Origin of the sequence: Peribacillus acanthi (assembly GCF_003073175.1) — a bacterium.
GTDB lineage: Bacteria > Bacillota > Bacilli > Bacillales > DSM-1321 > Bacillus_BN > Bacillus_BN acanthi.
Genome location: NZ_QBBX01000015.1, coordinates 1 through 57,671 on the forward strand (window position 1 = coordinate 1; position 57,671 = coordinate 57,671).

At 38.1% G+C, this 57,671-nt stretch carries 56 protein-coding genes, 1 tRNA gene, 1 other RNA gene, 1 pseudogene and 1 riboswitch (1 of these 60 running past the window's edge); of the genes and pseudogenes, 9 read left to right on the top strand and 50 right to left on the bottom strand.

The window, feature by feature from the left end:
* Positions 1-174 precede the first annotated feature (174 nt).
* The 16 genes and pseudogenes from DBX25_RS14635 to secG form a co-directional block, all read right to left on the bottom strand.
* Positions 175-561 carry a hypothetical protein gene (locus DBX25_RS14635; protein WP_108671558.1) on the bottom strand — a complete coding sequence of 129 codons (387 nt, stop codon included), beginning with the start codon at positions 559-561 and terminating at the stop codon, positions 175-177.
* An 85-nt stretch (positions 562-646) separates the two neighbouring features.
* Complete coding sequence (locus DBX25_RS14640) at positions 647-910, bottom strand: hypothetical protein (RefSeq protein WP_108671559.1); 264 nt, start codon at positions 908-910, stop codon at positions 647-649.
* 210 nt (positions 911-1,120) lie between these two features.
* Positions 1,121-2,932 carry a group II intron reverse transcriptase/maturase gene (ltrA, locus tag DBX25_RS14645; protein ID WP_476704054.1) on the bottom strand — a complete coding sequence of 604 codons (1,812 nt, stop codon included), beginning with the start codon at positions 2,930-2,932 and terminating at the stop codon, positions 1,121-1,123.
* Positions 2,933-3,825: 893 nt separating this feature from the next.
* Positions 3,826-4,569: a hypothetical protein gene (locus DBX25_RS14650; protein WP_240620334.1), complete on the bottom strand. Its 744-nt coding sequence runs from the start codon at positions 4,567-4,569 to the stop codon at positions 3,826-3,828.
* 27 nt (positions 4,570-4,596) lie between these two features.
* Positions 4,597-4,701 (bottom strand): annotated as a pseudogene (locus DBX25_RS21790) (zf-HC2 domain-containing protein); the annotation flags it as partial.
* The gene (locus DBX25_RS14655) at positions 4,691-5,179 is read right to left on the bottom strand and encodes an RNA polymerase sigma factor (protein ID WP_108671561.1); all 489 of its coding nucleotides are present in this window, start codon (positions 5,177-5,179) and stop codon (positions 4,691-4,693) included. The gene DBX25_RS14655 and the pseudogene DBX25_RS21790, both read right to left, overlap by 11 nt.
* A gap of 360 nt (positions 5,180-5,539) precedes the next feature.
* Entirely contained in the window at positions 5,540-7,048 is a 1,509-nt protein-coding gene (locus DBX25_RS14660) for a TniQ family protein (RefSeq protein WP_108671562.1), read from the bottom strand.
* A 45-nt stretch (positions 7,049-7,093) separates the two neighbouring features.
* Positions 7,094-8,212 carry a TniB family NTP-binding protein gene (locus DBX25_RS14665; RefSeq protein WP_108671563.1) on the bottom strand — a complete coding sequence of 373 codons (1,119 nt, stop codon included), beginning with the start codon at positions 8,210-8,212 and terminating at the stop codon, positions 7,094-7,096.
* Positions 8,212-10,932 (bottom strand): TnsA endonuclease N-terminal domain-containing protein, encoded by a 2,721-nt coding sequence (locus DBX25_RS14670; RefSeq protein ID WP_240620335.1) that lies wholly within the window; start codon positions 10,930-10,932, stop codon positions 8,212-8,214. Before DBX25_RS14670 ends, DBX25_RS14665 begins: the two co-directional genes overlap by 1 nt.
* 443 nt (positions 10,933-11,375) lie before the next feature.
* Positions 11,376-11,777 carry a hypothetical protein gene (locus DBX25_RS14675; protein WP_108671564.1) on the bottom strand — a complete coding sequence of 134 codons (402 nt, stop codon included), beginning with the start codon at positions 11,775-11,777 and terminating at the stop codon, positions 11,376-11,378.
* Positions 11,774-13,039, bottom strand: coding sequence for a helix-turn-helix domain-containing protein (locus DBX25_RS14680; protein WP_108671565.1), 1,266 nt, complete (start codon positions 13,037-13,039; stop codon positions 11,774-11,776). The genes DBX25_RS14675 and DBX25_RS14680 overlap by 4 nt, the downstream gene beginning before the upstream one ends.
* 475 nt (positions 13,040-13,514) lie before the next feature.
* Positions 13,515-13,876: a transfer-messenger RNA gene (gene ssrA, locus DBX25_RS14685) on the bottom strand.
* 144 nt (positions 13,877-14,020) lie between these two features.
* Positions 14,021-14,488 carry an SsrA-binding protein SmpB gene (gene smpB / locus DBX25_RS14690; protein WP_108671566.1) on the bottom strand — a complete coding sequence of 156 codons (468 nt, stop codon included), beginning with the start codon at positions 14,486-14,488 and terminating at the stop codon, positions 14,021-14,023.
* An 80-nt stretch (positions 14,489-14,568) separates the two neighbouring features.
* Positions 14,569-16,971: a ribonuclease R gene (gene rnr, locus DBX25_RS14695; RefSeq protein ID WP_108671567.1), complete on the bottom strand. Its 2,403-nt coding sequence runs from the start codon at positions 16,969-16,971 to the stop codon at positions 14,569-14,571.
* A 45-nt stretch (positions 16,972-17,016) separates the two neighbouring features.
* Complete coding sequence (locus tag DBX25_RS14700; RefSeq protein ID WP_108671568.1) at positions 17,017-17,763, bottom strand: alpha/beta hydrolase; 747 nt, start codon at positions 17,761-17,763, stop codon at positions 17,017-17,019.
* Between the two features lie 180 nt (positions 17,764-17,943).
* Positions 17,944-18,177 (bottom strand): preprotein translocase subunit SecG, encoded by a 234-nt coding sequence (gene secG, locus DBX25_RS14705; RefSeq protein ID WP_108671569.1) that lies wholly within the window; start codon positions 18,175-18,177, stop codon positions 17,944-17,946.
* 171 nt (positions 18,178-18,348) lie between these two features.
* Here secG and DBX25_RS14710 point away from each other — a divergent pair, with 171 nt between their 5' ends.
* A complete protein-coding gene (locus DBX25_RS14710) occupies positions 18,349-18,888 on the top strand; it encodes a hypothetical protein (RefSeq protein ID WP_108671570.1) in 540 nt (179 codons plus the stop codon).
* A 35-nt stretch (positions 18,889-18,923) separates the two neighbouring features.
* Here DBX25_RS14710 and DBX25_RS14715 read toward each other — a convergent pair whose 3' ends face one another.
* The 12 genes from DBX25_RS14715 to DBX25_RS14770 all read right to left on the bottom strand — a co-directional run bounded on the left by DBX25_RS14715 (position 18,924) and on the right by DBX25_RS14770 (position 31,215).
* Positions 18,924-19,661: an amino acid ABC transporter ATP-binding protein gene (locus DBX25_RS14715; protein ID WP_108671571.1), complete on the bottom strand. Its 738-nt coding sequence runs from the start codon at positions 19,659-19,661 to the stop codon at positions 18,924-18,926.
* Between the two features lie 20 nt (positions 19,662-19,681).
* Complete coding sequence (locus DBX25_RS14720; protein WP_108671572.1) at positions 19,682-20,452, bottom strand: amino acid ABC transporter permease; 771 nt, start codon at positions 20,450-20,452, stop codon at positions 19,682-19,684.
* A gap of 65 nt (positions 20,453-20,517) precedes the next feature.
* Positions 20,518-21,354 carry a transporter substrate-binding domain-containing protein gene (locus DBX25_RS14725; RefSeq protein WP_108671573.1) on the bottom strand — a complete coding sequence of 279 codons (837 nt, stop codon included), beginning with the start codon at positions 21,352-21,354 and terminating at the stop codon, positions 20,518-20,520.
* Between the two features lie 113 nt (positions 21,355-21,467).
* Positions 21,468-21,649, bottom strand: a riboswitch (Lysine riboswitch).
* A gap of 508 nt (positions 21,650-22,157) precedes the next feature.
* Positions 22,158-23,453, bottom strand: coding sequence for a phosphopyruvate hydratase (gene eno, locus DBX25_RS14730; RefSeq protein WP_108671574.1), 1,296 nt, complete (start codon positions 23,451-23,453; stop codon positions 22,158-22,160).
* A 27-nt stretch (positions 23,454-23,480) separates the two neighbouring features.
* Positions 23,481-25,019, bottom strand: coding sequence for a 2,3-bisphosphoglycerate-independent phosphoglycerate mutase (gene gpmI, locus DBX25_RS14735; RefSeq protein WP_108671575.1), 1,539 nt, complete (start codon positions 25,017-25,019; stop codon positions 23,481-23,483).
* Positions 25,012-25,773 (bottom strand): triose-phosphate isomerase, encoded by a 762-nt coding sequence (gene tpiA, locus DBX25_RS14740; protein ID WP_108671576.1) that lies wholly within the window; start codon positions 25,771-25,773, stop codon positions 25,012-25,014. The genes gpmI and tpiA overlap by 8 nt, the downstream gene beginning before the upstream one ends.
* 93 nt (positions 25,774-25,866) lie before the next feature.
* The gene (locus tag DBX25_RS14745) at positions 25,867-27,048 is read right to left on the bottom strand and encodes a phosphoglycerate kinase (protein ID WP_108671577.1); all 1,182 of its coding nucleotides are present in this window, start codon (positions 27,046-27,048) and stop codon (positions 25,867-25,869) included.
* Between the two features lie 172 nt (positions 27,049-27,220).
* Positions 27,221-28,228, bottom strand: a complete 1,008-nt coding sequence (gap, locus tag DBX25_RS14750; protein WP_108671578.1) for a type I glyceraldehyde-3-phosphate dehydrogenase — start codon at positions 28,226-28,228, stop codon at positions 27,221-27,223.
* A gap of 63 nt (positions 28,229-28,291) precedes the next feature.
* Complete coding sequence (locus tag DBX25_RS14755) at positions 28,292-29,314, bottom strand: sugar-binding transcriptional regulator (protein ID WP_108671579.1); 1,023 nt, start codon at positions 29,312-29,314, stop codon at positions 28,292-28,294.
* A gap of 145 nt (positions 29,315-29,459) precedes the next feature.
* Positions 29,460-29,699, bottom strand: a complete 240-nt coding sequence (locus tag DBX25_RS14760; RefSeq protein ID WP_108671580.1) for a glutaredoxin family protein — start codon at positions 29,697-29,699, stop codon at positions 29,460-29,462.
* Positions 29,700-29,709: 10 nt separating this feature from the next.
* Complete coding sequence (rpoN, locus tag DBX25_RS14765; RefSeq protein WP_108671581.1) at positions 29,710-31,044, bottom strand: RNA polymerase factor sigma-54; 1,335 nt, start codon at positions 31,042-31,044, stop codon at positions 29,710-29,712.
* A 99-nt stretch (positions 31,045-31,143) separates the two neighbouring features.
* Positions 31,144-31,215 (bottom strand) — tRNA-Arg (locus DBX25_RS14770).
* 269 nt (positions 31,216-31,484) lie between these two features.
* Here DBX25_RS14770 and clpP point away from each other — a divergent pair.
* On the top strand, positions 31,485-32,093 hold the full coding sequence (gene clpP, locus DBX25_RS14775) for an ATP-dependent Clp endopeptidase proteolytic subunit ClpP (protein ID WP_108671582.1): 609 nt from the start codon (positions 31,485-31,487) through the stop codon (positions 32,091-32,093).
* Positions 32,094-32,138: 45 nt separating this feature from the next.
* On the opposite strand, the gene DBX25_RS14780 is transcribed toward clpP, so the two are convergent.
* The 15 genes from DBX25_RS14780 to DBX25_RS14860 all read right to left on the bottom strand — a co-directional run bounded on the left by DBX25_RS14780 (position 32,139) and on the right by DBX25_RS14860 (position 46,456).
* On the bottom strand, positions 32,139-32,396 hold the full coding sequence (locus DBX25_RS14780; protein ID WP_108671583.1) for an HPr family phosphocarrier protein: 258 nt from the start codon (positions 32,394-32,396) through the stop codon (positions 32,139-32,141).
* Positions 32,397-32,429: 33 nt separating this feature from the next.
* Positions 32,430-33,377, bottom strand: a complete 948-nt coding sequence (gene whiA / locus DBX25_RS14785) for a DNA-binding protein WhiA (protein ID WP_108671584.1) — start codon at positions 33,375-33,377, stop codon at positions 32,430-32,432.
* 41 nt (positions 33,378-33,418) lie between these two features.
* The gene (locus DBX25_RS14790) at positions 33,419-34,411 is read right to left on the bottom strand and encodes a gluconeogenesis factor YvcK family protein (protein WP_108671585.1); all 993 of its coding nucleotides are present in this window, start codon (positions 34,409-34,411) and stop codon (positions 33,419-33,421) included.
* A complete protein-coding gene (gene rapZ, locus DBX25_RS14795) occupies positions 34,404-35,300 on the bottom strand; it encodes an RNase adapter RapZ (RefSeq protein WP_108671586.1) in 897 nt (298 codons plus the stop codon). Before rapZ ends, DBX25_RS14790 begins: the two co-directional genes overlap by 8 nt.
* Before the next feature lie 33 nt (positions 35,301-35,333).
* Positions 35,334-35,792, bottom strand: a complete 459-nt coding sequence (locus DBX25_RS14800) for an NUDIX hydrolase (protein WP_108671587.1) — start codon at positions 35,790-35,792, stop codon at positions 35,334-35,336.
* A gap of 855 nt (positions 35,793-36,647) precedes the next feature.
* Positions 36,648-37,598 (bottom strand): thioredoxin-disulfide reductase, encoded by a 951-nt coding sequence (gene trxB / locus DBX25_RS14810; protein ID WP_108671589.1) that lies wholly within the window; start codon positions 37,596-37,598, stop codon positions 36,648-36,650.
* A gap of 105 nt (positions 37,599-37,703) precedes the next feature.
* Positions 37,704-39,200: a tetratricopeptide repeat protein gene (locus DBX25_RS14815; protein WP_108671590.1), complete on the bottom strand. Its 1,497-nt coding sequence runs from the start codon at positions 39,198-39,200 to the stop codon at positions 37,704-37,706.
* A 623-nt stretch (positions 39,201-39,823) separates the two neighbouring features.
* Positions 39,824-40,450, bottom strand: coding sequence for a bifunctional phosphoribosyl-AMP cyclohydrolase/phosphoribosyl-ATP diphosphatase HisIE (gene hisIE, locus DBX25_RS14825; protein ID WP_108671592.1), 627 nt, complete (start codon positions 40,448-40,450; stop codon positions 39,824-39,826).
* Complete coding sequence (hisF, locus tag DBX25_RS14830) at positions 40,447-41,205, bottom strand: imidazole glycerol phosphate synthase subunit HisF (protein WP_108671593.1); 759 nt, start codon at positions 41,203-41,205, stop codon at positions 40,447-40,449. Before hisF ends, hisIE begins: the two co-directional genes overlap by 4 nt.
* Entirely contained in the window at positions 41,202-41,948 is a 747-nt protein-coding gene (gene hisA, locus DBX25_RS14835) for a 1-(5-phosphoribosyl)-5-[(5-phosphoribosylamino)methylideneamino]imidazole-4-carboxamide isomerase (RefSeq protein ID WP_108671594.1), read from the bottom strand. The genes hisF and hisA overlap by 4 nt, the downstream gene beginning before the upstream one ends.
* A 96-nt stretch (positions 41,949-42,044) precedes the next feature.
* Positions 42,045-42,668: an imidazole glycerol phosphate synthase subunit HisH gene (hisH, locus tag DBX25_RS14840; protein ID WP_108671595.1), complete on the bottom strand. Its 624-nt coding sequence runs from the start codon at positions 42,666-42,668 to the stop codon at positions 42,045-42,047.
* A gap of 12 nt (positions 42,669-42,680) precedes the next feature.
* Positions 42,681-43,268, bottom strand: coding sequence for an imidazoleglycerol-phosphate dehydratase HisB (hisB, locus tag DBX25_RS14845; RefSeq protein WP_108671596.1), 588 nt, complete (start codon positions 43,266-43,268; stop codon positions 42,681-42,683).
* Positions 43,269-43,360: 92 nt separating this feature from the next.
* Positions 43,361-44,635, bottom strand: coding sequence for a histidinol dehydrogenase (gene hisD, locus DBX25_RS14850; protein ID WP_108671597.1), 1,275 nt, complete (start codon positions 44,633-44,635; stop codon positions 43,361-43,363).
* 13 nt (positions 44,636-44,648) lie between these two features.
* Entirely contained in the window at positions 44,649-45,278 is a 630-nt protein-coding gene (hisG, locus tag DBX25_RS14855; RefSeq protein ID WP_108671598.1) for an ATP phosphoribosyltransferase, read from the bottom strand.
* Positions 45,275-46,456 (bottom strand): ATP phosphoribosyltransferase regulatory subunit, encoded by a 1,182-nt coding sequence (locus tag DBX25_RS14860; RefSeq protein ID WP_108671599.1) that lies wholly within the window; start codon positions 46,454-46,456, stop codon positions 45,275-45,277. Before DBX25_RS14860 ends, hisG begins: the two co-directional genes overlap by 4 nt.
* Positions 46,457-46,807: 351 nt before the next feature.
* Here DBX25_RS14860 and DBX25_RS14865 point away from each other — a divergent pair, with 351 nt between their 5' ends.
* From DBX25_RS14865 to DBX25_RS20680, 3 genes are all read left to right on the top strand, one after another.
* Positions 46,808-47,806, top strand: coding sequence for a processed acidic surface protein (locus tag DBX25_RS14865; RefSeq protein ID WP_108671600.1), 999 nt, complete (start codon positions 46,808-46,810; stop codon positions 47,804-47,806).
* 2 nt (positions 47,807-47,808) lie between these two features.
* On the top strand, positions 47,809-48,420 hold the full coding sequence (locus tag DBX25_RS14870) for a class D sortase (RefSeq protein ID WP_108671601.1): 612 nt from the start codon (positions 47,809-47,811) through the stop codon (positions 48,418-48,420).
* A 193-nt stretch (positions 48,421-48,613) separates the two neighbouring features.
* The gene (locus tag DBX25_RS20680; protein ID WP_157950984.1) at positions 48,614-48,757 is read left to right on the top strand and encodes a YwzD family small protein; all 144 of its coding nucleotides are present in this window, start codon (positions 48,614-48,616) and stop codon (positions 48,755-48,757) included.
* Between the two features lie 36 nt (positions 48,758-48,793).
* On the opposite strand, the gene DBX25_RS14875 is transcribed toward DBX25_RS20680, so the two are convergent.
* Genes DBX25_RS14875 through hprK form a run of 5 tightly spaced genes read right to left on the bottom strand, consistent with a single transcriptional unit; the run spans position 48,794 to position 52,745 of the window.
* Entirely contained in the window at positions 48,794-49,333 is a 540-nt protein-coding gene (locus DBX25_RS14875; protein WP_108671602.1) for an acyltransferase, read from the bottom strand.
* Positions 49,334-49,358: 25 nt separating this feature from the next.
* On the bottom strand, positions 49,359-50,012 hold the full coding sequence (ppaX, locus tag DBX25_RS14880; RefSeq protein ID WP_108671603.1) for a pyrophosphatase PpaX: 654 nt from the start codon (positions 50,010-50,012) through the stop codon (positions 49,359-49,361).
* The gene (locus tag DBX25_RS14885; protein WP_108671604.1) at positions 50,002-50,949 is read right to left on the bottom strand and encodes a nucleoside recognition domain-containing protein; all 948 of its coding nucleotides are present in this window, start codon (positions 50,947-50,949) and stop codon (positions 50,002-50,004) included. Before DBX25_RS14885 ends, ppaX begins: the two co-directional genes overlap by 11 nt.
* 22 nt (positions 50,950-50,971) lie before the next feature.
* The gene (gene lgt, locus DBX25_RS14890) at positions 50,972-51,784 is read right to left on the bottom strand and encodes a prolipoprotein diacylglyceryl transferase (RefSeq protein WP_108671605.1); all 813 of its coding nucleotides are present in this window, start codon (positions 51,782-51,784) and stop codon (positions 50,972-50,974) included.
* Between the two features lie 25 nt (positions 51,785-51,809).
* On the bottom strand, positions 51,810-52,745 hold the full coding sequence (gene hprK / locus DBX25_RS14895) for an HPr(Ser) kinase/phosphatase (RefSeq protein WP_108671606.1): 936 nt from the start codon (positions 52,743-52,745) through the stop codon (positions 51,810-51,812).
* 257 nt (positions 52,746-53,002) lie between these two features.
* Here hprK and nagA point away from each other — a divergent pair, with 257 nt between their 5' ends.
* The 4 genes from nagA to DBX25_RS14915 all read left to right on the top strand — a co-directional run bounded on the left by nagA (position 53,003) and on the right by DBX25_RS14915 (position 56,462).
* Positions 53,003-54,169, top strand: coding sequence for an N-acetylglucosamine-6-phosphate deacetylase (gene nagA, locus DBX25_RS14900; RefSeq protein WP_108671607.1), 1,167 nt, complete (start codon positions 53,003-53,005; stop codon positions 54,167-54,169).
* 18 nt (positions 54,170-54,187) lie between these two features.
* Positions 54,188-54,919, top strand: coding sequence for a glucosamine-6-phosphate deaminase (gene nagB, locus DBX25_RS14905; RefSeq protein WP_108671608.1), 732 nt, complete (start codon positions 54,188-54,190; stop codon positions 54,917-54,919).
* 17 nt (positions 54,920-54,936) lie between these two features.
* Positions 54,937-55,662, top strand: coding sequence for a phosphonate metabolism transcriptional regulator PhnF (gene phnF / locus DBX25_RS14910; RefSeq protein ID WP_108671609.1), 726 nt, complete (start codon positions 54,937-54,939; stop codon positions 55,660-55,662).
* Positions 55,663-55,751: 89 nt separating this feature from the next.
* The gene (locus tag DBX25_RS14915) at positions 55,752-56,462 is read left to right on the top strand and encodes an N-acetylmuramoyl-L-alanine amidase (protein ID WP_108671610.1); all 711 of its coding nucleotides are present in this window, start codon (positions 55,752-55,754) and stop codon (positions 56,460-56,462) included.
* A 95-nt stretch (positions 56,463-56,557) separates the two neighbouring features.
* Here the strand turns inward: DBX25_RS14915 and DBX25_RS14920 are convergent, their stop codons facing one another.
* Together DBX25_RS14920 and DBX25_RS14925 are read right to left on the bottom strand one after the other, a co-directional pair.
* On the bottom strand, positions 56,558-56,758 hold the full coding sequence (locus DBX25_RS14920) for a PspC domain-containing protein (protein ID WP_240620336.1): 201 nt from the start codon (positions 56,756-56,758) through the stop codon (positions 56,558-56,560).
* A 21-nt stretch (positions 56,759-56,779) separates the two neighbouring features.
* Positions 56,780-57,671: the 3' portion of a DUF4097 family beta strand repeat-containing protein gene (locus tag DBX25_RS14925; RefSeq protein WP_108671612.1), read on the bottom strand. It continues 221 nt past the right edge of the window; 892 of the gene's 1,113 nt are visible here — the last part of the coding sequence; its start codon lies off the right edge, out of view; its stop codon occupies positions 56,780-56,782.

The window sequence follows — 57,671 nt, forward strand, 5'->3', positions numbered from 1 at the left end:
TTTGGTATGCGTAAATTTAGTATAGCATGAAAAATTTTAAGATTTAATTGAAAGATATTGACAAACTATTAGCTGGTTTAGTTAAAGAAGAAATTGACGCCAATGTCATATAAGTGAGACAACGCAAAAAAAACTACATCGATTTATATAATCAGGTAGTTTTTTGATTGTACTTTAATTTATTTTTTCTCCATCTTTATTTAAGACAATAATATCAAAAGTTTCTTTCTTCTGAATCAATAATTGTGCCTTTTCAGATTGGAGTATCTCACGAACCGATTTCTCAATATCACTCACATCATTTAAGTTATTGGATACCAAATTTACATAAATCACGCGATTCGGAAAATTTTCCGTGTCAACCTTAATTGAATTTAATGAAAATTCCTTATTCTGTTTCAATAATTTCGCTAACTTTAGTGTCCTTTCAGACAATTCATCGATATATGCTTGTTCAACTTGCTTATTATCAACATCAACTTTGTGACTTGTTCGGTCAATGAGGAATAACGCTACAACAACCAATACAACTATCACAGTACCAATAATACTTTTTTTCAATTGAAGCACCTCCAATAAAAGATATGACTATCTTTATGGGATTATTCACTAACCTGCCCCGTTTGTTAAGTAAATAGCTTCCTATTTATGATCCTTCCACTTCATCTTTATAGTGGTAATGCCAATGATTTACTCCATCCATACCGACCAATTCACCATTTTTATTAAAATAACCAAAGAACTCATCCACTGGAAATTTAAACAATTGATAATTATTGTCCTTCGGTAGATTTACCAGTTGTTCTTTAGCTTTCGTTTCAGTTAAATAGACTCCTATTGGAAAGAAATTTGGAAAGCGATTTCCGTTAAGAGTTACAAATATAACCCAAACATTCTTTGTTGTATTCAAATCTTTACCCCCAGTTTCTTTATATCTCCCTTGTAAATTCGCTGAATTTACCTAATTCACCTTCTTAATACAGATAGGTAAGGGTTTGAAGTTATCGCTCCCTTTTCCCCCTGCTCACACCGTACGTGAGACTTTCATCTCATACGGCGTTCCAACTAAACCAATTTATTCTTTCTATGTATTAAGCAGACGAGTGCTGTTTTTCCAATGTTAGATTATTTCATTTTGACATCTTAATCGAAGTTTATTTACTTTTTCTTTTTGCTTAGAGTTAAGCTTTAAAGAGGCTAGAAGAGTTTCAATTTTAACCTTATCTTTTAGATGAATCAGTTGATGAATAGCTTTATCAACAATAATCAAATTAGAATAGCTATCATCTTTTGAAAGGTGAAATGGGGTAATGTGATGACAATGCCATTCATTAATCCCTAACTCTTCTTCTAATATGGCACATTTACCATATTGGGCAATGAACTTACTGATCCTGTTGTCATTATATTCAATTGATCGACTTGGAATGTAGTTTCTCATGATGTAAGAAAGCATAGTTTTATCAATTGCCTTCAAACTATTGTGTATTCTTGCTCTACCTTCGGTAGTATAGTTACAAGTCTGTTGGGAAAAACAAAGTGTGTTTTTCCACCGTTGTGCATGGATAGGCACAAAAACCATTCCTTGTATCTTGAATAGTTTTGCCTTGTAACCCTTATACCTTTTCTGTAAGGTCTTAGTCATATCATGAAAAATTGCCTCTGTTCTAATATTCTTCAGTTGATTATATAACGTTCTGCGTAAATGAGAGTTTAACTCATTAAGATTAATTGTGATTTGAGTAGCGACAGAGTAATAATTTTGAATCCCCATGACTACAGTATTGAAATTCCAAACAGTCTGTATGCTCGGCTTTTTCTTGACTACTTTTATGGCTTCTTTAATCTTTTGGAATGCATGTCCTTTCGCCTTTTTGGACATATCAGACCTAGCTACATAGCCAAATCTTGTTTTTCCTTTTCTAATTACTTTTATGGAAAAACCAAGAAACTCGGAAGAGTTCTTCTTTAAGTTAATAACCCTAGATTTCTCTTCACTTGTTTCTAGATGTAATCTGTTTTTCAAAAAGTCTTTCACTGCATAATTTATTCTAATTGCCTGTGACCTTGTTCGGCACATTAATTTAAAATCGTCCGCATAGCGGACGATAAAGCACTCTTTCAAAGCTGTTTTCTTTAGGAACTGATACTTACTTCCATTGGTTGAGTATGTATATTTACTTTTAAACGTTTCCCATTGGTCACTGACCCACCAATCCAATTCATTTAATACAATGTTGGATAATAAAGGAGACAGAATTCCTCCTTGCGGGGTTCCTCTGCATGGGATACCTTCTCCTTCTATCTCTGCTTTCAAAAGTCTAGATATAATAGAAAGAAGTGGTTTATCCTTAATACCAAGTGACCATATTTGTTTTAGTAATTTACTATGATTCACGTTGTCAAAGAAACCTTTTATATCTACATCGACACAATGGTAAAGTCCAGCTTGATTGATAAGAAATTCAAGCCTGGTTTTGGCATGATGAGTGCTGCGATTCGGTCTGAATCCATAACTATGTTTATGGAATTTAGCTTCACAAATTGGCTCTAGGATTTGAAGAATACATTGTTGAAAGATTCTATCCCATATCGTTGGAATCCCCAGAGGTCTAGTTTTCCCTTGTCCTTTTGGGATGAAAACACGCCTTACTGTTTGTGGTTCATACCATTTGAACATGACTTGAACCTTCGCTACCACATCTTCCACTGATAAGTGAAGAATATCTTTAATAGTTAACTTATCTGTTCCCGCAGTTTTGCTACCCGAGTTTCGTTTAATGTTTCGGTAGGCAAGTCGTATATTATCTTCAGAACTCATTAAATCCGTTAAGTTATAGAATTGGTAACCACTGACACTTTGAGCGTACAATCTGTCAAAACAATCTTGCATATTGTAATACTCGGCATGTCTCAGTTTCTTCCGTTTCAATAAGTCGGCAACTCCTTTCGGAGTTAAACCTCTTTTAGTCTCACGAGAACCTTATTAATCGTTTAAGAACTGTCTTACATGGTTGAATAAATCTTCATTAGTCTAGTGGCTATCCCTCCATGTGGATTAGACATTTCATTGGTACTGTGCCACCACTTTCACTGATACAAAAGCAAGTTATGCAGTAACTACTATTATTAATGGTTTCCTTGCCACCGTTTCATTAGAAGTAAGTCCTCCACGTTATCAGCTTACAACGTTGAATTATATCTATTATGGAATGAACTTAGGTGCTTCCTTTAAGCCTGTTAGCATTCATACGCCTGTAACGTATCATGGATTTTCATATTAGCTATTTTTACTCATCCACATCCAACCTCACAATTTGGTGATATACACATTTCTATGTATCGCAGTTATAGACCCGTACATTCAGAAGTTCGTCAGTTTAACCATTTCTTTTTGGTTTATTCACATTCTCACCATATTCATTCAACTCAAGCATCATGATTTACACCACCCCCGCGGGTAGGCTTTCGTCAGCCGAACTGGTACGGTAAATTCTCACGCCTTTTCGCCGAGCTTATAACACTATCATTCTTACTAAATCCAGTGCTATTCGACTAAGAGAGAACCCTTCAAGGCGTTACCCCATCATTTGATTCTTCGATATAATCCTTCAGTTCCGAGAGGAACTGTCTAGCTTTTACCAGAGTGATGTGACCACCCTCCATTTAGACTAGAAACATTTCGCACAGTTAAACTGCCCCGTTTCTACAATAGAAGCTCCTTATCGAAACCCCAGTTACTTTCAGTACATTTGTTCACAATATTATATTTCACTTTTTGAATTTATGCCTAAAAGCTCTACGTTAATGATAAATGTTAATATATTATCCCATTACATCTTTAAGACGTTTATTTTGTCTCCTAAGAACTAACCAAAATATTAAAAGAACACTAAATAAAGTAAATAAAAGTATCGGTGCCTGAAAAATACTCCAAGTGTTTGGTCCGTAATAAGTTAATTGGTGATGTTTCTCAACAGTGTGTTCATACGAATTTTTGTATTCATATTGAATGACCCACAGTTTATTCGCCATCACAACAGTTCCTAAATCATAGCCACTAGGAGTAATGGGCTCATTCTTTCTAAGTATTCCTTCGTTCCCAATAACGGTGTCGGCTTTCTTATATTCAATAGGATAGATCGTTGTAGGCTTCTGTTTTACAGAAGCATTTTCCTTTAACCAATCCTCTATATCTGCTGCTGAAAAAACAGCTAACAAATTAAGTTTTTCATTATACTTTTTAAAAATAGTAAGAAGTTGTTTTTCTTCTTTTTCAGTCACTTCTGTTGAGGATCCAAGAATATGAAATACATCATACATAATGGCATCTTTTTCTTTGTCTACTACTTCGAACTCAGATACTTCTTCATTATACTCACTAAATTTTATTATCGAATGAGTTAGAAAAATGAATCCAAACAGCAAGGAGAAAAGTGTAGACAGGAATAAATATTTCGTCAGTTTTTTTTGTTCATTGAAGAATCTGGATACTTTTTGGAAGGGTCTCTTTACTTCCACTTTATACACTTCATCTATCTCAACGGAAATATCAACATCATTTTTCATATTTTCTAATACTTCTCTACATTTTTTACAAGTATTTATGTGTTCCTCAATAAAATGTATACTATCTTGGCTACACAAATGATCAATATAAGATGGCAGTAAATCTCTCACTATATTGCATTTATTGCCCATTGTTATCCTTACCCCTTTCCCTTAATTTCATCTTAGCCCTATAAAAAGTAACTCTCGCCCAGTTTTCATTTTTCAGTTGTATTTCTCCTATTTCTTTGAAACTTAGATCACCTAAGATTCTTAAAAGAAAAACCTCTTTATAAGGTTCTTCAAGTAAGTGTATTATTCTATATAGAGCAATTTTATCTTCCGAATGAATAAGTTTAGCTTCAGGAGAAGTATGTAATGTGTCATCTTGGAACATATCCCTTTGCTGTTTTTTATTACGTTCCAAGTACTTATAATAGGAGTGCTTTGCTATTTGACATAGCCAAACTGACATTTTACATTCACCATTATATCTATCAATGGATTTTACAGCTTGATAGAAGGTTTCTTGCGTTAGTTCTTCTGATAAATCTGAGTTGTGGCAAAGACACATTAGATATTTGAATACTTCTTCAGCATAATTGCAATAAATTTCATCTAGTTCTCCCAAGCCTTTTCCTCCTTTCGTCTATATATCCGATTTAAGCCAATTTCGTTACAAAGAATCTATTAATTTTTATAAATTTTTTTTATGGCAATAGAAAACCACCAAACAAAATGGCGGCTTAAGTATTTTACATTCAACAATATTATTAAAATACCTGCTATTAAACCTGCCCCGTTAGCTTAGTAAGGATTTCAACAAAAAAAAGCGATAAACCCTCATGGATTATCGCCACCGTTAGTTAAATAACATACTTGAGACCAGCAGGTCACTATCATTTAATTAATGTCGTTACACTTCGGTTTGCAGCAATAGTGCACCTAGACACCCAAAGTACCCTACGATTACGAGGATTAAAAACCAACATTATTTATAACCTAATAAAGCTAATTCTCCTTTCCAAACCTTCCTTATTTCTGGATCCAATAAATAATTTGGATTGGATAATTTTTTCCTTAATGCTTTATCACTTGGATAAATACCATTTTTATGTAAATCTAAAATAACTTCTTTTAATTCTTTTTTTATGTTTTCAGATTTATTAGTATTTAGCTTTTTTACATAACTTCTACGCTGATCGATGAGTTTCTTTGATAGTTCTGGGCAATAATATTTTGCTATAGCTTCTGATATTCCAAAATCTTTGGAAAACTGATACAAACTTACTGGTGGTTCCATGTCTAAAGCAACTAGTAAGTTCCGTTTTATCGCTTCCTTCTTCTGCTTTTCTAATTCTTTTTTATTTTTTAAGTTATTTTTATTAATCTCCTCACACAATTCAGGAAAATACTTCTTTGCTGTCATTATGTTAAAGCTTTTTGCTTCACAGAGTTTTTTAAGACTCTTATAGTAATTATTCTTTATTTCCTCCCTAAATTCTTTTTCCATTTCATTCAAATTAAATACTCGCTTTCTATTAATCACAGTCTTTTTGATATCTTTTATTTCAAGATTTAAATCATCTTTTAAACTATTAGCAATCAATTCATAGATTGATAGATTAATTTGATTATAGATTTTAAATATACAATCGATAGAAGGCTTACTTTTATTACTAATCCATTGTTGCATTAAAGTAGGATGCAAACCTAAGAAATTACCAAATTCATTGATACTACGAAAATTGTTAACATCCATGATTTTTTTAAGTATATATCCTATTCGTTGTTTAGTAGGATTTGTGTTTAAATTCTGGCCTTTAGCAATTAATGTCTTGAAGGTGTCTAATAAGAATTGTTGATATTTTAAATTGTCAACATTGGTAGTTTGACTTTTATAACCTAACCAATTTAAACAGTACTGACAATGACCAACAATAAAGTTAGCATGTAAGAAGTTCAGTTTCTTTCCACATATTAGACAACTATCTTCTAAAAGTACCTGATGCTTGTCACATATGTTGATCCCTTTAATGTACCAGATTAGTGGTTCATAAATTTCACTACCATTATTTTTTGCTTCATCTAAACAATTAGGACACCATTTCCTAGATTCTCCTATGACATTATTCGAAAATAGACCCGACCATGAATTCATCGTTAAGAAAATTAAGTCGTTTCTAGTTGTTAACTCTTCTAAGGCAGAAACATATTCAAGACTAATTGAACTATTTCCATTAATGTACTTAGTTTTTGGACCAATGCTGCCATTCATAAAGGAATTTTTTCGGCTTTCTGTTTTAATAAAAGGAATAAAAGTTTTGCATACCAATGTAGTTAAATTCATACTATGACATTCTGCTAACCTAGAAATATAACTGGTTAAACTTTCTACATAAGGAGTACCCATGCCAATAGGTTCTAAGTTATATAATTTACTCCTTGGAGGTACATTTATCTCGTCCAAATCAAAGTCAACATAATTAACTGGAATCATATTTGTCCCCCCACTTTTTTCAACCGTGGGACTGATTACATATTTTTAAAAATCAGTCCCTGTCTTATCCCTTTTTGGTTTCCTCTCTCCAGGCTTCCTATTAGTGTTCTTTTTCGGTTTTTCCTCTTCATCTTCTTGATCCAACTTTAACCAAGCATCGAGCTTCCGTTCCTTCTCATCTCTTTTTTCAGTTAGATTATTTTCTCCTGTAGTAATTTCTAATGCCATTGTGTATGCTTGATCAATTGTTGGTTCAAATTTTATAAAATCACTGATTGTTAAAGTTTTAGTTCCCTCATCAGATTTCATTTTATAATGGTAGGTATCGTACAACCAATCCCTAAGAGTACCGACACATCCTATCGTGTGTTTATAAAAATATTTCCATTCATCAGTAAGATTAGGTTCTTGGTGCAAAGGAAATGCCTTTTGAAAAACCCAAAGAACATTTTTGAAAGCATCCATATCCTCTTTTTTTTGCGAATTATACCTTGGAAAATGAATATCATTTGTCCTTCTTCCTAATTGGCCATTTATATTTCTAAAACTTTGTAACTCATATGTTCCAAACAAAATTATTGGGATCCCAAATTTTGAAGCTAATGATTTTATTGCGTCCATATGATTTCTTAATCCTTTTGAAGTGCCTACCTTAGTCATATGTTGAGCTTCATCTATTAAAATAATTTTTACTTTTCGGCATCTAATTGCATTTTCCAGGGCCTTACGTAACTTCCTCTTTGTTTTTTCGTTTGGATTATTCGGTACTTCTACACCAATCTCATTTAAGGGCAATCTCTTTTGATCAATTAAAATGTCCCCAAGTTCATCTAATGACTCAGAATAAAAATTAATCCAGTCAAACTTGCCATCTTCATTGGCGAATGCTTCTACGGCTAAAATTGGAATCAAACCTAAGTCCTTTTTCATTTCCTCGTCGTACCTTCTTAGATATTCATTCCTTACTTTTTTAAATAAAGTAGATTTACCTACACCACTTGGACCATAGACCAATAAGACTTTTTTATCTGCAACTTCAATTTTATCCATTAAATCATTATAAGAATTAACTAGTGTTGGATGAGCAACACTTTTCTTTTTAAAGTAATTGATTCTGTCATCAACTGATTGGAACAATATTTCTTTTGGAAAATTTTTATCCATTAGAAAAACTCCCCATACATTTCGAATTGTGAATTATTTTCGGTTTTTTTATGTTCGGTTTTAGTCGGTGAAGTAACTTTATTAGTTTTTGATGTAGGTTTTACTTCTTCATAATCAATATGATTATAATTAGAATTTTTGCTTTTACCTCCATCAATTACCCTCAATGACCTCTTTAGAGCTTCATCTTTCAACCTTTGAGTTTCCAATAGTTCATGCGATTCTGCTTTGGCCAAAAATTTTGCTAATTCAGAGGCTGAAACTCCATTAATTTTTTCTTTCGTGGTTTCTTTCTTTCTCCTCTTTATTTCTGCGGTAGCAAGTTGTATTTCCTTCGCAGATTTCCCTTCGAACTCCAACTCATATTGTGAATGAAGTGTTACCCAGTAATTTCCAACATAAGCATATGCCTTACTATAATCAAAGGGGTCATACCTTACAGGGATTTGTTTTCCCTCAACCGATGGATTGTTCAACTCATATGAATTATAATAGCAGTTATTAATTTTTACTCCCTGGCCTGGTTGAACTTTAGCTGTCTCTTTGGTTGTTGTTGGGAGAGTAAGCATCTCAAAGTTTGCATCATACCTAATATATGTTTGCTTTCTTTCACCAGTTTTTCTTACATTTTGTTGATAAGCATCTCGAGGACTTTGATCAAGACTAGTGTGAGGCTGTTGATCATAAATCTCATAAAACCAATTGTATAAATATTCATATAATACTTCTAAAGTCCAGATAGCTAAATTACGAGGGTCAAATTCTTTTGTCATTTGACGAACTAATTTGGATAATTGAGTGTTGCCTGCTAAATTGTTAATAAACACGGTATTTGTTGTGCCAAACAGTCTCTCACAAACAGCTCCAAACTTTGGTTTAGCACCTGGTCGTATTTTTTTATGACAATCGTTGCTTGCTAGCAAAGTATCAAAATATGTACTTTGGAAATCCTTTCCTCCATCTACTACAAGAGTTTTTGGAAGTCGGGAGTATTTTCTTACACATTCCCTAATCGTATTCATGCAAGACCTATATGATGGGGCATCATAGGTTAAATAAAAAGCTAATACTCTTCGTGAAAAGGCATCTATTAGTAAAGTTAACCACGGTTTCCCCAATTTTTTCTGAGTCTTAGAGCAGATAAGTTGAATGTCAAGTTCGGTATGGTCTATATGTGCAATTTCAAAAGGTCTGGTACCATGTCTAGGTGTCGTAAGTGATAATTCCAAAAAAAATGGCTCTTTATCATATGCAGCTTTTGGTCCCCGTCGTTTTAAATCTTGCTCATAGCTGGAACGCTTCTCAATTGCCTTAAAGAATGTTTTGTTGCTAGGAGGATCAAACCCGTTTTCAATACACTTATCTCTAAATGAATTGTAAACTGAAGATTTATTTCGTTGTTTTTTATCCTCATATACTTCAGTTACATATTTTTCCATTAATTTAATCACTTTGCTGTTTAAGCGCTCTGTTTTATTCCCTTTTTTATGATTTTTTGAAATAAACGCATAAAAGCCTCTTCCGTATTCTTTTTCGGCTTTTTTGAATTTTTGGTTCCAATGTCTTAAAGTCCTTGGTGAAACACCTACAGACTCGCCATTCATATGAAGTTTGTACTTATTGTACTTCTCATTAGCTTCGGCTAAATCCTCTGGACTTGCTGTCATAATAATATCCATTAAGTCTGACTCTTCATATCCCGTTGACTTTTCATTATCTAAAGATTTAATACTACCCATCTTGATTAACTCTTCGAATGCTTTTAACGGTAATGGAATAATCTTTTCAGCTTCATCTAAAAGAGTGATTTCTGTCTCTCCCATATTTATCACTGTCCATAGATTTCCATTCCAAAGAATCTTTTTACCGACTTCCACATTCACCACATTATCGAGATTGCCATTTCCTTTGTTGCTTTTTGAATCTTCAGCATTCAATATTGCCTCGGCAGTTTCCTTATTAATATACAAAGGAAACTTGTTGAAATTTATAATGAGAAAACGCTCAAGATCGACATATATTTCACCCAGTACAATTAATTTGTAAATATCATCAGCAGTAAACGCAGGATTACTAACGGATAACAAATCATCCAAAGTAATATTTGGTGCAGATTGTATATAACTTAGAATAATGTTTCGACTAGTTAAAGAAACCTTAGGATTTTCTTCTAAAAGATAATCTTCTAAAAAACGAATATTATTTTGTAAATTCCAGTTAATTTCTTTAGAGCATCGAATCCTAAAAGAAAGTCCCTTTTTCTTTGCAAACTCCTCTACTGGTGGACATCTCCATTGTCCATTTTCATCCAGACAATATCTCTCTGGTGATTCTTCAATTAACTTGGATAGCTCTTTCTCCGTTTTCCACTCTTCCCAACCGATAAAGTTCTCTGAAATGACAAAAAAATCAGCTGTATATCTATGACCTCTATTTTTACCGTCTTTAATATAATTAATGGTAAACCCTTCAGGTTGGTCGTAATACTCATAAACGTTTTTATCAAACTCCATTGAATAGATTCCACTCAGTTCCAGTGTATGGCTTTCGAATTGAATGGTTAATCCCATCTTTTTGCTAGAATAGAACCCTCTTACATTACCCTTCCCACTTCGAACTCTACGTGATGGTTCTGAATTTCTGATATTGTTATTGATATAAATTTTAGTTTCATCAATGATTCCCTTATCTTTGCAAAACAGATCAAAATCATTAATCACATATGATTCCCCTTTCTTTAAAAAGTCTAGGAAGCTTAATCTACTTATCATCCATGTATGCATATATATATAATTAGTATTTAAAGGATCGTATTTCCCCATAATCCTTTCAGCATTCGCACTGGGGCTAAGATTCTCATTTGAGTGGTAGTAATTATTGTTTACTATTACTACTTTACCAAGAATTATTTCAGTCTCCACCTGAGGTAAAGTTAACAAAATGAATTTATCATTACACAAAAATCTCTTTGGCAATCTCCTTGAATTAAAGATTCCTCTAGGACTCTACCCCAAAAATAGAATTTCTTGTTGATTGTAAACGTCATACAATATAGTTGAAACTGTTTTTTCTAGAATGTTTAAATAGCATGTTGGTGCACAACGTTCTTTCCTTAAATACTTGTCCTGATTCAAGTTATTGAAATGGAATTTTACTAAATTAGTTAACAATCTCTCGTAAATTGAAAATTCATTTTTTGGAATAGTTTACTTTTAATATCTAAAGCAACTATTAATTTGTCTAAATTTTCACTCTGAAACCTTTTAGCATCACATTTCAGTAAAGTTTTAGGGATCATTGAATTTTTTCTTACAGACTCTCTTAGAGTCATCATGATTGATACATAGGATGGGGGCTCAATTGACAAGTAATATGCAAGAACCCTTCTAGAGTAAACATCAATTAAGAGAGTCAACCACGGTCTCCCAAGATAATTCTTGGTAACTGGGCAGATTACTTCTATATCAAGGCAAATGTGGTCTATCACGGCTTTTTCCATTGGTTTTTGACTAAACATTGCTCCATAAAGAAATGAAACTGAGGCTTTTCGATTTTTGAAAGTCATATTGATAACTCCTTTTTTAATTTATTCCACTTTTCTTGTAATGTTTTTTCCTTAAGAAATCCGGAACCTAATATACCTTCTACTTGTCTTCTACTGGGATATATCCCTTTTTGAAGCAATATACGAAATGCTTCCTCAAGTCTTGTTATTTTTAAAAGTGCATTTTCTTCCCTTTTTGTTTGTTGATATGAAATATAAATTTCCTTAATTTTTTCACACTCTGTTTTATACATTCTTGAAAGCAACTTTCTGTCACATCCAAGTTTCCTTGCAAGAGTACTCAGAGATATTGGTTCTTTATCAGCAATGACTTTAATTAAAGTATTTCTTATCACATCATGGTTGTGTTCTTCCTTTGCTTTTGCGGAACTATTGGATATTCCAATATCCTTAACGCTCTGCTCTTTTTGAAGGAACTCGGTTATTGTAATACCAAAGCCTTTGCATAGTTGAAGCAGATAGTCAATACTTGGGATGCTTTCTCCAGACAACCATAATACAAACGTTGTTTTAGGTATTTTTAGTTGCTTAGCAGCTCTAATAGGAGAACAATCAAACATTTCTTTTACATAAAAATTGATCGATTCACGTAAAGAGATACTAGCTACATCTAAATGGCTTTGAGCCAATAGTTCACCTATCAGTAATACATTTGATAAAAGTTCATCTACATTACATAATGATTCTTTATAAGTTGAAAAAGAACCTAACCATTGTCCACATCGCGAACAATAACCAGGGAATGTGTTCCTATTTATTATTGGAACTGATTTATTGCAATTTCCACAAATATCCAAAATCGGTCTTTTATGTTTCAAACATATAAAAACGGTTTGAAAGCTCCATATCAAAGGATCATAAATAACCTCACCATTTTCCCTTGACTCCTCATAACAAATTGGACACCATGATTTGGTTTTCTTTAATAACCCTCTACTCGTAAGGATATTTGACCATTTTTGTAGTGTTGTTAAACATAAATCAGATCTTCCTGTCAATTTATTTGTTAGGTCACTAAACTCACAAGCTAATTTACCTACCCCATTAATACCAATTGCCGAATCAAAAAAGCCATTTCCACCATGTTTTGAAACTTTTACTAAATATTCTTTTTTTAACAATGGTGAGTAAATTCTCGAAATTAGACTACCTGTCGCGACACAATGCGCTTCAGCTAACCTTGAAATATAACTGGTTAACGACTCAACAAATGGAGTTCCAATCCCTATCGGATCAAGGTTATACAAAATACTTCTTTCCATTATTTTCTACCCCCACTTTCGGGGGTATTATTTGTAAAAAAAAGTATTCTATACATTAAATAAAAATATAGGGTATTAAGTGAAGATTAATCCTTCTGTTTCAAGTTGATAATCCCTAAACTCGTGGAAAACATTCTTCCCAGTACCAGCAAAACAAAAATTAGAAATATTTTTTGCAATGTCGGTTTCAATTTAGAACTCTAATAAAATCGTTATATCTAAAACTGTCCCCCTTTTTGATTAAACAACAAAAAAGCACCACTAATAAAACGATGCAGGTACGTAACCCATCGTATATTAGCGGTGCTTCCGCATATTTGAGTTATTAAGTTGTTTAAGTAAATTATTAATAAAGCTAGTCTTACATATTTTGAAGCATATTCTTGCCATAAGTTTTTTGAAGCATAACGTTGCCAAAACGGCAAGTTTATGGTTCAAGTCACAAAAAATAAACAATTAACCACCAAATTATGTATGGTGGAGACGGTGGGAGTCGAACCCACGTCCAGAAACATCGCCACTTAAGCTTCTACGAGTGTAGTCGACATATTAGCATTTCGCTAACTCTTATGCCTATCGACAGGCGTCGGAGTAGCTAGTCTGGTTGTTCTCTTCCTTCATCCTCAGACGGTGGAATCCGGCGTAGCCCACTTAGAGTGAGTCCCTTACCCTACCACATGGGCAATGGAGGGAGGAACCGCAATCAACTGTTATTAAGCAGCGAAAGCGAAGTTGTTGTTTTGTTTGCCAGTTATTGGCTTTGACGTTTTAACGAGGCCGATCCCCTCGACTCGCAACCTAAGCTCGAACTATCCCTGTCGAATCCGTAACGTCCCCATGATAAGAATGGAGCGATAGGATGATGAATAGCAAGCAAAGTGCTGTGCATATTCAGTTGTCATCTACAAGAGTTATTATAACACATCTGACATAAGATGCAATTGTAACATCCTGTAAACCAATGTAAGGAATGGAAATATCCTATGTTTTCTGACGATCACGGAAGGCACGTTCAATTTCACGCTTCGCTTCTTTTTTCTTTAAGTCCTCACGTTTGTCATATTGTTTTTTACCCTTACCAAGACCAATTAAAACCTTAGCAAATCCATTTTTCAAATACATTTTTAACGGGACAAGCGTATATCCTGCTTCTTTTGTTTCACCAATTAGCTTATTGATCTCTCTACGGTGTAATAATAACTTTCTCGTACGTAAAGGATCATGATTATAACGATTCCCTTGCTCGTACGGACTAACGTGCATATTATAAAGGTACAGCTCACCATTATGAATTCTAGCATACGAATCCTTTAAATTCGCTTTTCCTTTTCGAATGGACTTAATTTCAGTCCCTTGAAGAACAATTCCCGCTTCATATGTTTCTTCAATAAAAAAGTCATGGTAGGCTTTTTTATTTTGTGCAACTTGTTTGCCTTCTCCTTTTGGCATCTTACCCACTCCCTGAACTGATTGTCTCTATGATAGCATGAGAGCCCGAATTTTTAATACTCAGGCTCTCTTTATTCCATTTATCTCTTCTTTGGTTTCTTTTTACGTTTAGCGGCGGGGGCATTTTCAAAGAATTTTTTCTTCTTTCTTGGTTTTCGTTCAGAAGAGTTGCCACCATTAGCGTCATCTTTCCGACGATCTTGACCTTGGCCACGACTTTGACCGCTACCTTGGCTTTTCCCTCTGCCGTTACGATCACTACTCTTTGAACCACCACGACTTGATCTGTCACCCGATCTTGTTTTGAAAACACGGGTTTCATTCGTTTCGCGTCGACGATTATTCTTCATTCCAGCTACTTCAAAGTCAATTGCACGTTCGTCTTTATTAACGTTTGTGACTCTGACTGTAATTTCATCCCCAATTCGAAATACCTTTGCTGTACGTTCCCCAATCATCGCCAAATGACGCTCATCAAATCGATAATAATCATCATTCATGGCACTTACATGGATTAAACCTTCAATTGTGTTTTCCAATTCGACGAACATACCAAAGTTTGTAACTGAGCTGATAACGCCATCGTACTCCTGACCAATTTTGTCCAACATATACTCCGCTTTTTTCAGATCGTCTGTCTCACGCTCAGCATCGACAGCACGTCTTTCTCTGTTGGATGTATGGTCGGCAATATCAGGTAATAGTGCATTCCATTTTGCTCTAGTTTGTTCATCCACTTTTCCTTCAATTAAGTATGTCCGAATCAATCTATGAACAATTAAATCCGGATAACGGCGGATTGGGGATGTGAAGTGTGTATAGAATTCCGTTGAAAGTCCGAAGTGACCAAGACTGTCCGGATAATATTTAGCTTGTTGCATGGAACGTAACAAGACTGTAGAAATAACCGTTTCTTCAGGTTTCCCTTCTACTGCCTCGATGATTTCCTGTAACGCCCGTGGATGGACGTCGTTGGCTTTCCCTTTTACCACATAACCAAAATTCGTAATGAATTCAAAGAATCGCTGTAGTTTTTCTTCCTTTGGATCTTCATGGATACGATAAATGAAAGGTACATCCATCCAATGGAAATGCTCTGCAACCGTTTCGTTAGCAACTAGCATGAATTCCTCAATTAATTTCTCTGCTACAGAACGTTCTCGTAATACAACATCTGTTGGTTCGCCATCTTCATTAACTAGGACCTTCGATTCTTTAAAATCAAAGTCGATGGCACCACGATGCATCCTCTTTGAGCGAAGAATGGCTGCTAGCTTTTCCATTTCTTCAAACATTGGAACTATAGGTTCATATTTCTCCCGTAGCTCTTCATCTTTATCTACGAGTATTTTATTGACATCTGAATAAGTCATTCGTTCTGTCGTTTTAATGACACTTTCGAAAATTTCATGTTTAACGACGGTTCCCGTTTCATCAATTTCCATATCACATGACAGAGTAAATCGGTTCACCTTTGGATTTAAAGAACAAATCCCATTTGATAGACGGTGAGGAATCATCGGAATCACTCGGTCTACTAAATAAACACTGGTTCCGCGTTCATAAGCTTCCTGGTCAATTGGAGAGCCTTCCTTCACGTAATGGGTCACGTCTGCTATATGTACACCAAGTTTGTAATTACCGTTTTCTAGTTTCACAACGGTAACAGCATCATCAAGGTCTTTAGCATCCGCACCATCAATCGTGACGATAACTTCGTTACGAAGGTCTCTTCTGTTCCCTATATCTTCTTCATTAATGGAATCTGGCACGCTTTGTGCTTGATCAATGACCTCATCCGGAAATTCGAGCGGCAATCCATGCTGGTGGATGACAGAAAGAATATCTACACCCGGATCATTTTTATGGCCAAGAATTTGGACAACTTCCCCTTCAGCACTCACTCTGCCTTCAGGATAAGCCGTTAACTTCACGACTACCTTATGCCCTTCAACAGCACCCATAGATGCTGCCTTAGGGATAAAGATGTCATTGACTACCTTTTTATCATCTGGGATAACAAAGCCGAAATGCTTACTTTCAACATAAGTACCAACGAGTTCAGTCAGACCACGCTCGATAATTTTTTCAATAGTACCTTCACGTCTTGAACCTGAGCTTTCAGAAGAAACACGAACGAGAACGATATCTCCGTGCATTGCATTCTTCATGTCTCCAGGTGGGATAAAAATATCATCCATCCCTGGCTCCTCCGAAAGCACAAATGCAAACCCTTTAGCATGGGCTGACAGTTTTCCTCGAACTAAATTTAATTTTTCCGGAAGACCATAGCGATTGCTTCTTGTTCGAATAACAAGTCCCTTTTCTTCCATCTTCACAAGTGCCTTCACAAAGTCTTTAAAGTCAGCAGAATCTTCGATATGCAAAGCTTCCTCTAACTCTTGAACTGACATAGGTTTATATGCTTCTTTTTTCATATATTCAAGAAGCCTATCAATATGGTGTTTCATGTTTTCATCCATATAAAATCCCTCCTTTAGAGGATATATGCTGTCGGAAGGATTGAATTATTCCTCCCAGTCCAACTTTTCTAGAAATTGATAAACATCTTCATGCAATTGTTCACGTTCTTTATCGAGGGTGATGACATGCCCTGATTCTTCATACCATTTAATTTCCTTCAAATCTGATTGAACTTCATTGAAAATGATGTTGGCACTGTCTGTGTTAATCATTGCGTCATGTCTTGCTTGAACGACAAAGGTCGGCGCATAGATTTCATCCACATGTTTCCTTACATCGGCAATCAACTCTTGAAGAGCCTTTAATGTATTCATCGGTGTCCTAGAGAATTCCGCCATCTCCTGATCAATTTGTTCTGAAGATTTACCTTCTCTTCTTTTATATTCTCTTGCGTACTCTAATACTCCTTCGTACATCACTTCTTCACTTTTTATATACATAGGCGCACACATTGGTACAATACCCTTTATAGGTACAGTGTAACCTAATTTCAAGGAAAATACGCCGCCAAGCGAAAGTCCTGCTACCGCAATTTCTTTATGTCCTTTATTTTTTAAAAAGTCGTATGCCATCATGACATCTTTCCACCAATTATTTGGTCCAGTATGCACGAGTTCTTCTGGTGGAACACCATGCCCTTTATATTGTGGAGCATGACATGTATATCCCTTTGACTCTAAAAAACGTCCAAGCATTCTTACGTCAGCAGAATTCCCAGTAAACCCATGTAACAACAATACAGCCCTTTTCCCACCCTCGAACGTGAATGGTTGTGGCATCTTGATTTTCATATTCTTCTACTCCTTTAAATCTGGTCCTACTTGTTAAGGTTATATGACTTTATTATGACCCAATTCACCCTAAAATGTGAAATATAGGGCTTTTTAAAAAATTAATCAAACGTTTGATTAATTTAATATCAATATAAAAACCCGGCAATTACGCCGGGTTTTTGCTTTACTGATAAGCTATTAAGCACCGAAGTACGAAACAGCGATTGTTAAAACGAAGAATAATACAGACAATACGATTGTTACTCTGTGTAGAACTAAATCGATGCCGCGAGCTTTTTGTTTTCCAAATAGCTGTTCAGCACCACCTGAAATCGCACCAGATAATCCAGCACTCTTACCAGATTGAAGCAAAACACTAACGATAAGTCCGATACTAACTAATACAAGAAGAACTACTAAAAATGTGTGCATGCAGTTCCACCTCCTGATCCTGTAAGCAATTATAATTAATGTACCATACAATCTCCTATTCCACAATGCTTGTTTTACACGTTACCCACTAAGGCTAATATTTGAGAAAAAGACTTCTATGGGGTTATTAGGGTATAATGATGAAAAAGTTGGAAAAGGAGTGAAAATGACATGTTTATGAAAATCATTAGGCAAATTGATGGACTAAATACGATGTTAGCCGTATTAGGTGCAATAGCGATTCTTTTCATCGATTTTAATATAGTAGAAGGAATTCTATTGGTTATCGCAAGTCTTTTGCTTCTTCTATCTAAGTATCGACCACTGCGTTCTGTTATTTTCTTTTCTTATGTAAGCAGTATTGCATTTCTAGGAAATTTGTTTTTAAGAACGACAGAAGAAACGAATAACTCTACCATTTGGCTTCCGTCGAGTATAACAACTGTTATCATATTTGCCATTGTTATCGCAGCCATTGCCTCTCTAAGTCGATTTGGGACAACAACTCTTTCGTTCATATGGCTGGCGTTGCACCTACTTATTTTTATTTCTAGTTTACAAATGGGCCACTTCATCCAATCTTTTTGGAGCTTCAATTCACAGTTTCTAGCCATTCATCAATATTATCCATTTTTAATTATGAGCATGTTAATTGGCGTTTTTCTTGAGAAATTCCAATTAGAGATGATTCGTGAATATCGCAATAGGTAAATTTTGAGGATGACCCATTAATCGGGTCATCCTCACTATACTTTCAAAGTTCTTTTTAGGAATTCCTTTGTTCGTTCTTGAGTAGGATGGTTGAAAATTTGTTCAGGGTTGCCCTCTTCTGCAATCACACCTTTATCCATGAACACTACTCTATCCGATACTTCCTTCGCAAATTCCATTTCATGAGTAACAATGAGCATCGTCAAACCAGATTCTGCAAGCTCCTTCATAACTTTAAGAACTTCTCCTACCATTTCAGGGTCGAGAGCAGATGTTGGTTCATCAAATAGCATCACATCTGGTTCCATGGATAAAGCTCTCGCGATTGCCACACGTTGTTTTTGTCCACCTGATAATTGCTTGGGCTTGGCGTTAATATATCGATCCATTCCCACCGTTTTCAGGTACTTCATAGCCACATTTTCAGCCTCTTCTTTGGAGCGTTTCAATACCTTGATTTGTCCCACTATACAGTTACTCAATACATTATGATTATTGAACAGGTTAAACTGTTGAAATACCATTCCTAAATTTTTACGGTATGTGGGAATATCATGTTTATCATCCAAGATATTTTCACCTTTATAGATGATTTGCCCACCTGATGGCTTTTCTAGCAGGTTAATACATCTCAAAAGTGTCGATTTTCCCGATCCAGAAGAGCCGATGATACTCACCACTTCTCCCTTATTCACTGAAAAATTAATATCTTTTAATACTTCATTCGAACCAAAGGATTTGTTCAGATGTTGGATATCTATAATTTTTTCCACGTGATCTCCTCCTTCTTCTCTTATTGATGTTCACTTTTCAAGTTCGTTGTCTGAACTGGTGAATATAGTTGCTCTGGATTTCCGATTACAGTAAAGTTATCCGGACCGTCTAATTTACGCTCAAAATAACGCAGGATTCTAGTAACCATAAAGGTCATGACAAAGTAAATCATACATGCGACAAAGAACGATTCAAAATACCTGAAATTGTTTCCTGCCACTGATTTTGTTAGAAAATATAATTCCGTTACAGAAATTACGTTAAGAACTGATGTATCTTTAATATTGATGACAAATTGGTTCCCCGTTGCTGGAAGAATATTACGAATAACTTGTGGAAGAATGACGTTAAACATCGTTTGAAAATGGTTCATCCCAATGGCATGCGCGGCTTCAAATTGCCCTTTATCTATGGAAACAATTCCTCCACGGACAATTTCAGCCATGTAAGCACCTGTATTGATTGAAACTACTATAATTGCCGCCACTAAAATATTCATATCGAGTCCAAATGCCAAGGCTGATCCATAATATATAACCATGGCTTGTACGATCATTGGTGTGCCTCGGAAAAATTCTATATAAATCGAAAGAATGATATTAATCACTTTAAGGATTAGTTTTTTAGGTCCTTTTTCTGGTTCTGGAATCGTCCGGACAACTCCCGCTAACAAACCAATTGCTGCTCCTATTAAAGTACCTATCAGTGCGATAAGAAGTGTTAGACCTGCTCCGCGAAGGAACATTTGCCAGTTCTCTGCTACTATTTTCACGATCCACTCGAAGCTCATCTTTCTGTCTCCTTTCTAACTATAAGACCGGCTGTCTGAATTCTACAGCCGGTCTTACGAAATCATTATTCTGCTGCAGGTTGATTTTTAATTGCCTCATCCATGATGCTTGTACGGTCTTCTTCTGAAATTCCTTGTAGAATTTCATTAATTTTCTTTGTTAAGTCACTATCTTTTTTCAATCCAACAGCAATCGCTGTATCATCTTCTGATGTTTCGAATCCTTCTGTAAATTCAACCATCGCAAAGTTTTCATTGGCAGCTGAAGCACTAACCGCTTCTGGTCTTTCAGATACATAACCATCAATCATTCCAGATTCAAGAGCTACCCTCATTGCAGGGAAGTTATCCATCGCAGTCGCTTTTTCTACACCTTCGATTTGATCAATGACTGTGTAGTGGAAGGTATTTAATTGAGCCGTTACTTTTGCTCCATTGAAATCTTGGATGGACGTAGCACCTTCAAATTCGCCACCCTTTTTTACTACCATAACAAGGTTTGATTTGTAATAGTTATCTGAGAAATCAATCGTTTCTTTACGCTCAGCAGTTGGGGACATTCCTGCGATAATCGCATCAATTTTACCAGAAGTTAATGCTGGTACTAGACCATCCCATTCTGTTTTTACAATAACAAGTTTTTTCCCTAGACCATCCGCAATTTTCTTAGCGATTTCTACGTCATAGCCACCTGCATATTCAGAAGTTCCATCGATTTTAACTCCACCATTGGAATCATCGTTTTGCGTCCAGTTAAACGGAGCATATCCAGCCTCAAGACCTACCTTAAATGTGTCACTTTCGGATGCTCCAGAGCTAGTATCACTACCTTTTCCACATCCAGCTAATAGAATCATAGCTGAAATCATTAAAACCATAATGAATGAAAATTGTTTTTTCATATGAGTTCTCTCCTTTTTTTAAATACATGTTTTAAATAAATAAAAAACGACCTGAGATAAACTCAGGTCGTAGTATACATACGTAGTTGCCCTAAAGTCCTCTTCTTTTCCCAAAATGAGATAGCTCAACTCAATAAACCGGGATGTTTATTGAGACAGTCCTGCAGTTCTTAACTGCAGACCCAGCAAGTAATACTGAGAATATTACCCACTTCGGCGACATTTCCTTCTCCCTAGCATCAAAGCTTCTCAAACTCCACTAAGGACTGTTAAATATCGCGCCTCTACCTCACTGTTCAAAGTGAGGTCCTATTCAGTTATATGTAATAGGCTACATCAAGCTATGAAATCTGTCAACCTAGTATTAGTAGAGTCATAGTTTGTAAATTGAACCAGTAATAGAATATATCTCCTAGATTTTATGGTGTTGATTTATTGTTCGGGGGTGGTCCGAATTTGTCTAATAATCGATATTTGTGGATTTTCGATTTTATTTTTTCCGTTTCGATTGGAAATTTTCAAATTCGAATGTATTTTTCCAGTTTCGATAATAAATCCCCAGTTTCGATAAAAGAGTAGCCTTCCTTAGTCAAAAACATACTGGAATATGGGTGTCTAGCAGAAATAAAGATAAAAGTGCTTAAACGGAGTAAAGAAGTGAGTCCATTCCACTCAAATTTCTCGTAATTGATGGAATTTTTTTAAGATAAGCCTACTTGTAAAACATTTCAAGTATCACCCTAGCTACATAACATCGCAAATCAAAAAAACCTGCCCCCTCGTCAGGGAACAGGTTTTGCAAATTATTTCTTCAAGTTATAGAAAGATTTCATTCCATCGTATACAGCTAAATCACCAAGCTCGTCTTCGATGCGAAGAAGTTGGTTGTATTTCGCGATACGATCTGTACGGGAAAGAGATCCAGTTTTGATTTGTCCAGCATTTGTAGCTACAGCGATATCAGCGATTGTAGCGTCTTCTGTTTCACCAGAACGGTGGGAAACTACTGCCGTGTAGCCTGCACGCTTAGCCATTTCGATAGCGTCAAATGTTTCAGTTAATGTACCGATTTGGTTAACTTTAATTAAGATAGAGTTTCCAACGCCTTGCTCGATACCTTGAGCAAGTTTTTTAGTGTTCGTAACGAATAAGTCATCACCTACTAGTTGGACTTTATGACCGATACGCTCTGTTAATAGCTTGTGGCCTTCCCAGTCGTTTTCGTCTAAACCATCTTCAATAGAGATGATTGGGAACTCGTTAACAAGCTCTTCGTAGAAGTTAACCATATCTTCAGAAGATAAACCAGTACGGCCTTCTCCAGCAAGATCGTATTTGCCTGTTTCTTTGTTGTAGAATTCTGAAGAAGCAACGTCCATACCAAGGAAGATGTCTTTTCCAGCTTCATAGCCAGCGTTTTTGATTGCTTCGATAATTACTTCAAGAGCTTCACGGTTAGAACCAAGGTTTGGAGCGAAACCACCTTCGTCACCAACAGCTGTGTTTAAGCCTTTGCCACTTAATACTTTTTTCAAGCTGTGGAATACTTCAGCACCCATACGGATTGCTTCTTTGAAAGATGGAGCACCTGTAGGTAAGATCATGAACTCTTGGAAGTCTACGTTATTATCCGCATGAGAACCACCATTGATGATGTTCATCATTGGAGTTGGAAGTTGCTTCGCATTGAATCCACCTAGGTAACGGTATAATGGAAGACCAACAGAATCAGCTGCAGCATGCGCAACTGCCATGGAAACACCAAGGATTGCGTTTGCACCTAGTTTTCCTTTGTTTTCAGTGCCATCAAGTTCGATCATTGTACGGTCGATTCCAACTTGGTCCGTTACGTCCATGCCGATGATTGCTTCTGAAATAATGTTGTTTACATTATCAACCGCTTTTTGAACACCTTTACCAAGGTAACGAGACTTGTCTCCGTCACGAAGTTCAACCGCTTCGTGTTCACCAGTAGATGCACCAGAAGGAACTAGTGCACGTCCGAAGAATCCGGATTCAGTCATTACTTCTACTTCAATGGTTGGATTTCCACGAGAATCTAAAATTTCACGAGCATAAACATAAGAAATGTATGGCATATCAAAAATCTCTCCTTTAAATGGTAATTAGTTTTTTTGTATTAAAGAATTCCCTGTCATTTCGACTGGCTTCTCTAATTTTAGAAGTTCTAACATAGTAGGTGCTAGGTCACCAAGAATTCCATTTTGACGTAAGGTCACTTGCTTATTTGTCACGATGACAGGAACTGGATTAGTCGTATGGGCTGTCATAGGAGTACCTTCTAGTGTAACCACCTCATCGGCATTTCCATGGTCAGCCGTTATGATGGCTTGCCCACCTTTTGCTAGGATGGCATCCACGACTTTTCCTAAGCACTCATCCACCACTTCAACAGCTTTTATGGTAGGTTCAAGCATTCCAGAATGCCCTACCATATCAGGGTTAGCAAAGTTCAGGATGATGGCATCAAACTTATCGGCTGCAATCTCATTCAATAATGCGTCCGTTACCTCATAAGCGCTCATTTCAGGCTTCAGGTCATATGTTGCTACTTTTGGTGAATTAATGAGGATGCGCTGTTCTCCAGGGAATTCCTGCTCACGCCCACCACTCATAAAGAAGGTGACGTGTGGGTATTTCTCTGTTTCAGCGATTCTTAATTGAGTTTTATTGTTCTGCGCTAAAACTTCACCAAGAGTATTATCTAGGTTTGTCGGCTTGAATGCAACAAATCCCTTCACTGTCTCCGAAAAATGAGTCAAACAAACGAAAAATAAGTTCTTAGGATACTCTGGTCCACGATCGAATGAACGAAAATCTTCGTTTGTAAATGTATTAGAAATTTGAATGGCACGATCAGGTCTAAAATTATAGAAAATGACAGCATCTTCATCTTGAATAGTAGCGATTGGTTGTCCTTCATCGTCTGTGATAACAGATGGAATGACGAATTCATCAAAGATTCCATGTCGGTAAGAGTCTTCCACACATTCTTGAGCAGAAGAATATACTGGACCTTCTCCATAGACCATGGAACGGTAAGATTTCTCCACACGCTCCCAACGCTTGTCACGGTCCATGCTATAGTATCGGCCCGATACAGTAGCAATTTTCCCTACTCCTAGTTCTTTCATTTTCGCTTCTGCTTCTTCAATAAATCCTTGTGCCGTTTGAGGGCCCACGTCACGTCCATCTAAAATGGCATGAACATAAACATTCTCCACTCCGTTATCTGCTGCCAGCTTCAACAAAGCATATAAATGTTCAATATGGCTATGTACCCCACCATTCGATAATAGACCAAAAACGTGAAGGTTCTTACCGTTGTTTTTCACATGGTTCAGTGCTGAAGTAATGGTATCATTCTTTTCAAATTCACCTTCACGGATCGCCTTATTTACACGAGTAAGGCTTTGGTAAACAATTCTGCCTGCACCAATGTTCAAGTGTCCAACTTCAGAATTACCCATCTGGCCTTCAGGTAAGCCTACAGCTTCCCCACTTGCTGTTAAAATTGCATGAGGGTACTCATTCCAAAAGCGGTCAAAGTTAGGCTTTTGTGCTTGTGCTACTGCATTACCTTCAGAAGTGCCACGTAATGCAAATCCGTCTAGGATGATTAATGCAACGGGTGCTTTACTCATTCTGCCCTGCCTCCAATAATTGTAAGAAAGACGAAGCTTCTAAGCTGGCTCCGCCAACCAATGCGCCATCGATATCAGGTTGCGCCATGTATTCTTTAATGTTAGAAGGTTTCACGCTACCACCATACTGAATGCGCACTGCACTGGCAACATCTTCAGAAAATTGCTCTGTTACAACTGAACGGATATGTGCACAAACTTCATTGGCATCTTCAGCAGTGGAGGATTTGCCTGTTCCAATTGCCCAAATCGGTTCATAAGCGATAACTGTCTGTTTCACTTGATCAGCATCTAAGCCTTGTAGTGCTTTTTTGATTTGATCTCCAACTAGTTCGTTCGTCTTTCCACTTTCACGTTGTTCTAGTGTTTCACCACAGCAAACAATCGGTGTCAAACCGTGTTTGAATGCAGCCAATACTTTTTTATTGACGGATTCATCCGTTTCATTAAACATTTCTCTTCGTTCAGAATGCCCTATAATGACATATTTCACTCCGATATCTGCTAATGCTACAGGACTTACTTCACCAGTGAAAGCACCACTTTCTTCAAAGTGCATGTTCTGTGCTCCAATTTTAACGTCAGAATTTTGAGCGCCTAAGACTAACTGTTCAAGAAATAACGCAGGAGCACAAATAACAGACTCCATGTTGTCTTTAGAAGGAACTAGTTTGTCTACCTCTTCTAAGAAGCTTTTCGCTTCCCCTAATGTTTTATGCATTTTCCAGTTACCAGCAATGATTGGTTTACGCATGCTTCCCATCCTTTCCGATATGAATTTGAGGCGAGCATTTACCCCCGAATTTATTTAGTCCGATAAATTTTACAGAAGTAACTACTTTTTTTATTATTTATCGTTCAAAGCCACTACACCTGGTAGAGCTTTACCTTCCATGAACTCAAGTGATGCTCCACCGCCAGTAGAGATATGAGACATTTTATCTGCTAAGTTGAACTTTTCAACAGCCGCTGCAGAGTCTCCACCACCAATAACGCTGTAGGCATCAGAATCCACTAATGCTTGAGCTACCGCTTTCGTACCACCAGCAAATTTATCGAATTCGAATACTCCCATAGGACCATTCCAAATTACAAGCTTAGAATTTTTGATGATGTCTGCGTATAGTTCGCTCGTTTTTGGTCCGATATCTAATGCTTCCCAATCAGATGGAATCGCATCGATATCAACGACTTTGGCTTCAGCATCAGGAGAAAATTCATTTGCAACTACCGCATCGATCGGCATGTGGAATTGAACTCCTTTTTCTTTTGCTTTATCGATGAATGATTTTGCAAGTTCGATTTTATCTTCTTCTAGCAATGATTTTCCAATTTCATATCCTTGCGCTTTAATAAAAGTGTACGCTAATCCTCCACCGATGATTAAGTGATCTACTTTTTCAAGTAAATTTTCAATGACACCAATCTTATCTTTAACCTTCGCTCCACCGATGATTGCCGTAAATGGACGATCTGGATTAGAAAGCGCCTTGCCCAAAACATCCAATTCCTTTTGCATTAAGAAACCGGAAACAGCAGGAATATGCTTAGCGATTCCTTCTGTTGAAGCATGTGCACGGTGTGCTGCACCAAACGCATCATTAACGAAAACATCTGCAAGGTTAGCAAATGACTTAGCAAGTTCTTCGTCATTTTTCTCTTCCCCAGGATAGAAACGAACATTTTCTAATAATAGAACATCGCCTTCTTGCATGGAATTAATTTTCCCCTCAACAGCTTCTCCGTATGCTTCATCTGCCTTTTCAACAGATTTACCTAGCAATTCACTTAACCGTCCCGCAACAGCAGTTAATCTCATATCTTCATTAACTTGTCCTTTTGGACGTCCTAAATGGCTCGCTAAAATAACTTTCGCACCTTGATCAATTAGATATTGAATTGTTGGAAGAGCAGCACGAATTCTTGTTTCATCGGACACCTGTCCGTTTTGCATAGGCACGTTAAAATCTACTCGGCAAAATACGCGTTTTCCTTTAACCTCGATGTCTCTGATTGATTGTTTGTTCATTTGTTAATGACCTCCTTAATCTAGTAAAGGGCAATACATTTCATTAAAGGATTGGAACTGTATGTAAGGACGCATTTTTTAAAAAGAGCATCCACCGTTCTCGTAAAAAAGGAAGGGGTAAATCTCCCCTTCCCCTTAATCCCTTTTCCATTATAATGAAAACGGGTTTTGATTAAAATCCTTTTTTCGCAATGTAATCAACAAGGTCTACGACACGGTTAGAGTAACCCGTTTCGTTATCGTACCAAGAAAGCACTTTTACCATGTTTCCTTCCATTACCATAGTAGAAAGAGCGTCGATAGAAGAAGAGTACGTGTTACCATTGTAATCGCTAGATACTAATGGAAGTTCATTGTACTCAAGAATACCTTTTAAGTCTCCTTCAGCTGCTGCTTTTAATGCTGCATTTACTTCCTCAACTGTTACTTCTTTTTCAAGTTCAGCTACAAGATCTACTACTGATACGTTTGGAGTTGGAACACGCATTGCCATTCCGTTCAGTTTACCTTTTAATTCAGGTAATACTAGAGCAACTGCTTTTGCAGCTCCTGTTGAAGTTGGAATGATGTTTTCAGCAGCCGCACGAGCACGACGGTAGTCTTTATGTGGAAGATCAAGAATTTGTTGGTCGTTTGTATATGAGTGAACCGTTGTCATCATACCACGCTTGATTCCGAACTTATCATTTAGCACTTTTGCAAATGGTGCTAAACAGTTTGTTGTACAAGATGCATTTGATAATACATGATGGTTTGCTGCATCGTATTTATCTTCGTTTACACCCATTACAATTGTGATATCTTCGTTAGATGCAGGAGCTGAGATGATAACTTTTTTCGCGCCAGCTTCAAGGTGTTTCGCCGCATCTTCACGCTTAGTGAAGCGACCAGTTGATTCTACAACCACTTCTACTCCAAGATCTCCCCAACCTAATTGTGCAGGGTCACGCTCAGCCAATACTTTTACTTTGTGACCTGCAACTACTAGATATTCACCGTCTACCGATACTTTTTCTTTTAAAGAACCATGAACTGTATCATATTGTAAAAGATGAGCTAACATATTAGCGTCTGTTAAGTCATTGATTGCTACAATCTCCACATTAGGATTGTTTAATGCTGCACGAAATACATTACGTCCGATACGTCCAAATCCGTTAATACCAACTTTTACTGCCATATTAAAACTCCTCCTTGTTTATAAAGAAAAAATATATTTAGTTTAGATCTATATAAAAGGGATCTATCCCTTTAATATCTCGATTGCCGCTGCCTCATCTGTTATGAGGACCGTATTTTCCGGGGCACTTTTCATGTAGGCCCGTATCGCCTTTGCTTTAGATGCTCCACCCGCAACTGCGAAAATTTGTTTCGATTGCTTTAAATCATCGAGCTGGATTCCTACAGTTTGAACTCTGTGAACAATATCCCCATTTTCATTAAAATAATACCCAAAAGCTTCTCCAACCGCTCCTTCAGCCTCTAATTTAACGAGGATGTCAGAAGAGGTATGACGCCTGTTTGCCATGGTAATGGCATCACCTATCCCATGCAGGACGATATCTGCTGTTTCAATTAAATTCATGACTTCCTTAATCGAAGGTTCATTCATAAAAGACTGATAGGCTTCATGACTTACTTGGTCCGGTATATAAAGGAGCTTATATTGGGCATCCATTTTCTCAGCCATTTTAGCCGCGATGGTATTAGCTTGGTTTTGAACGTTCTCACCTAGACCTCCGCGGGCTGGTACAAACAAAATGTCATGTGTACCAAGCTTTGGCGTTAACATATCAGCGATAGCAGCCATTGTAGAGCCGCCGGTAACAGCGATGATATTTTGCCCTGAAATTTCATCTTTCATTCTTAAGGCACATGCTCTGCCAAGTTCATTTTTCACCCAAGGGGATTGATCAGAATCTCCAGTGATAACAATGGCTTCTTTCACCTTTAAATGTTGGGCCAATTTTCTCTCCACATTGTCTATACCCGATACTTCACGCATTACTCTCTCTAATTTTTCCAGTACATCTTCTCCCTCATTAGAAAGCCGCATACCAGAGGTCTGAAATTCAAGTAAATTTTGTTCCTTTAGAAACTCTACTTCACTTCTTAATACTCGTTCTGTCAAATTTAAGCTACTAGATAAACTTCGACGTCCTACCGGTTGCATAAAACGTATATAGCGTAGGATGTCATATCTTTTTTGCATGACAGAGAGTAAATCAGGTAATAATTTTTTTTGAACCTCAAGTAAAGATCTCATGGGTTATTTTCTCCTTACAGTTTAGCTGGACTTTTTTTGTCCCTATAAGACATATTATGTCCCACTAGGTGTAAAAAAAATTACCCTTGTTCCAAATACATTGTATCAAGGGTAATTTTGTTTTACAAGAAAAAAGCTTTTAGATTTACAAATTCACATATGCCTCTATTAAATCACCGTCAATTTGACCATATTGAATGATTTCCCCGTTCCATTCCACCACAGGAATCATTAAGCCAAATCTCTCAAGCAGCTCGTCATTAGAGTATATGTCAATTTCGACAAAAGGTGTGCCTGTTTTTTCTTTAACAGATTCTAATATGCTTTTCGCTTTTATACATAATGGACACTGTATTCTCGTATATAAAACAAGGACCTTTTCCACATTCCATCACCTATTCGTATCTCTTCCGCTTCGAGGAAGATTGGATTCCTAGCTGGTCACGATATTTTGCAACCGTCCTTCTTGAAAGAACAATTCCGTGCTCCTTCTTTAACGTATCAGAAATATCTTGGTCAGACATAGGCTTTTGCTTATTTTCATTCTTTATTAAAGTTTCGATTTCTCTTTTCGCATGCTCTGCAGATACATCCTCGAAATCAGTTGATTGAAGATTACTAGAAAAGAATGATCGCATTTCTACCGTTCCAAATGGAGCCAAAATAAATTTATCCTTAACCGCACGACTAATTGTAGATTCGTGAACCTCCAATTGGTCAGCTATATCTTTCATGGTCATGGGCTTTAAAAAAGAAAGACCTTTCAACATGGCTTCAGGTTGCTTCTCGGCCATAAATGTGACCACACGAAGAATGGTTTCTTTCCGTTGTTGAATTCCTTTGGCAATCCATTGAAACTCCTGCCACTTGTCTTGGAGAAATTGATGGACGGTAGCATCCTGTTTCTTCTTCATTTCCGCATAGTATCCTTCATTTAAGGAGAAGGATGGGATGGATAAGTCAGAATGATAGATGGAAAACTGACCATTTTTCCATTCCACAACTACATCCGGAACGATATACGATGATTTTTCATGAAAAAACGACGAACATGGTCTTGGATTCAAGGTTTGGATAAAATCGAACACTTGTTGGATTTCTTTTAGTGTAACGCCAAGATCCTTTGCTAGCTCTTTCCACTTTTTTTCTGCAAGCGGGAGAAAATGTTGTTCTAAAATAGTGATAGCAAGCTCACTACAAGAAGGCACTCTTATAGCCTGAAGTAATAAACATTCCTGAAGATTGTACGCTCCCACTCCTACAGGATCCATTGCTTGTAGCACCACAAGATTTCTTTCTATAAGCTCTATAGGCACAGATAGGAGTTGTGAAAGTTCTTGCTTGGATAGCCTTAAATAGCCGTTATCATCTAATTGTTGAATGAGCTTTCGCAAAATATGCACATCCTCCTTGGATAACGAAGGAGGAATTTGTGAAAGCAAGTGGAGATCAAGCGACTGTTGTTGTTCTCCAATCTGCTCAATCCAATATTTCGCATCTTGCTCGGTACTTTGTTTCTTTTTTCTCGTGTAAGAAGGTGCAAAATCTAAATCTTTATCTTGCTTCGGGCTACTATCAACCGAAATTAAAGGATTTTCCAACGATTTAGCTTCAAGAAAAGACGCTAGTTCCTGCGAAGAATATTGAAGGAGGGCAATGGCCTGTGAAAGCTCTTGAGTCATGGATAGCTTTAAAGATTGTTGCTGGAACAAACCTTGATTGAAATGCATGAATCATCCCTCCTAAACCAGACTGTAAACGCTTTCTATATAGCTTAAATGAATAAATAAAACCTTCCGCTTATCAATATAAGCGAAAGGCTCTATGGACGCCCTCGGAGGGAATCGAACCCCCATTTCAAGAACCGGAATCTTACGTGCTATCCGTTGCACCACGAGGGCATGTAATGGACCGACCTTTTCTGATGGTCCGGTGTTAATTATATTTCAGAATGACCATGAATGCAATACGTTGTGAAGGTTTAAATCCTTCCATCTTGGGTAAGATGGTTAAAGGATTTTATCAATTTAAAAGTTGTCGAACGAAAATTTCAAATGCGAGTTCCTTTCGTTTGACCTAAATTGACCAAAGGTGTATCATTACAGTACATAAGTTATTCCTAAGACAGGAATGCAAATACCTATTCTCTATTCTTAAGGAGGAAATTAGCATGAACTTGATTCCTACAGTTATTGAACAAACAAATCGTGGAGAACGTGCTTACGACATTTATTCCCGTCTTTTAAAAGATCGTATTATCATGCTTGGTAGTGGTATCGACGATAACGTGGCAAACTCTATCGTTGCACAGCTATTATTCTTAGAAGCAGAAAACCCAGAAAAAGATATCACTCTATACATTAATAGCCCTGGTGGAAGCATCACTTCCGGTATGGCGATTTATGATACTATGCAATACATCAAGCCGAAAGTATCTACGGTTTGTATCGGAATGGCTGCATCAATGGGTGCTTTCCTTTTGGCAGCTGGTGAAAAAGGCAAACGTTTTGCACTTCCTAATAGCGAAGTTATGATTCACCAACCACTTGGTGGTGCTCAAGGTCAAGCAACAGAAATCGAAATCGCTGCTCGTCGTATCCTGTTCTTACGTGACAAACTGAATAAAATCCTGGCTGAGCGCACTGGTCAACCGCTTGATATCATTGAGCGTGACACAGAGCGTGACAACTTCATGACAGCTGAAAAAGCGTTAGAATACGGTTTGATCGACCAAGTCATTAGCCGTAATCCTTTAGAAGATAATAAAGAAAACAAATAAGATATGAAAAAATCCCACCTTTTATACAAGGCGGGATTTTTTATGTTAAATCTCTTGTTCGATAAAAGTAGATAACGCTTCTACAGCATCTTGCTCATCTTTACCTTCAGCACTTAACGTGATGACGGCACCGTTACTTACAGCTAGACTCATAAGACCCATGATACTTTTGGCATTCACTTTTTTGCCGTCCTTCTCAAGGAATACATCGGATGAAAAACGATTCGCTTCCTGAACAAACAAAGCAGCAGGTCTAGCCTGTAATCCCGTTTTCAAACGTACTTGGACTTGTTTTTGTTCCATATTTGATTCCCCCTCTTTTATATTTATCTAAATCTATGCTTTAATAGGTTCGCCTGCACGAATTCTTTCTGCTATTTCATCGATTTTTCTCAGACGATGATTGATACCTGATTTACTTACGGTACCACCGCTAACCATTTCGCCTAGCTCTTTTAATGTCACATCTTGATATTGCACGCGTAACTCTGCAATTTCTCTCAATTTATCTGGCAGTATACCTAACCCTACTGTTTTATCAATATATCGGATGTTTTCTACTTGACGTAAGGAGGCTCCAATCGTTTTATTTAAGTTAGCAGTTTCACAGTTAACTAAACGATTAACCGAGTTTCGCATATCACGGACAATTCGGACATCCTCAAAACGCATGAGAGAATTATGAGCGCCAACAATACGTAGAAATTCAGCAATTTTTTCTGCCTCTTTTAAATACGTAATGAAGCCCTTTTTTCGTTCAAGCGTCTTTGATTTTAAATCAAACGTGTTCATCAACTCACACAGTGCATCATTATGCTCCTTATATAAAGAGAAAATCTCAAAATGGTAAGAAGAAGTTTCAGGGTTATTTATAGATCCACCAGCAAGAAAAGCCCCACGAAGGTATGAACGCTTACAGCACTTTTTATGGATGATTTCTTCTGATATATCATGAATGATCGTAAACCCTTCTCCTAAAATCTTAAGATCCATCAAAAGCTCCTGTGCCTTTTCAGCCAAACGGACAATATATATATTGTTCTTCTTGAGCTTCATTTTTTTTCGAACCAATAACTCGACAGAAACTTCATAGTTCCTTTTAAGCAAAGTATAAATCCTTCTAGCGATTGCCGCATTTTCTGTCTGAACATCGATGATTAGCTTTCTATTAGAAAAAGAGAGAGAGCCGTTCATTCGTATCATAGACGCCAGTTCAGCTTTCGTACAACAATCCTTTACTTCTAGCGTTGTTAATTCTTTCTTCATTTCTGATGCAAAAGACATACTCTCACCTCACTTCACAAAACGAACCTTCACCTACACACTTATTGTTTACGATAGATTTTCGTTTCGGTTTCATTAATTAATAATTCATATAATATGGAAGCTACTTTTTTTGTATCATGGCGGATGTAAGCTCCTTCATGGGAGACGATTTCATCCTGTAAAACATTCAGACCCATTTCCTTTAACCGATCGATGTCAAAATGCACAGGCTTAGCGAATTCTTCCTTATATCTTAGTTGAATATGAGAAGGGATGTCTTCACTATTGACTAGTATCGTGTTCATGAATGAGCAATCCATATGATCATAAATAGCCTTCACATGGTCACTTGCAGAGTAATCAAGTGTTTCCCCTGCCTGTGTCATGATATTACAAATATAGACCTTTTTAGCTCTTGCTTTGCATACTTCTTCACCAACACCTGGAACTAGGAGATTGGGAAGTATGCTTGTATATAAGCTTCCTGGTCCAATTACAATCAAGTCAGCTTCCCTTATAGCATGGATGGTTTCTGACAACGGTTTGATATTTTCAGGAGTCAAAAATACACGTTTAATTTTTTTCCCAGAATACGGAATTTTGGATTCACCTGAAATAAAAGAACCGTCTTCAAGTTCTGCGTGCAGGACAACACTTTGATTAGCTGCGGGTAAAACCTTTCCTCTTACATTCAAAACCTTGCTCATTTCTTGGATCGCATGCACAAAGTCCCCAGTAATGGAGGTCATAGCAGCCAATATCAAATTCCCTAAAGAATGACCAGACAGTTCATTGGTTTTGGCAAATCGATGTTGGAACATTTGCTCAATAAGTGGTTCTACATCTGACAATGCTGCCAATACATTCCGAACATCCCCCGGAGGAGGAATGTCCATTTCATTCCTCAATCTACCAGAGCTTCCTCCATCGTCTGCCACGGTTACTATGGCAGTAATATCGACCGGAAAAAGCTTTAGTCCGCGCAATAGGACTGGTAATCCCGTACCACCGCCAATGATGACGATTTTGGGTAGGGACGTCTTTTTACCCATTTTGCGTTTCCTTCCTCTTCTCGATATCACGGTGTGTCACCTTTGTATCGTAGTCTCCACTAAAGTGATTCGAAATATATTCAGCCAATGCAACCGAACGGTGTTGACCACCGGTACATCCTATTGCAATAACTAGTTGAGCCTTCCCTTCACGCTTATAATGAGGAAGCATAAAGCTTAATAGCTCTGTAACCTTTTCGAGAAATTTATTCGTTTCATTCCATTTTAGAACATATTTTGATACTTCTTCATCAAGACCTGTCTTCGGCCTCATATGCTCAATATAATGTGGATTCGGTAAGAACCTCACATCAAAAACTAGGTCAGCATCGATTGGCAAACCATGCTTAAATCCGAACGAAACTACATTGACGGTGAATACTGGTTGTTTATTGGATGAGAATTCTGTAAGAATTTTTTCACGAAGTTCTCTAGGTTTCATGTCCGCAGTGTTGTAGATTAATTGGGCACGTCCCTTTAAGTCCTCAAGTAATTTCCTTTCCAATTGGATGCCTTCTAGTGGCAAGCCTGATGGAGCGAGTGGATGAGTACGGCGTGTTTCCTTATATCTACGAACAAGCGCTGAGTCATCAGCATCTAAGAAAAAGATCTGTGGAGTCATCCATGAGGTTTCTGCTAGATCATCCAATGCCTTGAATAATGAATCAAAGAACTCTCTTCCTCTTAAATCCATAACCAGTGCTACTTTGTTCATTTTATTACCAGATTCCTTCATTAACTCTAGGAATTTAGGCAACAAGGTAGGTGGTAAGTTGTCCACGCAAAAATATCCTAAGTCCTCAAAACTTTGGACTGCGACAGTCTTACCTGCTCCAGACATCCCCGTGATTATAACCAATTTTGTATCATTAACAGATCCCGTACTCAATTCGCAATCCCCCAATCTTTGAATAATTTTATCTCAATTTGGATCTAATCTATATGACAGTAATTTAAAATCTGTTGTATAAGTAAACGTACCATAAATAATGCCGTTTCCATGAACCATATATTCTAGTATATGATGGTCCCCTTCAGCCATTGGTAAATTTTTTATTTCGGAAACTGATTTCCACTCGAGTTCGCCTTCTTCACTCTCTTCCAAGTTCAAACCGTCCGAATCATCTGCAAAAAAAGTGAACATCATCCATTCGGATAGCACTTGGTCTCCATCTTTCATAATAAAGGTAAAAATCCCTTTAATCTGTGGGTTCTTCAAGTAAATGCCCGTTTCTTCACGGAATTCACGAATACAAGCATCTTTGACTGATTCACCGGGCTCCATCTTACCACCTGGGGCTACCCACCAACCACGGCGAGGCTTCTTCAAAAGCAAAACCTCTTCGTCTTTCATTAGAACGCAATTCGTGACACGTTGCACAAATTTCACCTCTATCGGCCCATTTTTTTAGAAAACTTGGCAATCACCAAGAATTAGCGCCGGCGAATGCCTAGTTGCACTTTTACTTTTTCCTAAAATCAGCAACCACGTCAACTTACTTCTTTGCTGCCAATTATTCATTCCTAAAGTGCATCTAAGTTTCAGGCAGTGCTATTATCTATAGCTTTATTTAAAAGTTTTTAGAGTTCATTTCTCCCTATGTATTTCCAAAAAGGGAAAACGCATTCATTTCATTATACTATGTTTAAAAAACTCCCACAACGAACTAACGCTTGTATTTTTTGGACCACACTACCAAATTAATGCTTTAAACCACTAAGGGGAAGATTTACAGTGATGTCAAGTTTTAAAGCAAGACTACAGAAAGAAGACAGCGGAAAGCTTGCCCTTTACGTAGAATTGACAAATACCTAAATAATACTTTGATAAAAATTAATAATTTCTTAAGGCTGTTTTCTTAAGATTGCTCCTATTATAGTGTAATTAAACTATTACTCACTGAGTTGATTGTAGCGTAGGGCACTTGACTCCTGCGGGAAATAGAGGGAAGTGGGAGACCCCACAGGCGGTAACGCCGAGGAGGCTCCCACCCTCCCCGCGGAAAGCAAGTGCCTGGAGCGAAAATCAAGACAAAATTTATAGTTTAAAAATAACAAACTATGCTAAAATGTCATTTCTTAAAGTACAAAAAAAGGAGCACAGGAATAAGATCCTGTGCTAAAAAAGGATTTATAATTTAAAAGGGGGTCAATTTCTACCCTTATATTACCCTACTTTTGTTGCATGGTTGTTACAACAGAATTAAAAGCGAATTACTTTTTGTAAAAGGATGAATTATGCTTTCGCCTTTAACTTCTCTTTTAGCTCTTCCACATAATGCTGAGCATTTTGTGCCGCGATACTTCCATCGCCTGTTGCAGTAACAATTTGACGAAGAGTTTTTTCACGAATGTCACCCGCTGCGAAAATCCCTTCTACTTTCGTTTCCATTTGTTCATTTGTAACGATATATCCATTTTCATTTGTAATGCCTAATGATTCGAACGGCTTAGTTAATGGAAGCATGCCAATGTAAATGAATACTCCATCTGCTGGCAATTCACGTTCTTCACCTGTTTCCGTTGAAGTTAGCGTTACACTGCCCACTTTACCGTCTTTTTCATTAATTTGTTTAAGCGTTGTATTCCAGATAAAGTCGACCTTTTCATTATCGAATGCACGTTGTTGAAGGATTTTTTGTGCGCGTAGCTCATCGCGACGATGAACTATCGTCACTTTCGAAGCAAAGCGAGTTAAGTACACACCTTCTTCAACAGCAGAATCTCCTCCGCCGATGACAAATAGTTCTTTGTTTTTGAAGAACGCACCATCACACACCGCACAATATGAAACGCCGCGACCACCAAGCTCCTTCTCACCTGGCACCCCAATTTTCTTGTATTCAGCTCCTGCTGAAATAATTACCGCACGAGCCTTGTATTCCTTTGAACCTGCTTTGATGAGTTTATATTCTTCTCCATCAACGATTTCTTGCACATCGCCGTATGCGTATTCTGCACCAAACTTTTTAGCATGATCAAACATTTTTGTAGAAAGCTCTGGCCCTAAAATATGGTCAAATCCAGGATAGTTTTCTACTTCCTCGGTGTTAGCCATTTGGCCACCAGGTATGCCGCGTTCAAGCATAAGTGTCGTTAAATTGGCACGAGATGTATATACAGCTGCTGTCATACCAGCAGGACCGGCACCAATAATGACAACATCATAAATTTGTTCTTCAGTCATGAAATTCACTCCCTCGAATAAGTACAAAAACACTGTTCAATATAGACTTTAGTATTACCTACTACCTATCCTATATAACAACGTATTTTTCGTCCAAGAATTTGCTCAATGAAGAAGTGAATTAACTAATTTCATGTATTTTTGAAGAGTCGAAGATGAAATATAGTATTTCTCTGCCACTTCTTTTTGACTTTTCTTTTCGTTACGAAGACGATGCCATGCATATTCAATTGCAGCTGCCCAACCCGCGGGATTGCTTAATTTGATGTTCTGTTTCATCGCTTCTACAAATACAGAGAACCACATTAAATATAGTCCTGCTTCAAGTAAGCCTACTGGGCTATGATGACGATATAATAGTTCCGCGATTTGATCGGAAAAATCGATAGGTGTGCCCGTTTCTTTCTTTTTCTTATGCAAAACGAAAGCGGCATACTCTTTTTCTAAATCGCTAAAGTGTTTTCCAAAAGCAACTTGGTCCACTACTTTATCTCTTTGCATGGAATGCTTTAAAAGGAATATTGCAAAAAGACGCTCTTCTTGAAATTCACTTTCTAGCCTCTTTAAAATGGAAGGAACATGATGTTCAAACCCATTGACTGCTATATTCAATTCACCCCAGGGCTCCATGCCTTCTTTCTCTGGATTCAATTCGATGACTCTCCTCCAAGCCTTTCTCGCAGTTGTCTCGTGACCTAAATGATAGGCAGCACTCGATAACCAGTAATAGAACGTGCCGTCACCTTCAAATCCTTTTTTATAGAGCTGCTTTAACCACTTATAGGCTGCATCGTATTTTCCGACTAAGGCAAATGTAGCACCTAATTTGAATTGTTGTTCAGAAAGCATAGGACGGATTTTTTCTAAAATATCCGTATACTCCTCGACTTTCGCCCCGTTTTGTTCATAATAGTAAAACACCACTAGGTTACACAGGGCATGTAGGTTTCCAGGACTTTTCTCAAGTACATCATCTAACGTTTTAAAGGCTTTTTCCTGCTCTCCCAAATAAAAATACGCTAGGGCTAGATTATTATAAGCTGACCAAAAATCAGGATATTCAGTAATGGTTTCCTTTAATACATCGATTGCCTTTAAGAAGTTGCCGGCTTCCAAATACTCTCTCGCTCTTTCCTGCTGGAAAATCAACCCATCCTGCTCAATTAGACTTTCTTCCGTTTCATCCGTTTCGAACGTAATTAAATCGAGAAGATCTTCAGCATCTGCACTGAATTCTCCGTCCTCTTCTTGATCTAAATACTCATTTGCATGTTTAAAAGCTTCCTTGAACATCCCAAGATGAGCATAATTGTTCGCTAAAAAGTAATGGCATTCAGTCATATATGGATCTAAATCTTCAATAATGGATTGTAAAAGTGTATTAGAATAGCTATATTCCCCTAAATCGGTGCAAACAATAGCTAGTTGGCAAGTAATCATCGGTTCGATTGGTTCAAGCTCCAATGCTCGCTCCAAATATTTTTTTGCTTTATATAAATCGCGTCTATAGTACGCTTTCAAACCTTTAGTAAAATAATATTCTCCCGTTGGATGGAAGGATAGGATTTTTGCCTGTTGGCTTATATTAGAGTCTTTACCCATGTAATCCTCCAGTTCAAGTTGATTAACCCTCGTATTATACCATATTTTAGTTTAACAAGATATGTGGGAAATTGTTCTTACTATGGGAAATTGACAAGTGACTATGGTGGACTAGTTTTATCTCTGATGTCTTGATTTTATTTTTCTGCTTTTAGATGTAAGGTTGGAAAGTCGGAGAATTTTCAGCTTGAAGCAAATAAATTCGACAAGTTGGGAATAAAACATGAGAAGTTGGGAAAAAAAACTGGGAACTTGGGAATAAAACATGAGAACTTGGGAATAAAACTTGAGAAAATGGGCGAAAACTTCGAGAAATTGGACATATAAGAGTAGAAGTTTGGCGAAAGCGAGTATTGAAGCAGAAATCTACTATACCTTTCATAAACTTTATTGCTTTTTTATTTAATAATTGTTAAAAGTCTGAGTGGATTGTAGCGGAGGGCACTTGACTCCTGCGGGAAGTAGAGGGAAGTGGGAGACCCCACAGGCGGCAACGCCGAGGAGGCTCCCACCCTCCCCGCGGAAAGCAAGTGACTGGAGCGGAAATCAACGGATAAACTTTATTGCAAAATACACTATGCGAAATGAGCATAAAAAAAGAACCAGTTAAAATTCCTCCTGGTTCAAGAATTTCCTTCATGTCTTTTTTTGAGTACTTCTATTACCTCTTGCAAGGGAAGTCCTTGCTCTCGAAGTAATACTATTACGTGGTAAAGCAAATCTGCTGTTTCCCATTTCAGCTCTTCTTTGTCTCTATTTTTAGCAGCGATAATGACTTCTGCTGCCTCTTCGCCTACCTTTTTTAAAATCTTATCGACGCCTTTTTCAAATAGGTAAGTCGTATAAGAACCTTCAGGCCTTTCTTTTTCACGTTCTGAAATTAACCATTCCAATCGATTTAGAAAAGTAACATCAACCTGTTCGCTTACATGATTAACAATAGTCTCGTTGAAGCAACTTACCGTTCCATTATGACAAGCAGGACCCTTAGGTATAACCCCAACTACAATAGCATCTTTGTCACAATCCAACTCCATCGATACGATTTGTTGAATGTTTCCACTCGTTTCCCCTTTATGCCAAAGCTCTTGTCGGGAACGGCTATAAAACCAAGTCTCACCCGTTTCGATGGATTTTCGTAGCGACTCTTCATTCATATAAGCAAGAGTCAACACTTCTTTTGTTGTGGCATCTTGTACAATTGCAGGAATAAGGCCCTTTTCATCAAACTTAATACCTTCAATATTCATCGGACATTCACCCCTTTTTCCTTCAAATAATTCTTTACCTCTCCAACGGAAGTTTCTTTGTAGTGAAAAATGGATGCTGCCAAAGCGGCGTCTGCTAACCCCTCATTAAAAGCATCTAAGAAATGTTCGGCATTACCCGCACCACCTGAAGCAATGACCGGTACTGATACCGCTTCACTCACAGCTTTTGTTAATCTGACATCAAAACCAGACTTCTCCCCATCACTGTCCATGCTAGTCAATAAAATTTCACCAGCACCTCGAGAAACCACTTCTTTTGCCCAAGAGACGACTTCCCAATCCGTTGCGTTTCTGCCACCGTGAGTAAACACTCTCCAAGACTGTATTTCAGAATCATATTTTGCATCAATTGCCACAACGATACATTGAGAACCGTAATAGTTTGCACCTTCTGTAATGAGTTCTGGATTCAATAAAGCTGCTGTGTTTAGTGATACTTTATCGGCACCCGCACGGAGGATTTTCTTCATATCTTCCAAAGAGTTAATACCTCCTCCAACAGTGAAGGGAATTGCAAGAGTTGACGCCACTTGTTTAACTACTTCAACCATCGTTTTTCTACCTTCAGAAGAAGCTGATATATCTAAGAACACCAACTCATCTGCTCCTTCTTGGTCATAAAACGAAGCTAGTTCAACAGGATCTCCCGCATCACGTAATCCAAGGAATTGTATCCCCTTTACGACTCTTCCTTCCTTGACATCTAAACAAGGGATAATTCGTTTCGCTATCATTTCTCCACCTCGAAATTCTTAACTGCCGATAACGCCTCTTTCACAGAGAAACGATTGGTATAAATGGCTTTCCCAATAATGGACCCAGCGATGTTACTTGTTTTGCATAGTGAACGTAAGTCATCTATACTGCTAATCCCACCTGAAGCAATGACCTCTTTTCCTGTAGCCAAAGCCAATTGCTCTGTCGCCTCAACGTTTGGTCCTGATAGCATCCCATCTGTGGAAATGTCGGTGAAAATAAAGGTATCAGCACCGTATTCGGCAAGCTGTTTTCCTAGTTCAATCGCTGAAACGGATGAGGTTTGAACCCATCCGTGAGTAGCTACCATGCCGTTTTTCGCGTCTAAACCGATCGCAATCTTGGATGAGTATTTCTTTAACATTTCTTTCGTAAACTCTGGCTCAGAAATGGCGACACTGCCTAGGATTACTCTTGCCACTCCATTTTCAAGGTAGTGAACTATATCTTGCTCCGTCCGAATTCCACCACCAATCTGAATTTTAGTTTCCAGTTTTTTTGCTGCCTCTAAAACAAATGTATCATTGATTCTTTTTCCTTCTTTTGCACCATCTAAATCGACCATATGAATCCATTCGGCACCTTCGCTTGCAAACATTTCTGCCATGCTAAAAGGGGAATCTCCATAAATCGTTTCTTGATTATAATCCCCTTGAATAAGACGGACACATTTTCCGCCTCTCATATCAATGGCTGGATAAATCGTAAAAGAACGTGACATTTTTTCACCTCATTATTAGAAAAGCGTAAGCGCCCTGCTTAGCGACGTATGCCTGGTAGATTGGCCACTACACCGATTTACTGCATTGCTGCCTATTTATAATTTCTTAACCTGCAAAAAATTCCTCAATAGTTGCATGCCCGCTTCCCCACTTTTTTCAGGATGAAACTGCATGCCATATATATTCCCTCTTCCCACTACAGCAGGAACTTGAACATGATAATCGGCACTAGCGATTAAAACATCTTGATCACCTAGAGCTGCATAGTACGAATGGACAAAATAGACATGGTCGTCTGTCATGCCCTTTAATAAAGGAGAATCTTGATGGAAAATTAATTTGTTCCAGCCCATGTGAGGAACTTTATAAGTCATCCCTCCAGATGCGATACCAGTAAAACGAACCACTTTGCCTGGAAGAAGCTGAAGACCTGTTGTTAACCCGTTTTCTTCGCTTTCTTCAAATAAGAGTTGCATTCCTAAACAAATCCCTAAAAGGGGTTTTCCACTTGAAGCAAACTGCTTAATCGTTTCATCCAATCGTTTTTCCTTCAGTAAAAACATCGCATCTTTAAATGAGCCCACACCCGGTACAATCAATGCACTGGCTTCAAGTAATTTTTCCGGTTCATCCGATATAAACGAAGCAGTACCCAGCCGTTCTAATGCTTTATTAACACTAAATAAATTCCCCATTCCGTAATCGACAATTCCGATCAATGTTGTCACTCCTTATAGCATCCCTTTAGTCGATGGAATGCCTTTCACTCTTGGGTCTATAGTCGTTGCTTCATCCAACGCCCTTGCTAATGCCTTGAAAATCGCCTCAATTATATGATGTGTATTTTGACCATAGTGTACGATGACATGTAGGTTCATTCGAGCTTCTAACGCAAGCTTCCAAAGAAATTCATGGACTAGTTCCGTATCAAAGGTTCCGACTTTCTGCGATGGAAATTGAGCTCTTAATTCCAAATGGGGACGGTTGCTTAAGTCCACAACTACTTGAGCGAGCGCTTCATCCATCGGTACAAAAGCGTTACCGTACCTTTTAATCCCTTTTTTATCTCCGAGTGCTTGTAAAATTGCCTGTCCTAAACAAATGCCAATATCCTCTGTTGTATGGTGGTCATCAACTTCTACATCTCCTTGAGCGTCCACCATTAAATTAAAATGACCATGCTTCGTAAACAAATCCAGCATATGAGTCATGAAAGGAACGGCCGTTTTAATCTCTGAGTTGCCTTCACCATCAATCCCCAATTCTAGCTTAATCTGTGTCTCAAATGTACTTCGCTCCACCCGAGCTACCCTCTCCAACGGAACCCCTCCTTATTCTGGGGTCATGCCCCATTTACTTGTCATAATATATTGTTAAAATTTTTGTCTTGAATTAGTGCCCTATCAAAAGTTTATTGCCTTTCTGATGGTCGAGCTTCGATCGCTCGGGCATGGGCTTCTAGTCCTTCCAAACGGGCAAAAGCAGTGATTTTTTCACGATGTTGGTTAAAAGCTTCCTTGCTGTACATAATGATGCTCGATTTTTTTTGAAAGTCATCTACGTTTAAAGGACTTGAGAACCTTGCTGTACCATTGGTTGGGAGAACATGGTTTGGTCCGGCAAAATAATCCCCAACCGGCTCTGAACTATATCTTCCTAAAAAAATTGCACCAGCATGCCGAATTTTTCCTAATAACGACATCGGATCTTTAGTCATGATTTCTAGATGCTCTGGTGCCAATCTATTAACAGCTTCTATGGCTTCATCCATCGAATCTGTGACCACAATCCTTCCGAAATCGCGAATAGATTTTTCGGCTATGTCTTTTCGCGGCAAGGTTGCTAACTGTCTTTCAACCTCCACTGCAACCCTTTCAGCTAGCCCGATCGAATCCGTGACAAGAATACTACAAGCAAGAGTGTCGTGTTCTGCCTGTGATAACAGATCCGCTGCTACTTCTGATGCGGTAGCTGTTTCATCCGCTAATACCGCAATCTCACTCGGACCAGCAATCATGTCGATATCTACATCCCCAAACACTTCTCTTTTGGCCAATGCAACATAGATATTCCCAGGTCCAACAATTTTATCGACCGGTTTAATAGTCTCCGTTCCGTAGGCTAGTGCTGCTACCGCTTGGGCTCCGCCTACTTTATAAATCTCACTAACTCCAGCCACCTTTGCTGCAACAAGAACCGCATCATTTAACTCCCCATTCTCCCCCGGTGGAGACACCATTACGATTCGTTTCACACCAGCTACCTTCGCAGGGAGCACATTCATCAGGACGGATGATGGGTAGGCAGCTGTCCCGCCTGGCACATATACTCCAACTGAATCTAAAGGAGTAATTTTTTGACCCAATACACTTCCATTTTCATCTGTAGACATCCATGAGTTTCTTAGTTGCTTACTATGAAAGGACGATATATTACTAGCCGCTTCCTCAATAATTGAAATATATTTTTGTTCGATCCTTTCGAATGCAAAGGAAAATTCTTTTTCTGAAACTTGGAAATTACTTAATACGACGCGATCAAATTGCTCGGTGTAAGAGCGTAAGGCATTGTCTCCTTTTGCTCTGACTTCCTTAATAATTTCCTGTACCGCCTTCCGTTGCTGTTCGGTTCCAGCATCGACTGTCCTAGTTAAAGAAAGGTTTTCTTTTAATTTTTCTATTTTCACCCATGCTCCTCCTCTACCCTTCAATCACTTTCGTAAGTCGATTTACAATATCTGAAATTCTCTCTTCCTTTATTCTATAACTGACAGGATTGGCAATTAAACGCGAAGTAATTTCCGCAATTTTGGCATACTCTACTAGTCCGTTTTCCTTTAAAGTGCGCCCTGAAGAAACAATATCCACAATTCGTTCAGCCAACCCAATGAGAGGTGCAAGCTCGATAGATCCGTTCAATTTAATGATTTCCACTTGCTCTCCCTGTTCTCTAAAGTAGGTCGATGCCACATTAGGATATTTACTTGCTACTCTTGGTGCAACATCGCTCATCTTCGTATTCGGTAAACCTGCCACCGCCAAATAACAATAGCTAATTTTCAAATCTAAAAGTTCGTACACATCCCGTTCTTCCTCGAGCATTACATCTTTTCCAGCAATCCCGATATCCGCTACTCCCTGTTCAACATAGGTGGTAACATCCATGGGTTTAGAAAGGATAAAACGGAGATTTTCCTCTTCTACTTCTAAAATCAGTTTCCTTGATTCGTCAAATTCTGGTGGAAGATTAAAGCCTGCAGCCTTCAACATTCCGACCGCTTCTTCAAAAATTCTCCCCTTTGGCATGGCAATAGTTAAATAAGAGGTCATGATTCCTTCTCCTTTCTACTGCCGAGTAAGTATTCCACTTCTTTAAAATTAGAGGCGAATAAGTCTAAATCTTCCACTCCTCCAATATCTTGAAGGACAATCCTTAAACCCTCATCCCTCAATTTCTTTGCCTTTTCGATCGCTTCTTTCCTTCTTTCAGGGCTAAAAAGCAAGCAGTAATTAGGCTCAGACAATTCCGGTTCACCTAAAGCCTCCATTAATCGGTCAATCCGAATCGCAAATCCTGTTGCCGGTGTTTTCCAATCAAATTTTTCTAAGAAGTTATCGTAACGTCCACCATTTCCAAGCGGGAAACCAATGTGATTGGCATACACCTCAAAAAGTATTCCCGTATAGTAGCTCATGTGGCTAACTAACGTTAAATCCAATGTGACGTGGCGTCCTATCCCAAAATCATCTAAGGCCTGCCATAATTCCACGAGCTCTTGCAGGGCCCTATTTTCCAAACTATTTTCATCAACCATCTCAGAAACTTTTCCTAGAACCTCTTTTCCTCCACGTAAGTCCAATAATTGAAGAAGAACCCCTTTGTCAATCGATGATAGTGGAAGAGATTTTACATGTTCACGATAGCCGACATAATTTTTTTCATATAAGAACTTCCGACAGACAGCTGCTCTTTCTTTTGTTCCTAACACTTTCAGGAACACGTTTTGAACAAATCCGATATGTCCTAATGAAATTTGGAAATCTTCTAACCCGGCGCTTTTTAGCGACTCGACTAATAGAGCAATCAGTTCCGCATCCGTAGAAACAGAGGATGACCCAATGCATTCTACCCCCATTTGCTCGAATTCTGCAGGGCGTCCACCCTCCCGTTGCTGCGCACGGTAAACATTAGCTAAGTACGCTAATCGTAATGGAGCTTGCTGTCTTAATTTTGTAGCTGCTACCCTTGCAATTGGTGCTGTCATATCAGGTCGCATAACCAATGTGTTTCCTTGTTGATCCAATAGTTTAAATAACTGTTGATCCAAAATAGCCGAAGCCTGCCCTACCGTTTCGTAATATTCTAGAGCAGGTGTTTCCAAAAATTGATATCCCCAATTTTGAATCGTCTTTTGCATCTGGTTTCGGACAGTTTGTTTTGCTTCATATACAAGAGGAAGTGTATCCCTCATTCCTAGTGGTTTCTCAAACATGAACAACTTTGACACGGTAGCCCTCCTTTATGCCAATCCGTTAAGAGCACTTTATGTATCACCAAACCGTTGCTCTAAAAATGAAAAATTATCAAAATCCTTTAGTTTGCTAATATGGTAATAAGATAAAGTTAGTGTACTCCTCAATGATATTATCGTCAAGGAAAACAAACATCCTATTCCCTCAAGTATTCAAATAACCCGGATAAAACAAGGTTTCTAACATCATTTGTTGATCATTTTTTCTTCATACAGAAAGTGTTCGTAATCCTGCATGTATTTACCAAGTAAGTTTTTATTTCACTTTAATATGGAGGACCTTATACTCAAGTTTGTGTGTGAAATTTATACTTAGGAGGAAAGCACTTGAAACGCACTTTTGCTATTATTTTTGCATCATTATTAGTATTTTCATTTAATCTCCCAGCATTCGCTGCTGTTAATGAAACAGAACTTTCAGAGTATGTGGCAACGATTCCGATGACTGTAGAAGAATTGGAGGAATATTTGGCGGCATACGGCCTTTCTACTGCAGATTTCGAATCTACTGAGGAATTGATTGAGTTCCTTGGAGAGCCATTAACTGAGGAAAGCTTGAATGTTCTATTGAACGATTACGAAATGACATACGATGAACTAAGAGCCCTTTTAGTCGAGTATGGTGAAATCGAAGAATCCGACAAAATTGAAGATCATTTCTATTTTGTGTCTGATGTTGAAGAATTCATTTTTATGGAGCAAGGATTTGGAGAATTCGATGAAGAAATGCTGACTGAAATGGACGACATCTTCTCTGAAATGGGTATGACAGAAGAAGAGTTCACAAGATTGTTCGAACACCTTGGAAAAGTAATTGAAGCGGATCCTACTATTTTTGAACAAATGGATGCGATGTCAGAGCAAATGATGGGACTTGAAGAGTTTGAGACAGCGACTGAACTTACTCCTGACCAGATTGCTGAATTAATGTCTATCTTTGATCAAATTAAAGCGCTACTACAATTGGATTTCCAATTTTATTTAGAAAAAGATGGAGTAAAGACACCGATTTCCATGGCAGCACTAATGGAAATCCAAGATCCAAATGGAGCGAGCCTATTTGTAGAAATTTATGATACTGAAGGTAATCTACTATTAGATGCCCTTTTCACACCAGATATGCTAGGCTCTGAAATCATTACTGAAACAGGCGAACAAATCCAAAATGTCACAGCGCAGGTTGCAAGTGTACAAGAAAAAGCAAAAACCGTTAAAGGTGCAAAAATGCCTGAAACTGCTGGTAACTATGGTGTTACGTTAATGTTCGGTTTGGCTTTAGTGACAGCTTCAGGACTCATTGCACGAAGAGCAAAGGCCATCAAATAGCCATGCAAAACAAAAAAAGACTTATCCTTTTGTTAAGTACAGCTCTATTAGCATTGGGTGGAATCTACTTTTCTACAACAAGTGCTTATAAACTATTGATGGGCTACGGCATGTATCAGTGGGACAAGCATGTCAAAGCAGAATCTGTTCAGAAGGATCCTGAAGTCAATGTTATAAAACAAAAGGAAGAACCTCTTTATATATTGAAACCTCAAGTAGGGGAATTGATGGGAGAGCTGTCCATTCCAAAGCTAGACGAAACACTGCCAATTTATCATGGAACAGATGAAGATGAACTCGAAAAAGGCGTTGGGCACTTTGCTCAATCTGTATTACCTGGTGAAATCGATAATTCTGTATTATCAGGTCATCGTGATACAGTATTCAAACGTCTTGGAGAAGTAGGCAAGGGTGATACACTAGTAGTGAAAACTTCTGCAGGCACCTTCACTTATAAAGTAAAGCGAGTAAGAATTGTGGACAAGGATGATCGGACCGTAATTGTTCCAAAGCCAAAAGCTACTTTAACATTAACAACTTGCTATCCTTTCAATTTCATCGGCAGTGCCCCACAACGGTACGTACTTGTCGCCGAACTGAACTCGAAACAATAAAGTGAGAAATGGGGTACTGCCTCATTTCTCTTTTTTATACTTAAATAAGGAATGTATTGGAAGCAATGAAGTAAATCGACGTTGTTTCGAATGTTAGGAATAGTGTTCGACAGCACTAGCTTTTTGATGTTTAGATTTCTGTGTAGCGGGGAATTAGGGAAGTAGAAAAAATAAAGAGTATGAGGTGAACACTATGACTGCAAAACAACAGCAAGAACAATTTTTTGAGATTCTGAAAAACACTTACGATATTTCGACTACAAAGGACGATATTACATTGGATGAAGTTATCTCTACATTGAAGTCAAATTTAAGTTCCATTTTGGAAACAAACTAAAGGGCTTGCTCTCAATACTGAGGCAAGCCCTTATTTTTACTCGTTGTATGAAGACTGATAAATCGGATCTTCTTTCCAACGTTCTTTCATCTGCTCTGCTGTATATATGACTCTCATCGGATTTCCGCCTACAAACGCACCAGGGGGAACATCTTTGTGAACAAGCGTCCCAGCAGAAACGATACTACCATCTCCGATTTTCACACCAGGTAAAATGGTGGAGTTTGCACCAATCATGACTTCACTTCCGATTTCAACGTCCCCTAAACGATATTCCTTAATTAAATATTCATGAGCTAAAATCGTGGTATTGTATCCAATTACCGTATTACGCCCCACCGATATTTTTTCCGGAAACATCACATCTAGCATGACCATTAAAGCAAACGAGGTTTGATCGCCGACTTTCATCCGTAAGAATGTCCGATACAACCAATTTTTCATCCCTAAAATTGGCGTATAGCGGGCAAGCTGAATAACTGCGAAATTTTTGACCACTTTCCAAAATGGAACAGTCTTATAAACATGCCAAAGCGAATTGGCCCCTTCTACTGGAAATCGAGATGTTCTCCTCAATGCATTCACCGCACTTTATTCATAATCACTTAGATTTCACATTCAATATTTCAAGCAAATCACTCATGTGATCAAGCATATAATCTGGATTGTATTCTTCCAGATACTCTCTTCCCTTCATCGTCCAAGCAACTCCAACAGAGAGAGTACCCGCATTCTGACCTGCAACCACATCATGGTGATTGTCACCGACCATCATCGATTCAGATGGCTCGGACCCAAGCAGCTTTAACGCTTTAAGAAGTGGTTCTGGATCTGGCTTTGCTTTTTCCACATCGTCCAAACCAATGACCACATCAAAAAATGTATCTAGCCTACAATGCTTCAATCCTCTTAAAACTGTATTACGGATTTTAGTAGAAACAATCGCAAGCTTATAGCCCGCTTTATGAAGGGCCTCCACTGTTTCATAGACTCCTTCAAATTCCGTCACTAATAAGTCATGATTTTTCAAATTGTGTTCCCGATATCGAAGAATCATCTCTTCCACTCTCTCTGGATCGACAGAGTAAAAGCTGTCGCGAAGAGGTGGACCAATGAAAGGTAGGATATCTTCTTTTTTATATTTTTCAGGATAGTAATGATTTAGAGTTTCCATAAAGGAAGCAATAATCAAGTCATTAGTGTTAATCAATGTTCCGTCTAAATCAAATAATATCGTTGTGATGTTATGCTTCATAGGTGATTTCCTCTCTTTTTGCCATTTCTACTCGTTTCCAAACATAGGCAACGACCATCGTTAATACAAAGGCTGTTACGAGTCGAATCAAGAATAATGGAAGGATGGGAATTCCTAGTGGCAGGAAAATCAAAGTATCCTCTACCACCGCGTGGCACGCAACCAAGAAGATAAAAGCCAAAGTAGCATCCTTTTTACTGACTCCGTCTTCCTTAACCGCTTGAATCATGACACCTGCTCCATAAGCCAATCCAATGACTAACCCTGTCACTAGAGTAGGAGATGTATTTTCTTTCATCCCTAGCAGCCTCGTAACTGGAGCCATCTTCTTTGAAAAAAGCTCCATCCATTTCAAATCTCTAACCATTTGAATGATGATCATTAACGGAATAACGATTAGTGCCAGCTGTAAAATACCAAACGATGCTTTTTGTAGCCCCTCTAAAATAATGGGAATAATTCCTTCCACCGCTTCCGTTTGCTTACTAACAAACCCATATTGGGCAATCTCCCCTCCGCCTTTCCAGACAAGGTTGATCACAAAAGCGGATACGATCGCCAATCCGAATCGAACTAGTAGGATGACCCACATCTTCACTCCAACCTTCACGGCCACGCTCGTTTCTACTAATATGTTATGAGAAAACGAAAGCATGACGGCAAGAATGAACACTTCCTTCACTGTTAAGTCAAGGGACAAGATCGCTCCAATCCCAGCATATAAATTTAAGAAATTACCGACTACTAACGGAATAGCCGCTTCCCCAGACAATCCAATTAGCTTCATCATTGGGGCAATTATTTTCACAATCCAATCCAAGATGGGTGTGTATTTCAATACTGTCACAATGAAGGTAATTGGAAAGATAATTTTCCCTAATGTCCATGTTGTCTTTAATCCAGAGGCAAGCCCGTTTTTAAAAGTGCTCTTGTTCATTCTTGGTCCTCTCCCTGCCTCTTTAGGATTCTAAATATCCTTCTTTAGAATAACCTTTCAAACGTCGGATAGCGATTAATCCTACTGCTATGACAATTAGAACAATAGAAATCACTTGTGCGATGCGCAGTGTATCAGTCAACATTAAACTATCTGTACGTAACCCTTCTACAAAGAAACGTCCGATGGAATACCAAATGACATATCCAAGGAACAATTCCCCTCTACGCAAGTTGACTCGGCGTAATAATATCAGAATGATAACACCTGCGATATTCCATAACGATTCATATAAAAAAGTCGGGTGATAATAGAGACCATCTATATACATCTGATTAATAATCCATTCAGGAATCATTAAATTTTCTAAAAACGCACGGCTCACTTCTCCTCCATGGGCTTCTTGATTCATGAAGTTCCCCCAGCGGCCAATTGCTTGCCCTAACAAAATGCTAGGTGCTGCAATATCAGCTAGCTTCCAGAAGGAAATATTTCTTTTCTTAGCAAAGACAATCGCTGTAATGACTGATCCAATCAATGCACCGTGAATAGCGATTCCACCGTTCCAAATTTTAATGATATCCCCCGGATTTTGAGCATAATAGTCCCATTGGAAAATCACGTAATAAATTCGTGCAGATATAATCGCGATCGGCACTGCATAAAGGATTAAGTCTAAAAACGTTTCTTTTTGTAGTCCTCTTCTTTCCGATTCCCTCATCGCTAAAATCAATGCTAACACGATTCCAGCTGTAATGATGATTCCATACCAATGAATTTGCAATGGTCCAAGGTCGAGTGCAATCGGATTTAATGGTCGAATCTCGCTCTCCATCTGTTTTACCTCTTTCTATCATGTATTATAGGTCTTCGTGATCTCCTTCTTCGATCACTTCTGACAGCTTACTAGAAAATTGCTGCGCTGCATTCATGCCCATCCGCTTCAAACGGAAGTTCATGGACGCCACTTCAATAATGACAGCTAAGTTTCGACCTGGTCGTACAGGGACTGTCAATTTTGTAATATCCGTATCAATGATTCTTTGAGTCTCATCCTCAAGACCAAGTCGGTCATATTGTTTATTTTTCTCCCATAACTCCAAATTAATAATTAATGAGATTCGTTTATTACTTCGAACGGCACCCGCGCCAAACAAGGTCATTACGTTGATAATTCCAAGTCCGCGAATCTCTAAAAGATGTTCGATTAGTTCAGGAGCAGTCCCAATCAGGGTATCCTGGTCCTCTTGACGGATTTCCACACAATCGTCAGCCACTAAACGATGACCTCTTTTCACAAGCTCCAACGCCGTTTCACTCTTACCAACACCACTTTTACCAGTAATAAGAACACCCACACCATATATATCGACCAATACTCCATGCACTGCAGTTGTCGGTGCAAGCTTACTCTCCAGATAATTGGTCACCCTACTAGAAAAACGCGTCGTTTTCATATTTGAACGAAGAACAGGCACTGATTCACGCTCGGAAAACTCGATCAACTCTTCAGGAACTTCAAACCCTCTTGTCACAATTATTCCCGGTGTGATGTCGGTACATAGTTTTTCCATCCGGTGCCTTTGTTCAGATTTAGTCAACGTATCATAGAAAGACAGCTCGGTCTTCCCAATCAACTGTATGCGTTCAGCAGGATAATATTCAAAAAATCCAGCCATTTCAATGCCTGGACGATTAAGATCACTCGTAGTAATGGAACGATTTATTCCCTCTTCACCACTCACTAATTCCAGGTCAAACTTCTCCATCAAATCCTTTGTTCGAACTTTTGGCATGGTCATCCCCCTTTTGAAGCTTCTTTAGTACATTTATATTATCATTATTTATGAAGTAAAGAAAACTCGCTGATTGTCTCCCAAGCTACCACTCAAAACTCCCTCCTTACGAATCCCATATTACTTTTAAAGTATTAAGAATGAATGAATAAATGAAAAACTCACTCTAGACTCCTACCATTTTCTTTTAAATCCCTTCACTGGTCTAGACATCTAGCTTACTAAATTGATACACTATTAAAAAAGGAGGAATCTTCATGACCATTTCAGTCATAAAAAATGCGGACATCTATGCAGAACATGGAGTTATCTCAAATGGGTTTATATATATTCAAAACGGAAAATTGCTGGCTGTTTCCCAATCCGAATTAGACTTTAAAACGGATGAAGAAATTTCCTTACCTGCTGGCCTTAAAATTGTTCCCGGGTTCATTGATATTCATATCCATGGTGCGAACGGTGCGGATGCCATGGATGGCACGGAAAAATCTTTGAAAACCATGAGCTCTTTCTTGCCTAGCGAAGGGACCACCAGTTTCTTGCCCACCACGATGACACAAAGTCCAGAAGAGATAGAGACTGCCTTACGATGTATTCATCAATTTTCAAACAGCGATTACGATGGAGCCGAAATTATTGGGGTCCATTTGGAAGGCCCTTTTATTAACCCTTCTAAACGTGGCGCACAACCAGATACCCATATTAAGCAACCTGATCTAGACCTGTTCATGAAATGGCAGGAAGCATCGGGTAATACTATTAAACTCATCACGCTTGCACCTGAAATGGAAGGAGCCCTCCCAGTCATCCAAGAACTTTGCCGTAATGGAGTATGTGTTTCAATCGGACATTCAGATGCCACCTACGAAGAAGTGGTTGCCGGGATCGAAGTCGGTGCTTCCCACGTCACTCATTTTTTCAATGGAATGAGTGGTCTTCATCATCGTGAACCAGGAGTCGTGGGCGCCGGCCTACTTCGAAAGGAGCTTACTGTTGAACTGATATGCGATGGCATCCATTTTAACCAAGACTTAATCCATCTCGTCTTACAATCGAAAGGATTGGACCGAATTGTACTGATTACTGATTCGATGAGGGCGAAGGGATTAAAGGATGGACAATATGAACTTGGTGGGCAAGCCGTTTACGTTAACGACAACAAAGCTACGTTGAAAGACGGTACGTTAGCTGGAAGCATCGTCAGTATGATGGATTGTATACGTTTAGTACATTCCGTAACTAACCTGCCATTCGAAGACATCATCAAGCTTGCAACCCATAACCCTGCCAAACAAATTGGAATGTTTGATCGAAAAGGGAGCATCTCTCAAGGTAAGGATGCTGATTTAGTTGTACTAAATGATCAGTTAGATATAGTGATGACCATTTGCAGAGGTAAAATCGTTTATCATAAACCACTTTAATGAAGCGAGGTTCATGAGATGGCAATTCAAATTATTAAAGCTAATGATTATGAAGAATTAAGTGCACTTGCTTGTAAAAAGATTGCTGATATTATTACCCAAAACCCATCGGCTGTATTAGGTTTGGCAACCGGAAGTACACCAGTAGGATTATATAAAAAGTTAATTGAAAGTTATCAGAAGGAAAACCTTTCTTTTAAAGAAGTTAGAACAGTAAATTTAGACGAATACATTGGATTACCTAAAAATCATCCCAATAGCTATCACACTTTCATGAAAAATATCTTTTTTTCACAAATCGATATTCTAGAAAGCAACACGCATATTCCTGATGGAACTGCGACTGACTTAGAAGAAGAAGGCTTAAGCTATGAAAGGCTGATTCAAGCTTTAGGTGGCATTGACTTGCAAATTTTAGGAATAGGACATAATGGTCATATTGGCTTTAATGAACCTGGCACTAGTTTTCATGAACAGACACATCTTGTAGAGCTAACTGACAGTACAAGAAAAGCAAATGCCCGTTTCTTTCCATCACTAAATGATGTTCCTAAACAGGCTATCACGATGGGAATCGGCACCATTTTAAAAAGCAAGGAAATTCTCTTGCTTGCATCAGGATCTTCAAAGGCAGATGCTGTGAAACAATTGCTATCAGGAGAAGTCTCGATTGACTTCCCAGCTTCAGCCTTAAAAAACCATCCTTCAGTCGCTCTAGTCGCAGATAAAGAGGCACTTTCCCTAATGTAGCCAAAGGAGGAATCTCATTGATTAACAAGCAATCTCCAGTCCCTATCTATTTTCAGTTAGAAGAGTGGATGAAGCAGCAAATAGAGGATGGTAAATGGAAGGCAGGCAGAGCCATTCCTTCCGAACGCGAGCTGTCCGAACAGTTTAAAGTAAGTAGGATGACCGTTCGTCAAGCTCTTGCCAATTTAGTTCAAGAAGGAATCCTTTTGAAGAAAAAAGGATTAGGAACTTTTGTAAAAGAACAAAAGTTAGAGCAGGTACTTCTTGGTCTGACCAGTTTTTCAGAAGAAATGTTAAAGAGAGGCATGACCCCAAAGAGTATATTAATAAACTTTGAGAAAATCACAGCCAATCCCCTCGTAGCTAGTCAATTAGCCATTCATACAAACGAAGAAGTTTTTCGAATTGAAAGAATCCGACTTGCAGATGATGTTCCCATGGCCTTTGAAACTGCATACCTTCCTGCACATCTATTTGGAGAGATGACAAAAGAGGATGCTTATGGGTCACTATATGACTATTTGCAAACACAAAAAGGGCTCAAAATCCAAGAAGCTAAACAGGATATAGAAGCCTTGCTAGCTGATACTAGGTTAGCAGAGTTTCTTCAAATTAAAGTAGGGGCGCCAATCCTACAGATTACAAGAACTGCATACCTACAAACCGGTACTCCTTTTGAATATGTTCGAACCGCATTTAGAGGAGATCGATACCGTTTTAATCATCAAGTAACCAGATATTGAATTCGCCTAGGAATAAAGAGGAAGCCCGCCCCTTTTTCACCTTCTAATCATATAATAAGTTAGATTCTATCCAATAGAGGTGATCTTTGATGAAAATTGTACTCGACGCTGGCCACGGATACGAAACGCAAGGGAAGCGTTCTCCCGATGGAATGAAGGAATATGAATTCAACCGAAAAGTCGCACTTTTTGGTAGGGATTTGCTGTCTCAATACGAAGGAGTAGAAGTAATTTTCACTCACTCGGATCAGGATGATGTTCCTCTCCAAACAAGGACGAGTAAAGCGAATTCAAGCCAGGCAGACCTATTTATTTCGATTCATGCAAATGCTTATGGAAGCGGTGGGTGGAGTAGTGCTGAAGGTATTGAAACCTACGTTTACACAAGTCAACCAAAGGAAGCCATGTCATTTGCTCAAAAAGTGCATCAAAATCTCATAGTAGCCACTGGATTAGAAAACCGAGGAATTAAAACCGCTAACTTTCATGTATTGCGTGAAACACATATGACCGCTATATTGGTCGAATGTGGCTTTATGACAAATAAAGAGGAAATCAAGCTGTTAAGAAGTGAAGTTTATCAAAAGACTTGTGCAGAGGCCATTGTAAAAGGAGTGGCACAGTTTTATAAATTAAAAAAGAAACAGTCAAGCCCTACTGCAGTTAAAACTCCATCTAGAAAATCTTCCACATCACTCTACAAAGTTCAACTTGGAGCATTCCAAAGCCAGGATGCTGCAGAAAAAATGGCCAATGAACTGAAAAAAGCGGGGTATGAAGCCATTGTAGTTAAAAGCTAAGAGGATGAAAAAACCACTCTACTTTGAACTGCCCCAATTGTTAGACATAACTAACAATTGGGGGCATTTCAATACTGCAGAGTGGTTTAATTTTTTTATAGAGATTCATTACTGTTTGGAAGAATAAACACTAACAATCCGTATAGCACCAATAAAGGAAACACACCTGATGTAATTAATGCTACTGCAAACAAGACACGCAATATTGTACTATTCAAGCCTGCATATTCTGAGAGTCCTCCAATAACTCCAGCTAATTTCCGATTATACTTTGATCGAGTCAGTTTCTTTGACACATGGATCACCTCTCTTCAATTCTATGACTCAATATTTCGTTTTACTGTAATGGAACCAGTCTTCGTATCTGCAACAATTTGAAGCTTGTGAAAAGCGGATTCTATCATTTTAAATTTCAATGTTTTTTGAGCTACTTCATTTTTCTCTTCTACAATTTGTATTCCCGAAAGATCTAGGTTAAATCCACCTAAATTAGACTTTAACTCTCCCTCTACGGCGGATTCATTCGGAATGAATAAATCAACGCTACCCGTAACGGCCTTTGCTGTTATGGACTGAGCGGCTCTATTATGAAGCTTCAGATTAATATTTCCATTAAAGGTTTGCAAATCTGAATACAGTGATGTACCTTCAGCAGAAATGGAACCGTTAATGGTTTCAATCTCAAGCTTTTTGAAAGCACCAGCGGTTAATTCGATATTACCGTTCGCTGTTTCGAATTCTCCAACTTCCGCAGACGCATTAGAAATGAGGACTTTTCCATTCGCTGTTTTTGCATGGAGAGTTTGCGCTTTTAGATTTTCTGCTGAGATACCTCCATTGAAAAGTCGAATTCTTACTTTTTTATACTCTTCGATAGGAACGAATACTTTTGCATCAAACTTCATCCATTTTTGTTTTGCATATAATTCAAGTCGATTCTTTTCAATAGTGAAAGTGGTCCCTTCTTGAAGAAGTTTTCTAGCTTCATCGACTTCATTCGTTCGATAAACCTTTGCATGACATTCCACTCGAACATCCCTTTGATCCCATGGAATCAACTCCAATTTCCCATTGGCAATATCAATATCGATATCCTCGAAACTAGCATCTCCATGCTGAAAGATATGTGACACTTCCACTGACTGTCCAAGCTTGAAATCTAATTCAAGCTCTTTTACTTTGTCTAACACCGTGTGAACGGCACCGAAT

Coding starts and splice junctions, on each gene's coding strand:
- rnr (WP_108671567.1), bottom strand. CDS start 16,971: ATGGATGAAAACATGAAACACCATATTGATAGGCTTCTTGAATATATG.
- secG (WP_108671569.1), bottom strand. CDS start 18,177: ATGCACACATTTTTAGTAGTTCTTCTTGTATTAGTTAGTATCGGACTT.
- DBX25_RS14885 (WP_108671604.1), bottom strand. CDS start 50,949: ATGAACAAGAGCACTTTTAAAAACGGGCTTGCCTCTGGATTAAAGACA.
- DBX25_RS14720 (WP_108671572.1), bottom strand. CDS start 20,452: ATGAGCTTCGAGTGGATCGTGAAAATAGTAGCAGAGAACTGGCAAATG.
- whiA (WP_108671584.1), bottom strand. CDS start 33,377: ATGTCTTTTGCATCAGAAATGAAGAAAGAATTAACAACGCTAGAAGTA.
- tpiA (WP_108671576.1), bottom strand. CDS start 25,773: ATGCGTAAACCAATCATTGCTGGTAACTGGAAAATGCATAAAACATTA.
- eno (WP_108671574.1), bottom strand. CDS start 23,453: ATGCCATACATTTCTTATGTTTATGCTCGTGAAATTTTAGATTCTCGT.
- DBX25_RS14675 (WP_108671564.1), bottom strand. CDS start 11,777: ATGACTTTCAAAAATCGAAAAGCCTCAGTTTCATTTCTTTATGGAGCA.
- hisA (WP_108671594.1), bottom strand. CDS start 41,948: ATGTCACGTTCTTTTACGATTTATCCAGCCATTGATATGAGAGGCGGA.
- DBX25_RS14745 (WP_108671577.1), bottom strand. CDS start 27,048: ATGAACAAACAATCAATCAGAGACATCGAGGTTAAAGGAAAACGCGTA.
- DBX25_RS14700 (WP_108671568.1), bottom strand. CDS start 17,763: ATGAAAATCAAGATGCCACAACCATTCACGTTCGAGGGTGGGAAAAGG.
- DBX25_RS14870 (WP_108671601.1), top strand. CDS start 47,809: ATGCAAAACAAAAAAAGACTTATCCTTTTGTTAAGTACAGCTCTATTA.
- DBX25_RS14660 (WP_108671562.1), bottom strand. CDS start 7,048: ATGATTCCAGTTAATTATGTTGACTTTGATTTGGACGAGATAAATGTA.
- DBX25_RS14680 (WP_108671565.1), bottom strand. CDS start 13,039: ATGGAAAGAAGTATTTTGTATAACCTTGATCCGATAGGGATTGGAACT.
- DBX25_RS14650 (WP_240620334.1), bottom strand. CDS start 4,569: ATGAAAAATGATGTTGATATTTCCGTTGAGATAGATGAAGTGTATAAA.
- DBX25_RS14790 (WP_108671585.1), bottom strand. CDS start 34,411: ATGGGTAAAAAGACGTCCCTACCCAAAATCGTCATCATTGGCGGTGGT.
- DBX25_RS14780 (WP_108671583.1), bottom strand. CDS start 32,396: ATGGAACAAAAACAAGTCCAAGTACGTTTGAAAACGGGATTACAGGCT.
- clpP (WP_108671582.1), top strand. CDS start 31,485: ATGAACTTGATTCCTACAGTTATTGAACAAACAAATCGTGGAGAACGT.
- trxB (WP_108671589.1), bottom strand. CDS start 37,598: ATGACTGAAGAACAAATTTATGATGTTGTCATTATTGGTGCCGGTCCT.
- DBX25_RS20680 (WP_157950984.1), top strand. CDS start 48,614: ATGACTGCAAAACAACAGCAAGAACAATTTTTTGAGATTCTGAAAAAC.
- nagA (WP_108671607.1), top strand. CDS start 53,003: ATGACCATTTCAGTCATAAAAAATGCGGACATCTATGCAGAACATGGA.
- nagB (WP_108671608.1), top strand. CDS start 54,188: ATGGCAATTCAAATTATTAAAGCTAATGATTATGAAGAATTAAGTGCA.
- DBX25_RS14815 (WP_108671590.1), bottom strand. CDS start 39,200: ATGGGTAAAGACTCTAATATAAGCCAACAGGCAAAAATCCTATCCTTC.
- DBX25_RS14915 (WP_108671610.1), top strand. CDS start 55,752: ATGAAAATTGTACTCGACGCTGGCCACGGATACGAAACGCAAGGGAAG.
- DBX25_RS14725 (WP_108671573.1), bottom strand. CDS start 21,354: ATGAAAAAACAATTTTCATTCATTATGGTTTTAATGATTTCAGCTATG.
- hisF (WP_108671593.1), bottom strand. CDS start 41,205: ATGATAGCGAAACGAATTATCCCTTGTTTAGATGTCAAGGAAGGAAGA.
- hisIE (WP_108671592.1), bottom strand. CDS start 40,450: ATGAATATTGAAGGTATTAAGTTTGATGAAAAGGGCCTTATTCCTGCA.
- hisG (WP_108671598.1), bottom strand. CDS start 45,278: ATGACCTCTTATTTAACTATTGCCATGCCAAAGGGGAGAATTTTTGAA.
- DBX25_RS14665 (WP_108671563.1), bottom strand. CDS start 8,212: ATGGATAAAAATTTTCCAAAAGAAATATTGTTCCAATCAGTTGATGAC.
- gap (WP_108671578.1), bottom strand. CDS start 28,228: ATGGCAGTAAAAGTTGGTATTAACGGATTTGGACGTATCGGACGTAAT.
- ppaX (WP_108671603.1), bottom strand. CDS start 50,012: ATGAAGCATAACATCACAACGATATTATTTGATTTAGACGGAACATTG.
- DBX25_RS14755 (WP_108671579.1), bottom strand. CDS start 29,314: ATGAGATCTTTACTTGAGGTTCAAAAAAAATTATTACCTGATTTACTC.
- smpB (WP_108671566.1), bottom strand. CDS start 14,488: ATGCCAAAAGGAGAAGGCAAACAAGTTGCACAAAATAAAAAAGCCTAC.
- DBX25_RS14710 (WP_108671570.1), top strand. CDS start 18,349: ATGTTTATGAAAATCATTAGGCAAATTGATGGACTAAATACGATGTTA.
- lgt (WP_108671605.1), bottom strand. CDS start 51,784: ATGGAGAGCGAGATTCGACCATTAAATCCGATTGCACTCGACCTTGGA.
- rpoN (WP_108671581.1), bottom strand. CDS start 31,044: ATGCATTTCAATCAAGGTTTGTTCCAGCAACAATCTTTAAAGCTATCC.
- hprK (WP_108671606.1), bottom strand. CDS start 52,745: ATGCCAAAAGTTCGAACAAAGGATTTGATGGAGAAGTTTGACCTGGAA.
- gpmI (WP_108671575.1), bottom strand. CDS start 25,019: ATGAGTAAAGCACCCGTTGCATTAATCATCCTAGACGGATTTGCATTA.